The organism is Pseudarthrobacter sp. MDT1-56 (assembly GCF_059383555.1).
Genome location: NZ_JBWZCK010000004.1, coordinates 224,208 through 279,815, shown reverse-complemented (window position 1 = coordinate 279,815; position 55,608 = coordinate 224,208). Strand labels below are relative to the sequence as shown.

The 55,608-nt window shown below is 67.3% G+C and carries 52 protein-coding genes and 2 pseudogenes (2 of these 54 running past the window's edge); 20 read left to right on the top strand and 34 right to left on the bottom strand.

What is annotated here, in order from left to right; all coding sequences use genetic code 11:
• Positions 1–402: the 5' portion of an Lrp/AsnC family transcriptional regulator gene (locus AC50YC_RS08015; protein ID WP_494953014.1), read on the bottom strand. It extends 54 nt beyond the left edge of the window; only the first 402 of its 456 coding nucleotides appear in the window; the start codon lies at positions 400–402; the stop codon falls past the left edge of the window.
• 103 nt (positions 403–505) lie between these two features.
• Here AC50YC_RS08015 and AC50YC_RS08010 point away from each other — a divergent pair, with 103 nt between their 5' ends.
• A complete protein-coding gene (locus AC50YC_RS08010) occupies positions 506–1,156 on the top strand; it encodes a LysE family translocator (RefSeq protein WP_494953013.1) in 651 nt (216 codons plus the stop codon).
• Between the two features lie 3 nt (positions 1,157–1,159).
• Here the strand turns inward: AC50YC_RS08010 and AC50YC_RS08005 are convergent, their stop codons facing one another.
• The 6 genes from AC50YC_RS08005 to AC50YC_RS07980 all read right to left on the bottom strand — a co-directional run bounded on the left by AC50YC_RS08005 (position 1,160) and on the right by AC50YC_RS07980 (position 6,857).
• On the bottom strand, positions 1,160–1,525 hold the full coding sequence (locus AC50YC_RS08005; protein ID WP_494953012.1) for a nuclear transport factor 2 family protein: 366 nt from the start codon (positions 1,523–1,525) through the stop codon (positions 1,160–1,162).
• A 71-nt stretch (positions 1,526–1,596) separates the two neighbouring features.
• Complete coding sequence (locus AC50YC_RS08000) at positions 1,597–2,583, bottom strand: hypothetical protein (protein WP_494953011.1); 987 nt, start codon at positions 2,581–2,583, stop codon at positions 1,597–1,599.
• Positions 2,584–2,621: 38 nt separating this feature from the next.
• The gene (locus tag AC50YC_RS07995) at positions 2,622–3,122 is read right to left on the bottom strand and encodes a DUF456 domain-containing protein (protein ID WP_494953010.1); all 501 of its coding nucleotides are present in this window, start codon (positions 3,120–3,122) and stop codon (positions 2,622–2,624) included.
• Positions 3,123–3,249: 127 nt separating this feature from the next.
• A complete protein-coding gene (locus tag AC50YC_RS07990; protein WP_494953009.1) occupies positions 3,250–4,461 on the bottom strand; it encodes an NAD(P)-dependent malic enzyme in 1,212 nt (403 codons plus the stop codon).
• A 303-nt stretch (positions 4,462–4,764) separates the two neighbouring features.
• Entirely contained in the window at positions 4,765–5,379 is a 615-nt protein-coding gene (locus AC50YC_RS07985; RefSeq protein WP_494953008.1) for a helix-turn-helix domain-containing protein, read from the bottom strand.
• Positions 5,380–5,540: 161 nt separating this feature from the next.
• Entirely contained in the window at positions 5,541–6,857 is a 1,317-nt protein-coding gene (locus tag AC50YC_RS07980) for an MFS transporter (RefSeq protein WP_494953007.1), read from the bottom strand.
• A gap of 109 nt (positions 6,858–6,966) precedes the next feature.
• On the opposite strand from AC50YC_RS07980, the gene rraA reads away from it, so the two are divergent.
• Both rraA and AC50YC_RS07970 read left to right on the top strand, forming a co-directional pair.
• A complete protein-coding gene (gene rraA, locus AC50YC_RS07975) occupies positions 6,967–7,443 on the top strand; it encodes a ribonuclease E activity regulator RraA (protein WP_494953006.1) in 477 nt (158 codons plus the stop codon).
• Positions 7,444–7,628: 185 nt separating this feature from the next.
• The gene (locus tag AC50YC_RS07970; RefSeq protein WP_494953005.1) at positions 7,629–9,080 is read left to right on the top strand and encodes a sugar porter family MFS transporter; all 1,452 of its coding nucleotides are present in this window, start codon (positions 7,629–7,631) and stop codon (positions 9,078–9,080) included.
• 90 nt (positions 9,081–9,170) lie between these two features.
• Here the strand turns inward: AC50YC_RS07970 and AC50YC_RS07965 are convergent, their stop codons facing one another.
• The 3 genes from AC50YC_RS07965 to AC50YC_RS07955 are packed head-to-tail and all read right to left on the bottom strand — an operon-like array spanning position 9,171 to position 13,155.
• Positions 9,171–10,328: a mannitol-1-phosphate 5-dehydrogenase gene (locus AC50YC_RS07965; RefSeq protein WP_494953004.1), complete on the bottom strand. Its 1,158-nt coding sequence runs from the start codon at positions 10,326–10,328 to the stop codon at positions 9,171–9,173.
• Entirely contained in the window at positions 10,328–12,367 is a 2,040-nt protein-coding gene (locus tag AC50YC_RS07960; protein WP_494953003.1) for a PTS mannitol transporter subunit IICBA, read from the bottom strand. The genes AC50YC_RS07965 and AC50YC_RS07960 overlap by 1 nt, the downstream gene beginning before the upstream one ends.
• Before the next feature lie 59 nt (positions 12,368–12,426).
• Positions 12,427–13,155 (bottom strand): TetR/AcrR family transcriptional regulator, encoded by a 729-nt coding sequence (locus tag AC50YC_RS07955; protein WP_494953002.1) that lies wholly within the window; start codon positions 13,153–13,155, stop codon positions 12,427–12,429.
• A gap of 219 nt (positions 13,156–13,374) precedes the next feature.
• Here AC50YC_RS07955 and ptsP point away from each other — a divergent pair, with 219 nt between their 5' ends.
• The 3 genes from ptsP (at position 13,375) to AC50YC_RS07940 (ending at position 15,929) form a co-directional block, all read left to right on the top strand.
• Entirely contained in the window at positions 13,375–15,060 is a 1,686-nt protein-coding gene (gene ptsP / locus AC50YC_RS07950) for a phosphoenolpyruvate--protein phosphotransferase (RefSeq protein WP_494953001.1), read from the top strand.
• Positions 15,061–15,117: 57 nt separating this feature from the next.
• Positions 15,118–15,540: a helix-turn-helix domain-containing protein gene (locus AC50YC_RS07945; protein ID WP_494953000.1), complete on the top strand. Its 423-nt coding sequence runs from the start codon at positions 15,118–15,120 to the stop codon at positions 15,538–15,540.
• Positions 15,541–15,641: 101 nt separating this feature from the next.
• A complete protein-coding gene (locus AC50YC_RS07940) occupies positions 15,642–15,929 on the top strand; it encodes a hypothetical protein (RefSeq protein WP_494952999.1) in 288 nt (95 codons plus the stop codon).
• Between the two features lie 12 nt (positions 15,930–15,941).
• Here the strand turns inward: AC50YC_RS07940 and AC50YC_RS07935 are convergent, their stop codons facing one another.
• Positions 15,942–17,162: a PucR family transcriptional regulator gene (locus AC50YC_RS07935; protein ID WP_494952998.1), complete on the bottom strand. Its 1,221-nt coding sequence runs from the start codon at positions 17,160–17,162 to the stop codon at positions 15,942–15,944.
• Between the two features lie 256 nt (positions 17,163–17,418).
• Here AC50YC_RS07935 and ald point away from each other — a divergent pair, with 256 nt between their 5' ends.
• The gene (ald, locus tag AC50YC_RS07930; RefSeq protein WP_494952997.1) at positions 17,419–18,537 is read left to right on the top strand and encodes an alanine dehydrogenase; all 1,119 of its coding nucleotides are present in this window, start codon (positions 17,419–17,421) and stop codon (positions 18,535–18,537) included.
• Between the two features lie 96 nt (positions 18,538–18,633).
• On the opposite strand, the gene AC50YC_RS07925 is transcribed toward ald, so the two are convergent.
• The 6 genes from AC50YC_RS07925 to AC50YC_RS07900 form a co-directional block, all read right to left on the bottom strand.
• Positions 18,634–19,698 carry a Gfo/Idh/MocA family protein gene (locus AC50YC_RS07925; RefSeq protein WP_494952996.1) on the bottom strand — a complete coding sequence of 355 codons (1,065 nt, stop codon included), beginning with the start codon at positions 19,696–19,698 and terminating at the stop codon, positions 18,634–18,636.
• Between the two features lie 118 nt (positions 19,699–19,816).
• Entirely contained in the window at positions 19,817–21,529 is a 1,713-nt protein-coding gene (locus tag AC50YC_RS07920; protein ID WP_494952995.1) for an ABC transporter family substrate-binding protein, read from the bottom strand.
• A gap of 52 nt (positions 21,530–21,581) precedes the next feature.
• Positions 21,582–23,867 (bottom strand): dipeptide ABC transporter ATP-binding protein, encoded by a 2,286-nt coding sequence (locus tag AC50YC_RS07915; protein WP_494952994.1) that lies wholly within the window; start codon positions 23,865–23,867, stop codon positions 21,582–21,584.
• Positions 23,864–24,865 (bottom strand): ABC transporter permease, encoded by a 1,002-nt coding sequence (locus tag AC50YC_RS07910; protein ID WP_494952993.1) that lies wholly within the window; start codon positions 24,863–24,865, stop codon positions 23,864–23,866. Before AC50YC_RS07910 ends, AC50YC_RS07915 begins: the two co-directional genes overlap by 4 nt.
• Before the next feature lie 2 nt (positions 24,866–24,867).
• Positions 24,868–25,854 carry an ABC transporter permease gene (locus AC50YC_RS07905; protein WP_354171246.1) on the bottom strand — a complete coding sequence of 329 codons (987 nt, stop codon included), beginning with the start codon at positions 25,852–25,854 and terminating at the stop codon, positions 24,868–24,870.
• 360 nt (positions 25,855–26,214) lie between these two features.
• Positions 26,215–26,811 (bottom strand): TetR/AcrR family transcriptional regulator, encoded by a 597-nt coding sequence (locus tag AC50YC_RS07900; protein WP_494952992.1) that lies wholly within the window; start codon positions 26,809–26,811, stop codon positions 26,215–26,217.
• 124 nt (positions 26,812–26,935) lie between these two features.
• Here AC50YC_RS07900 and AC50YC_RS07895 point away from each other — a divergent pair, with 124 nt between their 5' ends.
• The 3 genes from AC50YC_RS07895 (at position 26,936) to AC50YC_RS07885 (ending at position 29,403) form a co-directional block, all read left to right on the top strand.
• Entirely contained in the window at positions 26,936–27,499 is a 564-nt protein-coding gene (locus AC50YC_RS07895) for an NAD(P)H-dependent oxidoreductase (protein ID WP_494952991.1), read from the top strand.
• Between the two features lie 127 nt (positions 27,500–27,626).
• A complete protein-coding gene (locus AC50YC_RS07890; RefSeq protein WP_494952990.1) occupies positions 27,627–28,919 on the top strand; it encodes an aminotransferase-like domain-containing protein in 1,293 nt (430 codons plus the stop codon).
• 52 nt (positions 28,920–28,971) lie between these two features.
• A complete protein-coding gene (locus AC50YC_RS07885; protein WP_494952989.1) occupies positions 28,972–29,403 on the top strand; it encodes a universal stress protein in 432 nt (143 codons plus the stop codon).
• Between the two features lie 93 nt (positions 29,404–29,496).
• Here the strand turns inward: AC50YC_RS07885 and AC50YC_RS07880 are convergent, their stop codons facing one another.
• The 4 genes and pseudogenes from AC50YC_RS07880 to AC50YC_RS07865 all read right to left on the bottom strand — a co-directional run.
• Complete coding sequence (locus tag AC50YC_RS07880; RefSeq protein ID WP_494952988.1) at positions 29,497–29,868, bottom strand: YegP family protein; 372 nt, start codon at positions 29,866–29,868, stop codon at positions 29,497–29,499.
• A 163-nt stretch (positions 29,869–30,031) separates the two neighbouring features.
• Positions 30,032–31,630: an AMP-binding protein gene (locus AC50YC_RS07875; RefSeq protein ID WP_494952987.1), complete on the bottom strand. Its 1,599-nt coding sequence runs from the start codon at positions 31,628–31,630 to the stop codon at positions 30,032–30,034.
• 256 nt (positions 31,631–31,886) lie between these two features.
• Positions 31,887–32,279 (bottom strand): helix-turn-helix transcriptional regulator, encoded by a 393-nt coding sequence (locus AC50YC_RS07870; RefSeq protein WP_494952986.1) that lies wholly within the window; start codon positions 32,277–32,279, stop codon positions 31,887–31,889.
• Positions 32,185–32,460, bottom strand: a pseudogene (locus AC50YC_RS07865) (helix-turn-helix domain-containing protein); the annotation flags it as partial. The pseudogene AC50YC_RS07865 and the gene AC50YC_RS07870, both read right to left, overlap by 95 nt.
• Positions 32,461–32,666: 206 nt before the next feature.
• Between AC50YC_RS07865 and AC50YC_RS07860 the strand changes: the two are divergent.
• Complete coding sequence (locus AC50YC_RS07860) at positions 32,667–33,005, top strand: hypothetical protein (RefSeq protein ID WP_494952985.1); 339 nt, start codon at positions 32,667–32,669, stop codon at positions 33,003–33,005.
• 83 nt (positions 33,006–33,088) lie between these two features.
• On the opposite strand, the gene AC50YC_RS07855 is transcribed toward AC50YC_RS07860, so the two are convergent.
• The 4 genes from AC50YC_RS07855 to AC50YC_RS07840 form a co-directional block, all read right to left on the bottom strand.
• Entirely contained in the window at positions 33,089–34,609 is a 1,521-nt protein-coding gene (locus AC50YC_RS07855; RefSeq protein WP_494952984.1) for a dihydrolipoamide acetyltransferase family protein, read from the bottom strand.
• Between the two features lie 60 nt (positions 34,610–34,669).
• Positions 34,670–35,650 carry an alpha-ketoacid dehydrogenase subunit beta gene (locus tag AC50YC_RS07850; RefSeq protein WP_494952983.1) on the bottom strand — a complete coding sequence of 327 codons (981 nt, stop codon included), beginning with the start codon at positions 35,648–35,650 and terminating at the stop codon, positions 34,670–34,672.
• Positions 35,650–36,909, bottom strand: coding sequence for a thiamine pyrophosphate-dependent dehydrogenase E1 component subunit alpha (locus AC50YC_RS07845; protein ID WP_494952982.1), 1,260 nt, complete (start codon positions 36,907–36,909; stop codon positions 35,650–35,652). The genes AC50YC_RS07850 and AC50YC_RS07845 overlap by 1 nt, the downstream gene beginning before the upstream one ends.
• 147 nt (positions 36,910–37,056) lie before the next feature.
• On the bottom strand, positions 37,057–38,175 hold the full coding sequence (locus AC50YC_RS07840) for a histidinol-phosphate transaminase (RefSeq protein WP_494952981.1): 1,119 nt from the start codon (positions 38,173–38,175) through the stop codon (positions 37,057–37,059).
• A 101-nt stretch (positions 38,176–38,276) separates the two neighbouring features.
• On the opposite strand from AC50YC_RS07840, the gene AC50YC_RS07835 reads away from it, so the two are divergent.
• Positions 38,277–38,663 (top strand): phage holin family protein, encoded by a 387-nt coding sequence (locus AC50YC_RS07835; protein WP_494952980.1) that lies wholly within the window; start codon positions 38,277–38,279, stop codon positions 38,661–38,663.
• 60 nt (positions 38,664–38,723) lie between these two features.
• Here the strand turns inward: AC50YC_RS07835 and AC50YC_RS07830 are convergent, their stop codons facing one another.
• Both AC50YC_RS07830 and AC50YC_RS07825 read right to left on the bottom strand, forming a co-directional pair.
• Positions 38,724–40,070: a hypothetical protein gene (locus AC50YC_RS07830; protein WP_494952979.1), complete on the bottom strand. Its 1,347-nt coding sequence runs from the start codon at positions 40,068–40,070 to the stop codon at positions 38,724–38,726.
• A gap of 83 nt (positions 40,071–40,153) precedes the next feature.
• Positions 40,154–40,495: a hypothetical protein gene (locus AC50YC_RS07825; protein WP_494952978.1), complete on the bottom strand. Its 342-nt coding sequence runs from the start codon at positions 40,493–40,495 to the stop codon at positions 40,154–40,156.
• Between the two features lie 180 nt (positions 40,496–40,675).
• Between AC50YC_RS07825 and purB the strand changes: the two genes are divergently transcribed.
• The 3 genes from purB to AC50YC_RS07810 all read left to right on the top strand — a co-directional run bounded on the left by purB (position 40,676) and on the right by AC50YC_RS07810 (position 43,384).
• Complete coding sequence (purB, locus tag AC50YC_RS07820) at positions 40,676–42,118, top strand: adenylosuccinate lyase (RefSeq protein ID WP_494952977.1); 1,443 nt, start codon at positions 40,676–40,678, stop codon at positions 42,116–42,118.
• Positions 42,115–42,786: a histidine phosphatase family protein gene (locus AC50YC_RS07815; RefSeq protein ID WP_494952976.1), complete on the top strand. Its 672-nt coding sequence runs from the start codon at positions 42,115–42,117 to the stop codon at positions 42,784–42,786. Before purB ends, AC50YC_RS07815 begins: the two co-directional genes overlap by 4 nt.
• Positions 42,787–42,880: 94 nt before the next feature.
• A complete protein-coding gene (locus tag AC50YC_RS07810) occupies positions 42,881–43,384 on the top strand; it encodes a GNAT family N-acetyltransferase (RefSeq protein ID WP_494952975.1) in 504 nt (167 codons plus the stop codon).
• Positions 43,385–43,406: 22 nt separating this feature from the next.
• On the opposite strand, the gene AC50YC_RS07805 is transcribed toward AC50YC_RS07810, so the two are convergent.
• Positions 43,407–44,447 carry an FAD-dependent monooxygenase gene (locus tag AC50YC_RS07805; RefSeq protein ID WP_494952974.1) on the bottom strand — a complete coding sequence of 347 codons (1,041 nt, stop codon included), beginning with the start codon at positions 44,445–44,447 and terminating at the stop codon, positions 43,407–43,409.
• Between the two features lie 83 nt (positions 44,448–44,530).
• Here AC50YC_RS07805 and AC50YC_RS07800 point away from each other — a divergent pair, with 83 nt between their 5' ends.
• The 4 genes from AC50YC_RS07800 to AC50YC_RS07785 all read left to right on the top strand — a co-directional run bounded on the left by AC50YC_RS07800 (position 44,531) and on the right by AC50YC_RS07785 (position 49,298).
• The gene (locus tag AC50YC_RS07800) at positions 44,531–44,965 is read left to right on the top strand and encodes an acyl-CoA thioesterase (protein ID WP_082492650.1); all 435 of its coding nucleotides are present in this window, start codon (positions 44,531–44,533) and stop codon (positions 44,963–44,965) included.
• 283 nt (positions 44,966–45,248) lie between these two features.
• Positions 45,249–46,331 (top strand): extracellular solute-binding protein, encoded by a 1,083-nt coding sequence (locus AC50YC_RS07795; RefSeq protein ID WP_494953071.1) that lies wholly within the window; start codon positions 45,249–45,251, stop codon positions 46,329–46,331.
• Between the two features lie 88 nt (positions 46,332–46,419).
• Positions 46,420–47,487 carry an ABC transporter ATP-binding protein gene (locus AC50YC_RS07790; protein ID WP_494952973.1) on the top strand — a complete coding sequence of 356 codons (1,068 nt, stop codon included), beginning with the start codon at positions 46,420–46,422 and terminating at the stop codon, positions 47,485–47,487.
• Positions 47,488–47,525: 38 nt separating this feature from the next.
• Entirely contained in the window at positions 47,526–49,298 is a 1,773-nt protein-coding gene (locus AC50YC_RS07785) for an ABC transporter permease (RefSeq protein WP_494952972.1), read from the top strand.
• 19 nt (positions 49,299–49,317) lie between these two features.
• Here the strand turns inward: AC50YC_RS07785 and AC50YC_RS07780 are convergent, their stop codons facing one another.
• From AC50YC_RS07780 to AC50YC_RS07755, 6 genes and pseudogenes are all read right to left on the bottom strand, one after another.
• Entirely contained in the window at positions 49,318–50,508 is a 1,191-nt protein-coding gene (locus AC50YC_RS07780; RefSeq protein WP_494952971.1) for a 4-hydroxybenzoate 3-monooxygenase, read from the bottom strand.
• Between the two features lie 94 nt (positions 50,509–50,602).
• Positions 50,603–51,382: an IclR family transcriptional regulator gene (locus AC50YC_RS07775; RefSeq protein WP_494952970.1), complete on the bottom strand. Its 780-nt coding sequence runs from the start codon at positions 51,380–51,382 to the stop codon at positions 50,603–50,605.
• Positions 51,383–51,460: 78 nt separating this feature from the next.
• On the bottom strand, positions 51,461–52,624 hold the full coding sequence (locus AC50YC_RS07770; protein WP_494952969.1) for an ABC transporter permease: 1,164 nt from the start codon (positions 52,622–52,624) through the stop codon (positions 51,461–51,463).
• Positions 52,621–53,793 (bottom strand): ABC transporter permease, encoded by a 1,173-nt coding sequence (locus tag AC50YC_RS07765; RefSeq protein WP_494952968.1) that lies wholly within the window; start codon positions 53,791–53,793, stop codon positions 52,621–52,623. The genes AC50YC_RS07770 and AC50YC_RS07765 overlap by 4 nt, the downstream gene beginning before the upstream one ends.
• Position 53,794: 1 nt before the next feature.
• Positions 53,795–54,754 (bottom strand): ABC transporter ATP-binding protein, encoded by a 960-nt coding sequence (locus AC50YC_RS07760; RefSeq protein ID WP_494952967.1) that lies wholly within the window; start codon positions 54,752–54,754, stop codon positions 53,795–53,797.
• A 96-nt stretch (positions 54,755–54,850) separates the two neighbouring features.
• Positions 54,851–55,156 (bottom strand): annotated as a pseudogene (locus AC50YC_RS07755) (FUSC family protein); the annotation flags it as partial.
• 106 nt (positions 55,157–55,262) lie between these two features.
• On the opposite strand from AC50YC_RS07755, the gene mscL reads away from it, so the two are divergent.
• A protein-coding gene (gene mscL / locus AC50YC_RS07750; RefSeq protein WP_494952966.1) for a large conductance mechanosensitive channel protein MscL crosses the window boundary here: on the top strand, positions 55,263–55,608 show its 5' portion. It continues 152 nt past the right edge of the window; only the first 346 of its 498 coding nucleotides appear in the window; the start codon lies at positions 55,263–55,265; its stop codon lies off the right edge, out of view.

Here is a 55,608-nt window from a genome sequence, read left to right as displayed (position 1 = left end):
CAGCCGTTCGACGCCGGGCAGCGACGTAAGCTCGCTGTCGTAGAAGCGCTGGTAGGCGGGCAGGTCCTCGGCGATGACCTTCAGCAGGTAGTCGGGGGAACCGAACAGCCGCTGCGCCTCCACGATATTCGGGTTGTCCGCCACGCGGTTCTCGAAGATCTCCATCGTTGCCCGGTCCACCTGCCGCAGCGTGACGAAGACGATCGCCTCGAACCCGAGCCCCACGGCGGACGGGTCGATGTCCGCCCGGTAGCCGCGAATGACGCCGGAGGCCTCCAGGTCGCGGAGCCTCCGGTGGCAGGGCGCCACGGTCAAACCCACCTTGGCCGCGAGCGCCGTCGCCGTCATGCGCCCGTCCTCTTTGAGGTAGCGCAAAATACTTCTGTCCAAGTGGTCAATCACGCAATAATCGTACCGCTAGGCGGCATTTCACCGCGAAAAGAGGGAACACTTCCGCCGGATATTTTTCTAGACTTTTCCTGTACCGAAATGTCAGGAGACCGCCATGAATCCCCAGCTCTTCCTCGCCTTCTTGCTGGTCGCCGGCGCCCTGGCCTGCACGCCGGGGGTGGACTGGGCATATTCCATCACCGCCGGCCTGAAGCAGCGCAGCTTCGTGCCGGCCGTGGCGGGACTCTGCGGGGGCTACCTGCTGCACACGGTGCTCCTGGTGGCGGGGCTGGCAGCCCTGCTCACCGGGGTCCCCGGCATGCTGGGATGGCTGACGGTGGCCGGCGCGGCCTATCTCCTCTGCCTCGGGCTGACGACCATCCGGACCTGGCGCGGCGCGAGTTTCGGCAGCGCAGGGGTGCGGGCACCGGCGAACCAGTTCCGGACCTTCCTGCAGGGCATGGGAACCAGCGGCATCAACCCCAAGGGCCTGCTGTTCTATGTGGCCCTGGTGCCGCAGTTTGTCAGTCCCGAGGCGTCCCTGCCGGTGCCGGTGCAGTCCGGCCTCCTCGGCCTGACGTTTGTTCTCCTGGTCGCCGTGGTCTACAGCTGCGTTGCCTTGCTGGCACGCAGACTGCTGCACTCCCGGCCGGGAGCGGCGCGGAAAGTGACGCTCGCCAGCGGCATCATCATGGTGGCGCTGGGCGCCGTCCTGCTGTCCGAGCAGCTGGTGCCGCTCCTGGGCCAGGCCCTGTCCCGCGGCTGAACCTCAGCCGGCCACCGGGCGCGGCATGTACCACTCCGTGAACGCTGTGGCGCGCCCGTCGCCCGTGAGCTGGATGATCCAGAGGTTGTCGTAACTCCGGCTGTCGCCGCGGTAGTCGGTGCGGCCCTGCACGAAGGCCCTTCCGCCGTCGACACCGAGGAGTTTCCACTCGAATGTCCAGTCCCCCGGCTCATCATGGCTGGCGATCCAGCGCTCCACGATTTGCTCGCGCCCGGACCACGCTTCGGGATCATCCGGGCGGGTGGAGTAGACGGCGTCCTCTGTGAACAGCGCCCTGATGTCCTCCGGCTCATTCGACGTCCAGGCCGTGATGTAGTGCTGCATCCAGCGCGCTGCGGCATCCCTCATCCCTCGGTTGTACCCCTGCTTTCCGGAGCCCGCAAGGGTCATTGATCCGCTGCGGAACCCCTGGACCTGCTTCAGTCGTCGGACCGGCCGTATTCGCGGTCCCAGAGCTCATGCAGTTCCGCGTCCTTGCGGATAGCCCGGACCGTCTCCAGATCGGCGGGCTGGCGGTGCTGCCACTCCAGCCGGTTCAGCGCCTTCCGCCCGTTGTCCAGCAGCAGGAGCGCCCGGTCCGTCAGGGCATCGCTGCGGAGCGTGAAGTCGGTACCGCGCCGGCGCACGACCTCCTGCAGGGCGGCCTGGGCGGCCGCATTGGCACCAAGTTTCCGCAACGAGCGTGCCCGGACCAGCAGCAGTGCCGCCGAAAGGTCATCCCCGTTGAGCAGTCCGTCAGTGTCAGCCACCACGTCCTCGTGCCGTCCCAGCGCGGCGGCCAGCGAGCACCGTGCCAGCGCCATGGGCAACGACGGCGGGAGCCCGGTCAGCGCCGCAAGGGCAGCCTCCCTCTGGCCGGTCTCGCGCAACGAGTGGGACAGCGCCAGAAACACGCCCTCCTCGCTGAAGAGGACCGGAACATCGACCCGCTCTGCCACCGACACCCGGGTGATGACACGTGCCAGGTAGGTGGAGGCGTAGCGGTTCGCGTCGTCGTCGTTCCTGGTCAGCATCCCGCGCTGGAGCAGTTCGGCGGCGCGCAGGTGGCCGCCGTGGCTGTGGCTCTGCAGCCCAGCCATCAGGTAGCACAATCCGGCCCACCCGGGGTAGGTGTGCGCCAGGGCGATCAGCCGGTTGGGGTCGGGGCTGCCGAAGATGGCGGCGTGCACGGCCTTCGCCGCCTGGCCCGGTGCCCTGCCGCCCGCTTTGCCGAGCCGGGGCGCGCCGCCCTCCACGGGCAAGGTGCCGCGGATCCGACCTGCCAGGACTCCGGATACCGCCCCGCCCACGCCCTCGGCGAGGCCGCGGACCGGCGTCCGGATGACCGGCGTCCGGAACGGCGCCAGGTCGCGCTGGTCACGGTACAGGGCTGGGCGGGGTGCGGATTCAGCTGGTCCGGCGCTCATACATCCATGCTAGTTGGCTGCGGGCGGCCGACGGCAGACTAGGCCGCGGCCGAAACCCACAGGCCGATCACCCACGTGCTGCCGGCAAGGCAGGCGAGCCCGAACTCCACGATCATTCCCAGCCCGGTGGCCTTCAAGGCGGCCCAGCTCGATGCCACGGCGGTGCCGAAAGTGCGCGTCCGGTGCAGTTCGCTCAGCAGCAGGCCGGCGGCGAAGCCGACGAACAGGCCCACCACCGGGATGATGAACATTCCCACGACACCAAAGACCAGCCCGGCCACGACCGAGCGGCTGGGAATTTTGTGCTGTTTGAGTTTCCGGCCGGTCAGGACCGCGCTGGCGGCCATTCCGGCCAGGACGAAGACCATGCCGATCCCGAACACCACCCAGCCCGTGGTTCCGGCGCCGCCCCAGATGGCCCAGGCCAGCAGGCTCAGTCCGATCAGGATGCTGCCGGGCAGTACGGGGATGACGGTACCGGCCACGCCCACCAGGATGGCGAGGCCGCATAGGATCGTCACAACAGTCTCGGGGTTCATCGCCCCAGTCTATGGCGCGAGGGCCGATGGTTCCGGCCCGCCCGGGCGGCCCCGGCCACCACAAATGACGACGACGACGCCGCATCCCCCAAGGAAGCGCCGCCGTCGTCGTCTGTAGAGCTGTGGGCTACTCGGCTTCAACCGCCGCGGCGACAGCGGCGGAGACCGCCGGTGCCACCCTCGGGTCCAGCGGGCTGGGGACGATGTAGTCGGCGGAAAGGTCCTCGTCGGCCAGCGCGGCGATGGCGCGGGCCGCAGCCAGCTTCATGGCCGGCGTGATCCGGCGTGCGCCGGCGTCGAGTGCTCCGCGGAAGATGCCGGGGAACGCGAGGACGTTGTTGATCTGGTTCGGGAAGTCGCTGCGGCCCGTTGCGACGACGGCCGCGTACCGGCGTGCCACCTCCGGCAGGACTTCCGGATCCGGGTTCGACAGGGCGAACACGATCGAGTCCTGGCTCATGAGCTTGAGGTGTTCCTCCTCCAGCTTGGAGGAAGAGACCCCGATGAACACGTCGGCGTCCAGCAGAGCGTCGGCGGGTCCGCCGGAGACGCCGCGCGGGTTGCCGCTCTTGGCCAGCTGGGCTTTCTTGCTGGCGGGATCGGCAGCGATGTCCGCACGCTCGCTGTTGATGACACCGCGGGAGTCCAGCAGCACAACGTCGCTGATCCCGGCCGTGAGCAGCATCTGCGCGACGGCGATCCCGGCGGCGCCGGCCCCCGAAACGACAACGCGCAGCTTCTCGAGTCCGCGTCCGGTCACCTTGGCCGCGCCGGTCAGTGCCGCGAGGACGACGACGGCGGTGCCGTGCTGGTCATCGTGCATAACGGGGCAGTCGAGGGCCTCGATGAGCTTCTCCTCGAGTTCGAAGCAGCGCGGCGCAGAGACGTCCTCCAGATTGACGGCGCCGAAGCTCGGGCGCAGCCGGACGAGGGTCTCCACGATCTCGTCGACGTTGGTGGTGTTGAGCACCAGCGGGATGGAGTCGAGCTCGCCGAAAGCCTTGAACAAGGCTGACTTGCCCTCCATCACGGGCAGCGAGGCGCTGGCGCCGATGTCGCCGAGGCCGAGGACCGCCGTGCCGTCGCTGACGACGACTACGAGGCGCTGGGCCCAGGTGAGGGTCTTGGCGAGCTCCGGGTTGGCCGCAATGGCGCGGCTGACCTGGGCGACGCCGGGCGTATAGGCAATGGACAGGTCGCGCTTGCTGGCGAGCGGCACGGTGCTGGAAATTGAAAGCTTGCCGCCCTGGTGGGAGGCGAAAATTTCCTCGTCGCTGAGCGCTGCTACGGGCTCTTCGGGGGACGTGGCGTCGGTGGGGCTAATCGTTTCAGTGGACACTTCGTTGTCTCCTGGGGCTCACCGTGGGCGTACGGCACATGGAAGCTCAAGCACAGGGATGCTCAAGATGGTCTGGGGAACGTCGGCAGCAACCCAGGGTTGGTGGGTCTGCGGTGAAGCTCCGGGGTACTGCAGGCGGCTGGGCCGCTCCGGTTCTGCAATGGTAAACAAAACGGGACGGCCGCGAGTTGTCACGCGACACACTCCGCCGATTGGTGAAACGTTTAACCGCGCGTATTTGGGGTCAGGATCACGAAAAAGTGCCTCTACCGCCCAGTAAATTGTCAGATTGGTCTAGACCAGTTACGCCGTCCGGCAGCTGCATGTCAGCAGGAAACATGCCTTCTTGAGGTCTTCCTCAGCTTCGAAGAGGGAAAGACGCCGGCAGCGGACGGAGTGGACCAGTCCAGTGACGGTCAGCAGCAGGACCCGGGCGATGGCGGCGTCGCCGCTCACGGCAGTGACTGCCTTCTCGGCCGTGGCGTCGATCTCCCGGAGCAGCTTCGTGATGTCCGTGTCCGTCGTGTAGACGGCCCTGCTCAGGCACTGCTCCACGGCAGGCTGCATGAGGCGCATGTGGAAAATTTCCATTACGACGCCGGCCAGCGCGTGGGCCGGCACGTCGCCCCTGCCAGCGGTTGCGGTAGCTCTTGAAGCGGCCGGGGAGCTGGCGGCGTGCAGTTCCGCCATCTGCTTGCGGTACAGGGCCAGCACCAGGTGGGTCGCGGAGGGGAAGTACCGGTACAGGGTGCCCAGCGGAACATCGGCCTTGGCTGCGACTTCGGAGAGGACCACTGAGTCCAGACCCTTGCGGGCGAACCCGGCGGCGACGTCGAGGATCCGGGTGTAGCGGAGCCGTTGCCGGGGCAGGGTGGGCGGAGGGGGCATCGGTGGAAGTTCTGAGTGATATTCAGGCATCAGCAGCGTTCCGGGGTCGGTTTTCTCGGCAACCGGGAGGGACCCCCACAGCGCTGCCGCGGCAATTCCCGTCCACTATACGCGACGCGCCCGGTCCGAAAGCCAGTCACAAAGCGGGCCGGTGATGCCCGGCCGGAGCCACCCCAGGGGCGGGTCCTGGCCTAGTCGACGCCCTTGATTTTGACCACAAACACAGCCCCCAGCAACCCGATCACCGCGGCCGCCACGTATAGCGAAACGTAGCCTCCCCACAGCGTCACGAAGGGGAAAGCGATCAGCGGTGCGAGCACCTGGGGCAGCGAATTGGCGACGTTGAGGACGCCCAGGTCCTTTCCGCGGCTCAGTGACGTCGGAAGCACCTGGGTGATAAGGGCGAAATCCACCGCCAGGTAGCAGCCGAAGCCGATCCCCAGCACCGAGGCGCCCAGCAGCGCCCCGGTCCAGTTCGGCGCGAACGCCAGGATCAGCGAGGCCGCCGCGATGATGACCGAGGAGATGATTACGAGCGGCTTCCGCTTCCCCATCCGGTCGCTCAGCCGGCCGCCGAGGACACTGGTGACCATCACCATCACCGCGTAGAGGCCGGTCAGGATCAGTACGCCGAACTCCGGTGCGATGCCCTGAGTCTCCTCAAGATGGACGGCGTCCTTGAGGAAGAAGAGCAGGTACAGGGTGACCATGTGATTGCCGATATTCACCAGGAGCCGGGTCAGCCAGGCCCAGGCGAAGTCCGGGTAGAGCACGGGGGAAATCCAAAAACCCTTGGCGAAGCCGGCCAGGCTGAACGGCGGGCGTGCCCCCGCGGGGAGCGGGACGTCGTCGTTCTTGAAGAAATACAGCACGACGCCGGCGAGCAGCGCCACCGCGCAGACCAGATAGCCGACGGCGAAATTTCCGGTGACAGCAGCGGCGATCACCGCCCCAATCAGGATGCCGACCGTCTGGCCCATGGCGGCCAGGCCCCCCACGGTGGCGCGCTGGACCACGGGCACACGGTCCGGGATGGCCGCCGTAACGGCGGCATAGGCCCCGTTGCAGCCGGCCTGCACGAGACACCAGAGCAGCGCCATGATGGCAACGTTCGGCGCTCCGGCGAGCGCGATCAGGGCCGCGGCGCCGAGGATGGCCCCGAAAAGGACCCAGGGCACCCGGCGGCCCAGGCGCGAGGTGGTGCGGTCGCTGAACGCACCGAACAAGGGGTTGGCCACGAGGGAGACCGCCGCTCCGGCTCCGGTCACGAGGGCGAGGATGGCCTCCTTGTCAGCTTCGCTGAAAGCGGCGGCCTGCTGGCCGAGGAGAACCTGGAGCGGGCCGAAGAAGGCCGCGTTGATGCCCACGTTGACGAGGACGACGCCGGTGACCCAGACGGGGCGGACTGCCCGTCCGGGTTCGGCGAGTGCGAGCGCCGATGAGCTTCCCCCGGTGAGGCTGCCGCGGGCTGGGTCCGGCGCTGCTCCGGACAGATCGGACAGGCTCATGTAATTCGGTTCCCCCCCGGAAGCTGCTGACGCACGCTGAAGATCAGTGCGAAGCCAGACTATCGTGGGGATCACGTTCCGCCCCCTATTTCCAGCACGAGGAGAACCGATGGCAGCATCCGACGTTAATACCGCCGATCTCTACGACGAGCGGGGGGAGGAACTCGACTCCGTGGCCCTGCAGTTCCAGTCGCTCGGGGGCCACACGCACTTCCGCGGCCCTCTCCGGACGATCCGCTGCTTCCAGGACAATGCGCTGGTCAAGTCCACCCTCGCAACCCCCGGGGACGGCGCCGTGCTGGTGGTGGACGGTGGCGGCTCACTGCGCACGGCCCTGATGGGGGACCTGATCGCGGCGAGCGCCGTCTCGAACGGCTGGGCCGGCGTCGTCATTAACGGTGCCATCCGCGACCGGACCGCCATTGCGGGGCTGCCGCTCGGAGTGAAGGCGCTGGGCAGCAACCCGCGCAAGAGCGCCAAGGCAGGGGCCGGCGAGAGCGACGTGGAACTGGAAATCGACGGCGTCGTCTTCCGGCCCGGTGCAATGATCTGGTGCGATCCGGACGGGATCCTGGTCGAGCGCTAAGCCGCGCTCCGGACGGTCAGTGCGTCACGGCAGGAGGCGCTCGACGGCGGCACCCGCCCGCGGTGCCGCCAAAGTGTATGTTTCCTCTCACTTTTTTAGTCCTGTGACATGCACCGCTCTGGCTCCGATGTAAGACTTGGTAGCTGCGGCGCAGGCCGCGGAACGCGAAATGCCGAGGGAGCCAGATGACAACCACCCAAGACCAGACCGCAGCCAAGATCCCCCAGCGGGTCATTTGGCTGGCCGTGGCGGGCGCCGTGGGCGGCTTCCTCTTCGGCTTCGACTCCTCAGTGGTCAATGGTGCAGTCGACGCCATCAAGGACGAGTTCGCGCTCAGCGAGGCCGTGACCGGCTTCGCCGTTGCCGTGGCCCTCCTCGGCTGCGCGGCGGGTGCCTACCTGGCCGGCAAGGTCGCCGACCGCTACGGGCGCATCCCGGCCATGAAGATCGGCGCACTGCTGTTCCTGGTCAGTGCCATCGGAACGGGCTTCGCCTTCAGCGTGTGGGACCTCATCTTCTGGCGCCTCGTCGGCGGCCTGGGCATTGGCCTGGCCTCTGTGATCGCCCCGGCCTACATCTCCGAGATCTCCCCGCGCCACGTCCGCGGCCGACTGGCGTCGCTCCAGCAGCTCGCCATCACCACGGGTATCTTCGCCGCCCTGCTCTCGGACGCCCTGTTCGCGAACTTCGCCGGCGGCGCCGGCCAGGACCTCTGGTTCGGTATTGAGGCCTGGCGCTGGATGTTCCTCGCCGGCGCCGTACCCGCCGTCGTCTACGGCTGGATCGCCTACACACTCCCCGAGTCGCCGCGGTTCCTGGTCTTCCAGGGCAAGGACGAGGAAGCCCTGAAAATCTTCCAGTCCATCGCGCCGGACGAGGACACGGACCGCCACCTGCGCGACATCAAAAAGGCCATCGAGGAAGACAAGGTCGCAGGCCAGAAGGGCTCCCTGCGCGGCAAGGCGTTCGGACTGCAGCCCGTGGTGTGGATTGGCATCATCCTGTCGGTGCTGCAGCAGTTCGTCGGCATCAACGTGATCTTCTACTACTCCACCACCCTGTGGAAAGCCGTCGGATTCCAGGAGAAGGACTCCCTGACGATCTCCGTGGCCACGGCCATCACGAACATCCTGGTGACCCTCGTGGCGATCGCCCTGGTGGACCGGATCGGCCGCCGGCCCATCATGCTGGCCGGTTCCATCGGCATGGCCGTCTCATTGGGCACCATGGCCCTCGCCTTCGGGTCCGCCACCGGAACCGGCGATGCGATTTCGCTGCCCGGCGCCTGGGGCCCGGCAGCACTGGTGGCCGCCAACGTCTTCGTGATCAGCTTCGGCGCCTCCTGGGGCCCGCTCGTCTGGGTGCTGCTGGGCGAGATTTTCCCGTCCCGGATCCGCGCCCGCGCCCTGGGCCTCGCCGCGGCCGCCCAGTGGATCGCCAACTTCGCCATCACCCTGAGCTTCCCGGTGATGGCGGCGGCCTCCCTGCCCCTGACGTACGCCATGTACGCGATGTTCGCGGCGGCGTCGTTCTTCTTCGTGAAGTTCAAGGTGCCGGAGACCAACGGAATGTCCCTCGAGCACGCCGAGACCCTCTTCGTCCCGAAGGGCTCCGCGAAGGATTCGGTCAAGGCCTGACACCGTCCCGCCCGCCGGTTGCCCTATCACTCCTGGCTGCTAAAACCGGCGGATGGGCACCAAAAGTGATAGGGCAACGGGGGGAACGGACTAGATTGCGTCCTTCGCGTCCTTGGCGTCCTCGACGAGAGCGGAGACGGCCGGGAACAGCGGGTGGTCCGGGTCCAGGCCCGTGATCTTCGCGGTTGCCTCGTCAGCGCTGGAGGATGCCAGGATCTGCCTGAGCTCCACGGCCTCGGCGTCGGCCGGGTCGTTGAAGCGCAGGGCTGCGGCGATCGCACCGAGCAGGGCCTCCGGCACGATGCCGCGTTCGGCCAGCTCCGCCGCCGGACCGATGAAGCGTTCGTGCCGGCTGAGCTTGCGCAATGGCGCCCGGCCCACCCGGTTCACGGTGTCCGGCAGGTGCGGGTTGGAGAATCGGCCCAGAATTTTCTGGACGTAGGCCTCCTGCTCGTCACGGTTGAAGCCGTGCTTGGCCACCAGCAGCTCTTTGGTTTCGTCCAGGACGGCGCGCACGTCGGCGGCGACGTCCTGGTCGGCCATGGCCTCGGAAATCTTCCCGAGCCCGGCCTCGAACCCGAAATAGGCGGCCGCGGCGTGGCCGGTGTTCACCGTGAACAGTTTCCGCTCGATGTACGGCTCCAGATTGTCCACGAACGTGGCACCCGGAATGACCGGCGCCGCATCACCGAACGGTGTCCGGTCGATGACCCATTCGTAGAAGGTCTCCACCGTGACATCCAGGCCCTGCCCGGCCTCCTGGTTGGGCACGATCCGGTCCACCGCCGTGTTCGCGAACACGGCGGCAGCGTCGAGGGACCCCGCGGCAGAATCCCACTGCGCCGACACCTCGGACTTCAGGATGTCCGTTGCATTGATGGCGTTCTCACAGGCCATCACCTGCAGCGGAGCGAGCCCGGCAACCCTGGCAGCGATCCCCTTGGCGATCACCGGGGCCACGAATTTGAGGATATGCGGCCCCACCGCTGTGGTGACCACGTCCGCCGTCGCAATCTCCGCGATGACGTCGGCCTCCTGGCTGCCGGAGTTCAGCGCGCGGAAGTTCTCCACGGTGCGGACGGTGGGGTGCTCCCCCACCTCGTGGACCCGGTAGTTGTCTGCGGCGGCCAGCTGGGCGATCAGGTCCTCCGCGACATCCGCGAACGCCACCTCGTACCCCGCCTCGTGCAGCAGCAGCCCCACGAATCCGCGCCCAATGTTTCCGGCCCCGAAATGAACAGCTTTCACTATGAATTGACCTTTCCGAACAGGTCCAGGACTTCCTCGACCGTGGTGGCCGCCTCAAGCTGTGCCACCTGGGCCTTGTTGGTAAAGACCTTGGCGATGGAGGACAGGATGTGCAGGTGCTCGTTGTTGATGCCGGCGACGCCAACGACGAACTTCACTTCCTTGCCGTTCCAGTCGATGCCGTTCGGGTAGCGGACCACGGAGACCGCGGATTTCATGATGTGGTCCTTGGCGGCGTTGGTGCCGTGCGGAATGGCGAGGTAGCTGCCCATGTAGGTGGACACGGATTCCTCGCGTTCGTGCATGGCGTCCAGGTAGCCGGCGTCGACGGCGCCGCGGTCCAGCAGGAGCCGGCCGGCCTCGTCGATGGCGGCGTCGCGGGTGGTGGCTGTGCCGTTGAGGACAACGCTTTCCGCCACGAGGATCCCGGCAGGGCCGGTTTCCTCAGGAGCTTCCAGCGTTTCGACGACGGCACCCCCCGTCACGACGGCACCCCCGGCCGCGGGAGTTCCGGCGTCGGCACCTCCGTGGTTGCTGTGCTGGACCAGATCCACGATCTCGTCATAGCGCGGGCTGTTCATGAAGTTGTCTACCGAGAAATGCACCGCGCTGGAGGTCGCGCGCCGCGCGCGGTCAGTGAGGTCCTGGTGTGTGATGACCACATCGAAGCTGTCGGTGAGGTTTGCGATGGCCGCGTTGGTGACCTTGACGTCCGGGAAGCCGGCCGCCTTGATCTTGTTGCGCAGCACCGAGGCGCCCATGGCGCTGGACCCCATCCCGGCGTCGCACGCGAAGACGATGTCCTTGATGGGACCGGCCATGACGGCGACGCCGCCGGCACCTCTGCCCGCGGCACTGCCTGCACCCACCAGCACGGAGGAAACGGAGCTTTTCTTGCCCTTCATGGCCTCCATCTGCGAGGTGGCGGCGCTGAGGCTGTCCTCCTCGGTTTCACCCACGGGCGTCTTGCTGGCCTTCAGGATGACCGAAGCGATCAGGAAAGAGACCGTGGTGGCGAGCAGCACCGAGAGGACCACGCCGATGTAGCTGTCCCGTGCGGTCTGGGCGAGCACCGCGATGATGGACCCCGGGGCCGCCGGGGCCACCAGGCCGGAGTTGGTGATGGCCAGGGTCGCCACGCCGGTCATGCCGCCGCCGATCGCGGCGAGGATGAGGACGGGCTTCATCAGCACGTAAGGGAAGTAGATCTCGTGGATACCGCCGAAGAAGTGGATGATCGCGGCACCGGGGGCCGAGGCCTTGGCCAGGCCCTTCCCGAAGAACATGTAGGCGAGCAGGATACCCAGGCCCGGGCCCGGATTGGCCTCCAGCAGGAACAGGATGGACTTGCCCTGTTCCAGTGACTGCTGGATGCCCAGCGGCGTCAGGACGCCGTGGTTGATGGCGTTGTTCAGGAACAGGACCTTGGCCGGTTCGATGAAGATGCTGGTGAGGGGCAGCAGGCCGTTGTTCACCAGGAACTGGACCACGTTGCCCGCGCCCGTGCTGAAGGCCGTGACCAGCGGGGAGATTCCGTAGAATCCGAGCATCGCCAGCAGCGAACCCCAGATGCCGGCGGCGAAGTTGTTCACCAGCATCTCAAAGCCGGGCCGGATCTTGCCGTCCCAGAGCGAGTCGATTTTCTTCATGGTCCAGCCGCCGAGCGGGCCCATGATCATGGCGCCGATGAACATCGGGATCCCGGCACCGACAATCACGCCCATGGTGCCGATGGCGCCGACCACGCCGCCGCGGACGTCATAGACCATCCGGCCGCCGGTGTAGGCGATCAGGAGAGGCAGCAGGTAGGTGATCATGGGACCCACAAGGCCCGTGTTCGGCACTCCCTCCGCGTTGGTGCCGAAGCCGCCGAGCTGCGGGACTGGGATCCAGCCCTTCTCGATGAACAGCGCCGTAATGATGCCCCAGGCGATGAAAGCGCCGATGTTGGGCATGATCATTCCGGACAGGAACGTCCCGAACTTCTGGACGCCTACCCGCACGCTGGTACGGGGTTTCGCAACTGTCTCTGTTGCCATGTGATTTCCTAACCGTCATTCCTGCTGCACCGCAGGATGGTCCGATGATTTCGCGAAAGCTAGCTGGTGGAGCTGGTTGAGATCCGGTGGAGCCATTCGAGGAAGAGCTTGAGTTCCGAGCTGGAGAGCTGGTCCGAGTGCGATGCCTGCAGTGCCGCGTTCAGGGCTATCGCCGCCACAACCACCGACGATTTCCCGGACGCTTCAGGGGCGCTGATTTTCGCCTGTTCCGAGGACACCGCAAAGATCATGGCGTCGCGGGTCATGGCGGACAGCTCGAGGTTGCGCTCGGGCGCCTTTTCCGTGATCAGCATGAGAGTCACCCCGACGTTGGCAGCAAGGATGCTCCTGGCTGCTTCCCGCGGAGGGACGTTTAGTTGGCCGGCGACGGCGGCCTTGTTCAGCATTTCCTCCATCAGGCCCTCGGCGTCAGCGACGACGGCCGGGCGGCTTTCCGGGCGAATATTGCCAAACATGACCAGGTACAGTTCCGGCTGTTTGAGCCCGAACAGCACGTGGTTGTCCCACATCCGCCGGATATCTTCCAGTGGATGTCCTGACGGTGCGAAGTCGCGTTCGCCCGCCACGTACTCCTCAAAACCTGCCGCGACGACCGCGTCGAACAGCCCTTCTTTGTCGCCGAAATGGTGATAAAGGGTGGGCGCCGTGACTCCGGCCAACTGGGTGATCTGGCGGGTGGAAACCGCACCCCCGGCGGAGTTGGCCAGCAACTCAGCGGCCGCACGCAGCAGCCGCGTCTTCGGCGGAAGCTGGCCATCGAAACTCATAACCGCTACCCTAGCACCTATAGCAACGCTATATGAAGTGCATCACATACAATTTTTTCAGGTATCGGGATCCGCCCGCTGACGTAGCTGTCGGCAGGCCCGCCCAACCGTCCGATCCAGAAAATCCGGTCCGGAACTTTCGGGCCGGATCGAAGGGCCGGCTCCGGCGGTACCTGACTCACCGGCTTACCGGCCCACGGCAGAGAATGAGGACCTTCAGTGCAGAACTTCCCAGGAGTAGGCGTCAGCCCCGGCCGCATCATCGGAACCATCCGCCAGATGCCCAAACCCGTCAGCGAACCGCCCGCCGGAGAGCAGTTGCCGGCCGGCGTCACGGCTGAGGAAGCGACCGCTGCCCTCAAGACGGCGGCGAAGGCCGTCCATGATGAGCTGAAGGCCCGGGCCGAGACGGTCAGCGGCGACGGCAAGGCGGTCCTGGAGGCCACGGCCCTGATGGCGACGGACACCATGCTCCTGAAGTCGGCGGCCAAGCTGATCGGCCGCGGCACCTCCGGCCAGCGGGCCATCTGGGAAGCCGGCGCCTCCGTTTCGGAGATGCTGCACAACCTGGGCGGCTACATGGCGGAGCGGGCCACCGACGTCCTGGACGTCCGGGCACGGATCGTCGCTGAACTGCGCGGCGTCCCGGCCCCGGGGATCCCGTCCTCCCCTACCCCGTTCATCCTGATCGCCGAGGACCTCGCCCCGGCGGACACCGCCACCCTGGATCCGGAGAAGATCCTGGCGCTGCTCACCGCCGGCGGCGGACCGCAGTCCCACACCGCGATCATTGCCCGCTCGCTGGGCCTTCCCGCCGTCGTGGCCGCAACCGGCGTCGACCAGCTTCCGGACGGCACGGAGGTCTATGTGGACGGCGCCGCCGGCCTGATCACCGTCGACCCGGACGACTCGCAGCGCGCCGCCGCCGAACACTGGGCCGCCACCGCCTCGCTGCTGGCAGACTTTGACGGCACCGGCGCGACGGCGGACGGCCATCTCGTGCCGCTGCTCGCCAACGTCGGCGGGGCCAAGGATGCCGTGGCCGCCGCGAAGCTGAACGCGCAGGGCGTGGGGCTGTTCCGGACCGAGTTCTGCTTCCTGGAACGGGATACCGAGCCCACCGTGGACGAACAGGCCGCCGCGTACAAGGGCGTCTTCGACGCGTTCCCCGGCAAGAAGGTGGTGCTCCGGACGCTCGACGCCGGCGCGGACAAGCCGCTGCCCTTCCTCACCGACGCCACGGAACCCAACCCCGCCCTCGGCGTCCGCGGGTACCGCACCGACTTCACCACGCCGGGCGTGCTGGAACGCCAGCTGCAGGCCATCGCCCGGGCCGAGCAGGAGTCCGAGGCGGACGTTTGGGTGATGGCCCCGATGATTTCCACCGCGGAGGAGGCTGCCCGCTTCGCCACCCTGTGTGCCGAGGCCGGGATCAAGACCCCTGGAGTCATGGTGGAAGTCCCGTCCGCGGCGCTCACCGCCGAGGCCATCCTGCGGGAGGTGGGCTTCGCGAGCCTGGGCACCAACGACCTCACCCAGTACGCCATGGCCGCCGACCGCCAGCTCGGCCCGCTCGCAGCGCTGAACACCCCGTGGCAGCCCGCCGTGCTACGGCTTGTCGGCCTGACCGTGGAAGGTTCCGTCGCGGAGGGCCACAACAAACCGGTCGGCGTCTGCGGCGAGGCCGCCGCTGACCCGGCCCTCGCCGTCGTCCTGACCGGGCTCGGCGTCTCGACCCTGTCCATGACGGCCCGATCCCTCGCGGCCGTGGCCGCCGTGCTGAAGACCGTCACCCTGGCCGAGGCGCAGGAACTGGCCAAACTGGCCCTCTCCGCGCCAAGCGCCACGGAGGCCCGCGCCTGGGTCCGGGCGAAGCTGCCGGTCCTTGAGGAACTCGGGCTCTAGCGCCGCAGCAGGCAGAGGCAGTGTGTGGCCGAACCCCGGGGCGCTAGGATGCACTTCATGACACTGATTGCTCCCCGGGTGACGGCCGCCCTTCCGGCTGAGGACGCGCAGAAACTCCGCTACGCCCTCAACGGCAGCGACGACATCACGGTGTTCGTCGACGGCACCGTCCACCGGCTGCCGGGCCAGGCGCGGGACGCCGTCGTGGACCTGCTGGCGCGCTTCAGCCGGGGCGAGGCGGTGACGGTCAGCAGCGTCGAGGAAATGCTGACCACGTCCCGGGCAGCCGAGCTGGCCGGGATCTCGCACACATACCTGCGGAACATGACGGACCGCGGCGAAATCCCGGTGGAATACCGGGGCACACACCGCCGGATCCGGCTCGCCGACATCATGGCCTGGCTGGAAAAACAGAAGAAGAACAATACCGCGGACGGCGCTCCCGGCCACGGGGATGACGGTGCCGCGGATGCTTCGTGACGGCGTGATAAGGATCAAACAACGATCCCGGCCCTGCGCGGAAACGCGGAGAACGCCGGGGTTACGCTTGAATTGTGGGTAAGTTCAGAGGGTGGCACATCGTGACTGGCATCGCCGCCATGGTGCTCACGGGCATTCTCGGAACAGCCATGGGGCTGAACAATACCGCTGCCTTTATGTCCAGCTGTGTTGCGTTTGTGGCCGTCTCCATGTGGATGGACAGCCGGATCACGCTCCGCAGGAGAGAACGATCGCGGGAAGCAGCGCGGGAAACAGCGCAAGAGGCCGAGCGGCAGGCCGCCCTCGCCGCGGAGGCGGGTGATGCCGGCTCCGCGCCGGACCGCCCGCTGGAAGCCGAGCAGCCCAAACGGGAGGGCCGCGGCGCCTAACGCCGCCGCCCCTTAGATCCTGGGGCGCCCCGCCCAGCGCCGCGCCTTCAGCGCCGCGTGGAGTTCCAGCCGCACCATTCCCTTGAGCGGGTCGACCCCGAGCAGCTGGCGGATCCGGCCCAGCCTGTTGTAGATGCTGCTCCGGTGCAGGTGCAGCTTGTCCGCCACCTCCTGGACCGACCCGTCATTGTCATAGAAAAGCTCCAGCACCGGCAGCAGCTCGTGGTTCCGGTCGTGGTCCTCCAGGAGGCGGAAATAGACCGAGCCCGCGTCCGCCCACGCCCCCGCCCCGCCGCCGGCCGAGGCCAGCAGCTGGTAGATCCCGGTGGCGCGGCAGTCCACCAGTTCTCCCAGCTGGGGATCCACCGCAGCGGCCTGCGCGGCCTGCCGGGACTGCCGGTACGCATCGGCGAGTTCCCGCGGCCGCGCGAAGCCCTCGGAGGTTCCCAGGATGATCCGGTGGACCGGCCGGCCGGAGCGCTTGGCCAGCTCCAGCTGGTAATGGACCAGCACCTGGGCGTGGTTCGCGCGGCCGGTCGATTCCCTGAACAGGACGACGGCGTGGGTCTCCGTGCCGGCGCTGAACAGGGTGGCATCCACGCCGATGGTGGCCTGGAGCGCAGCAGAGCGGTGGACCAGTGTGGAAGCGATCGGGTCGGAGCCTTCGGCCCAGCCGTCGGCATCCAGTACCGTCACCAGCTGCCAGGGTCCGCGCCCCTGGACTTCCTTCCAGCCCGCCACGGCCGCGACGGCGTTGGACTCGCCCCGGCAGGCGGCCAGGAATTCCTGTTCGCGGCGGCGGCGGAACTCCGATTCGGCCGTGTTGGATTCCAGCAGCAGGGCTGAGAGCTGCTCCAGCTCGCGGGCCACCTCGGGCAACTGGGCGAGGACCGTCGTCGCGTTCGGCTCATCGGCGTCGAGCTGGACCCAGAGGTAACCCACCCGGAATCCCCGCACCAGCAGGGGAACGCAGACGCGGCCCAGCATCCCGAGCTCCTCGTTGGCCGGCACGACCACGGGGCGGACCGCCGTCGCGATCCCGTGCGAGAGCTGCCAGGTGCTGACGTCCACCGGGACGCGCTTGCTGAGCAGGAAGTTCACCCTGACCCGGTCCGCGTGCGACTGGTTGGAGCTGTAGGCGAGCAGTTGGCCGTCGAGGTCCTCGAGTGAAAGGCCGCGGCCCAGTTGGAGTGCGACCTGCTCCACGAGCTGTTCGACGTCCTGCGGCTGCATGCTGCCACACTACTGCCGATGCCGTCCCGGCAGGAAACGCCACAGCGATCGCCCCCCAACGGACATCAGGCGACACCTGACGCTTGCCGGGTCGACAAATGTCCAGTCCGGTATTTGGAAAAGCCCGGATTTCCGCGGGAAGCGGGCGCTGCCGTGAGGCGGCGTCTGTCGCCTGCCTCACAGCCGGATTTATTCTGGAAGTACGACTTCCCCCGCACACCCAGGCCCACAAGGCCGCCAGCACTGGAGCCCACAAATGATCATCGGTGTCCCCAAAGAGATCAAGAACAACGAATTCCGCGTCGCCATCACGGCCGCAGGCGTGCACGAGTTCCGCACCCACGGCCACTCGGTCCTCGTGGAGCGCGGCGCGGGCCTGGGCTCGGGCATTACGGATGAGGAATACGCGATCGCCGGCGCCGAGATCGTCGCCGAAGCCGATGACGTCTGGGCCCGCGCCGACATGGTCATGAAGGTCAAGGAGCCGGTCAAGGCCGAATACCACCGCTTCCGCAAGGGCCTGATCCTCTTCACCTACCTGCACCTGGCTGCCGAGCCGGAACTGACCCAGCAGCTCATCAACTCCGGCGTCACCGCGATCGCCTACGAGACCGTCCAGGAGGGCCGCACCCTGCCGTTGCTCGCCCCGATGTCCGAGGTTGCCGGCCGCCTCTCCGTCCAGGTCGGCGCCACCTCGCTGATGGCTCCGGCCGGCGGCAAGGGTGTGCTGCTCGGCGGCGTACCGGGCGTCCGCCCCGCCAAGGTCGTTGTCCTCGGCGCCGGTGTTGCCGGTACCAACGCCGCCGCCATGGCCCTCGGCCTCGGCGCCGACGTCACCATCCTGGACATCAACATCAACCGCCTGCGCGAACTGGATGCCCAGTACCAGGGCCGCCTGAAGACCGTTGCCTCCAACGCATACGAGATCGAGAAGTCGGTTGTGGACGCCGACCTGGTCATCGGCTCCGTGCTGATCCCGGGCGCCAAGGCCCCGAAGCTGGTCACCAACGAGCTCGTCTCCCGGATGAAGCCCGGCTCCGTACTGGTGGACATCGCCGTGGACCAGGGCGGCTGCTTCGAGGACACGCACCCCACCACGCACCAGGAACCCACGTACAAGGTCCACAACACGATCTTCTACTGCGTGGCCAACATGCCGGGCGCCGTGCCGAACACCTCCACCTACGCGCTGACCAACGTCACCCTGCGCTACGCCGTCGCCCTGGCCAACTTGGGCGTCAAGGCCGCATTCGAACGCGACGCCGCCCTCGCTGCCGGCCTCAACATCGCCGGTGGCAAGGTGGCGCACCGCTCGGTTTCCGAGGCGCACAACCTGCCCCTCGTGGCCGACTGGCACCAGCTGGTCTCCGCGTAGCCAGCCGACCCCGGCCTAGCCGGAAACCGCATCGACTGCTCCGTAACCGCCCTTTGGGACCCCCAAAACGGCGGTTACGGAGCAGTCGATTGCTGTTTAACCCCCGAAACCCAGGGCCCGGGCCTGTTCGATCAGCCGCAGCACCTCCACCGGGCCAGCCGGATCCACCGGGACCGGCAGGGCCGAGGCCGCCCCGCCGTCGTGGATCTTCGCCGCCAGGATCCGGTAGAACGCGGGATAGTCGCCGCGCTCGGTGGGCAGCCGGTCCAGGTGTCCGTCCCGGCCGAGCAGCCCGGACCAGTCCCGGTCCTCGATCCCGTAGTCCGGGTCCAGCGGGCTGCCGCCGGCGACGATGAAGGGCTCCTGCGGGTCCACGCCGTGTTTGGTGTAGCCACCCGCGCTGCCCAGCAGCCGGAACCGCGGTCCCTGCTGGGCGCAGAGCATGTTCATCCACAGATGGCTCGTCACGCCGGATTCGTGCCGCAGGGCAAGGAACACGTCGTCGTCGGTCATCTCGCCGGGCCGCCGCGCATCGAGTTCCGCATGTGTGACCGTGGCGGGGCCGAACAGCTGGACGGCCTGGTCCAGCAGGTGCGTGCCGAGGTCGAACAGCACTCCGCCGCCGTCGTCCGCGGTCGCGGCCGCCTTCCAGGCCTTTGCGACCGCCGGGGACCAGCGTTCGAAGCGGGATTCGAACCGCGTGACGGTGCCGAGCACGCCGCTCTCCAGCAGGCCTTGGACGGTCAGGTAGTCGCCGTCCCAGCGCCGGTTCTGGAAGACCGTGAGCACGCGTCCCAGCCGTGCCGCGAGCTGGATGAGCTCCCCGCCTTCGGCGCTGCGAACGGTAAACGGCTTGTCGACGACGACGTCGAGCCCGGCTTCCAGCGCCGCTTTCGCCAGCGGGTAATGGGTGGCCGGCGGCGTTCCGAGGACCAGCAGGTCCAGTTCGCCGGCGAGCTCCAGGATGTCCTCCGGGGTATTCACCAGGCGGGTGCCGGGATACCGGGCTGAGGCGGCCGCCTGCCGGCCGGTGTCAGAGGTGGAAATCACGTCAACGGAATACGCGGGGTCGGCGGCGAGCAGCGGGGCGTGGAAGACGCTGCCCGAGAGGCCGAAGCCGGCGACGGCCGTGCGGATGGGCCGGGTGGAGTCTGTTGTCATGGTCCCACGCTACCCCCGCACGCCGCGTCAGTCCCCGGATTAAACGGCGACGGCCGGCATGCCCGAAGTTCAGGGAATGCCGGCCGCCGCTGCTCGAAGAGCCGTTGAGCGCGGAGTGTTACTTCTTTTCCCAGCCGATGGTGGTCCAGTCCGGAACCTGGGACAGGCTCTTGAACAGGGACGGGCCGTAGTTGGCGAGGCCGGTGCGCACGAAGGAGATCTGCGGACCGTTCATCACAACACCCATGGAGAAGTACTTCTCCATGTGCTTCTTTTCAACTTCCATGGCTGCCTTGTTGCGCTCAGCGTTGTCGGCAATGCTGGAGAGCTTCTTGATCTCGGCGTCCAGTTCGGCGTCGCCGAGTTCGTTCTCGTTCGTCTTGGAATCGTAGAACTGCTTGACGGAGTCGGTCGCGTCGGCGCCCACGGTGTAGCCGGAGACGCTCATGAAGAAGTCGCGGCTGCCCAGCACCTTGCCGAAGTCGGCGGAAGCGCGCTGGTCGATGCCAACATCCATGCCGCCGGCCTTGAGCTGGCTCTGCAGCGTCTGCGCGAAGGCCAGGGTGGTGGGATCGTCACCGAAGTTGCTGATCTTGAAGGCGGCGGGGACGCCGTCCTTTTCCATGATGCCTGCGGCGTTGGCCGTGTAGCCGGCGTCCGTCAGGACCTTCTTGGCGGCCTCGGTGCCGGTCTCCTTGACCGGGTAGTTGTCCTGGTAGTACTTGGAGAACGGCAGCAGCATCATCGATCCGGAGCTGGTTTCTTCCCAGTTCAGGCCGTTGAAGCGGACCTTGCGCAGTGCTTCGCGGTCGACGGCGGTGAAGATCGCCTTGCGGATGGCGACGTCGGTCATCGGCGCCTTCTGGGCGTTGAGGTTCAAGCCACCGGCGAAGAGACGCTGGCCGCGGCGGATCTCGGAGTCCTTGGTGCCGTCGAGCTGCTTGTACGGGGTGATGGTGTTAGCGGACACCCCGTCGATTTCACCGTTCTTGAAGGCGGCGATCGCGGCGCTGCTCTCAAGCTGGCGGAAGACCACCTTTTCCAGGACCGGCTTGTTGCCCCACCACTTGTCGTTCTGGGCGAGGGTGACCGTCTTGGCGGCACTGTCGTACTGGTCCAGCTTGAACGGCCCGGCCATCCATTCCGGGTGCATGTCGCCGGTGAAGCCTTCGTTGAAGATCTCCGCAGTGTTCACGGCCGGGTGGATCAGGCCGGTGAACAGGGAGTCCAGCGGGTAAACCGGCTGGGTGGTGGTGACAATAACTTCCTTGTCGCTGGAACCGGCCTTGACGGATTCCACGAACTCGTATGCGCCGGAGCTGACGATGTCGATGTCCTTGTTTTCACCCTTGAGCATGTTCCAGGTGTTTTCGAAGGCCTTGACGTCGATCGGCGTGCCGTCGTTGTAGGTGGCCTTCTCGTTCACCTTGATGGTGATGGTCTGCTTGCCGTCCTTGACGTCGCTCTTGACGTCTTCGCAGAAGTCCTTGTTCGGCGTGGCGGTGCCGTCGAAGTCGAAGTTCCAGCAGCCCCAGGTGCCGGCCTGGTCGATGGGGCGGTGCAGGGCGGTGTTGTCCGCGCTGTTGCCGTTGTTGGAGAACCCGTTGAAGTCCGGACCGATGTTGCCCAGCGGCAGGGTGACGGTGCCGCCCGGCTGCAGGTCCTTGGCATCCTTGGCGTTGATGCTGACGAGCTTGGCCAGGTCACTTCCTGCGTCCTGGCCCTTCGCGGCCTCGGGACCCTGTGCGGCGCCGCCGCCACCGCCGCAAGCGGTGAGCGCAAGCGCTGCAACGACGGCGGTAACGCCGCCGATCTTGGTCAGATTCTTCATGTGTTCCCCTTCATTCCTTTTGGTGCGAGTTGTGATGCGTGTGACTGGTAGGTCAGGTGGTTTCGTGGACAACGAGCATGTCCGCGTCCAGTTCGCCGTCCGGGTAGAAACAGGCGAACTGCTGGTCTGTGGGGGCCGCGGGGGCGGCCGGAAGGCCGGTAGCGGCCGGATGCCCGTGGGCTTGTCCGGCGCCGGCTGCTTCCAGGGAGTCCGCGACTGTCACCAGTCCCGGCTCCTGGGTCAGGCACTTCTCCTGCCTTGCCGGCGGCAGCGCCGCGAAGACCGGGCAGCGCGTGGCGAAGTTGCAGCCTGTCGGCGCTTCCAGCGGCGAGGGCAGATCGCCCTGCAGGATGATGCGTGAGCGGGTGCGTTCCAGGACCGGGTCGGGGACCGGAATCGCGGAGAGCAGGGCCCGGGTATAAGGGTGGCGCGGATTGTCGAAGACGCTGTCCACGTCCCCGATCTCCACGATTTTGCCCAGGTACATCACGGCCACCCGGTTGGAGATGTGCCGCACCACCGACAGGTCGTGGGCGACCATCAGGTAGCTCAACCCGAGTTCCGCGCGGAGCTGGTCCAGCAGGTTGATGACGCCGGCCTGGACGGACACGTCCAGGGCGGACACCGGCTCGTCCAGGACCACCAGTTTGGGGTTCACGGCGAGGGCGCGGGCAATGCCGATGCGCTGGCGCTGGCCGCCGGAGAACTGGTTGGGGAAGCGGTTGACGTGGTCCGGCTGGAGGCCCACGAGTTCCATCAGCTCCATGATCCGCTTCCGGATCTGGGGCTTGGCCATGCCCGCGTTCTCGAGCGGCTCGGCCAGCACTTCAAAGACGGTGAAGCGCGGGTCGAGGGCACCGGTGGGGTCCTGGAACACCATCTGGAGTTCCTTGCGCATGGCGCTCTTGGTCTTAGCGTCGGAGGCTTCCTTGTTGCTGAGGCCGCCGATGACCACCTCGCCGTCCTGGTCCTTGTGGAACTCCATGATTTCCAGCAGGGTGGTGGTTTTGCCGCAGCCGGACTCGCCGACGATCGAGAAGCACTCGCCCTCGCGGATGTCGAAGCTCAGCCCGTCGACCGCCTTGACGGTGCCGATCCGGCGTTTGAGCAGGGCGCCCTTCAGCAGCGGGAAGTGCTTCCTGACGTCCCTGAGCTCCAGCACGGTCCGGCGCTCTGCGCGCGGGATCGCGTCAAAGCGTGACACCGGGACGGCCGGGGCCTTAAAGACCTCGCGGACGTCCACTTCGAGGCCGAGGGAATCGGTCTTGATGCAGGCGGCCTGGTGCGGCAGGCCGCCGTCCAGGGTGTCCCCGGCGACGGGCCACAGCTCCGGCTCGCCCTGCAGGCACGCGTCGCTGGCCAGCGGGCAGCGCGGCGCGAAGGAACAGCCCGTCGGTGTGTGGATGAGGTTCGGCGGGATGCCCTCAATCGGCACCAGCGAGGACTTCTCGGCCACATCAACGCGCGGCACCGCGCCGAGCAGGCCCATCGTGTAGGGCATCCGGGGGTTGTAGTAGATGTCGTCGACGCTGCCGGTCTCCACCGGCTTGCCGGCGTACATCACCATGATGTCGTCCGCCATGCCGGCGACGACGCCAAGGTCGTGCGTGATCATCACGACGGCGGCGCCGGTTTCCTCCTGCGCGGTGTGCAGCACCTCGAGGACCTGCGCCTGGATGGTGACGTCGAGCGCCGTCGTGGGCTCATCGGCGATCAGCACGCGCGGGTTGTTGGCGATCGCGATGGCGATCATGACGCGCTGGCGCATACCGCCGGAGAACTCATGCGGGAAGGCCTTGAGCCGGTCCTTCGGGCTGGGGATGCCCACCATGCCGAGAAGCTCGACGGCGCGTGCCTCCTTGGCCTGCTTGCTCATGGCGGGATTGTGGACCGTGAGCGCCTCGATGATCTGGTTGCCCACCGTGTAGACCGGGGTCAGGGAGGACAGCGGATCCTGGAAGACCATGGCGATGTCGTTGCCGCGGTACTGGCACATGGCCTTGTCGCTCAGTCCCAGCAGTTCCTTGCCCTGGAGCCGGACCGAACCGGTGATCTCCGCCGTCGGGGGCAGCAGGCCGAGGATGGCCATGGAGGTGACGGACTTTCCGGAGCCCGATTCGCCCACGATGCCCAGCGTCTTGCCGGCGCGGAGGTCGAAGTCGATGCCGCGGACAGCGTGCACCACCCCGTTTTCCGTGTTGAAGCGGACGTTCAGGTCCCGGACGGAGAGCACCGCATCCGCCGGGGCATCACCTGCGGCGTGCAGCCCGGCGACGTGGAGGCGCTCGACGGCGGAGAGCTCGGCGGACTCGGTGCCTGCGGTCATTTCGTGGCTCATGTGGTCTTCTTCTGTGCGGTCTTGGGTGTCTTGCCGATTCTGGCGTTGCTCTTCTTGGCGCGGCCAACGGAGCTGGAGCTGGGATCGAACGCGTCACGCAGGCCGTCGTTCATCATGGCCAGCGAACCGGTCAGCAGGAACATGACGGTCAGCGGGACCCAGAACATCCACGGGAAGGTGGAGACCTGGGAGGTGGCCTGGCCGATCAGCACGCCCAGACTGACGTCGGGGACCTTGATGCCGATCCCGATGAAGGAGAACGCCACCTCGGCCAGGATCGCGCCGGTGATGCCCCGGGTGATGTCCAGGACCAGCAGCGAGCCGATGTTCGGGACGAGGTGCCGCCAGACGATGCGCCGCGGCGGGACCCCCATGTACTGGGCCGCTTTCACGAAGTCCCGCGACATGAGGGACATCGAGAGCGAGCGGATGAGGCGGGCCGTGCCCATCCAGCTGAAGACCAGCAGCACGATGATCAGAAGGAGCCAGCTGGGCAGGGACTGCTGCAGGCCGTTGCCGCCGCCGCTGGTGGCCACGGCGACGACCAGCAGGGCCGGCATCATGATCAGGGCTTCGAGGACGAACAGCATGACCTTGTCCACCTTCCCGCCGAAGTAGGCCATGGTGCAGCCGTACACGGCGGCGATCAGGACCGAGACGAGCCCAACGACAAGGCCGATCAGGATCGAGATCCGGGTGCCTTCCACGGTCAGGGCGTAGAGGTCGATCCCGGCCTGGGAGGTGCCCAGCAGGTGCTCGGCCGACGGCGGCATGCCGATGTTGAACGGGTCGATCGTCTCCTTGTCCCAGCTGGTGAAGAAGCCGCCCACGAAGGAGAACAGGGTCAGGGCCAGGAAGACGACCAGCCCGACGACGGCTGTCCTGTTGCGCAGGAAGCGGCGGAGGATGATCGAGGACTTCGCGATGACGACGTCGTTGTTCTCGATTTTCGCCTCGCCGGCGACGGCGGCCGGGTCGATGGTGTTGAGGTTTGTCATGCTTACTGCACCCGCACTCTCGGGTCGACCAACGTGGTGGCGAAGTCCGCGAGGATCGCACCGATCGCGAAGATCACGGAGCCGTAGGCGAGGGTCGCCGTCGCGGCATTGACGTCCTGAAGGGCGATCGCGTCGATGCTCCAGGAGCCGACGCCGTGCCAGGCGAAAATCTTCTCGGCGAAGAAGCCGCCGGCGAATATGGCGGGGATGGTGAAGGCGATGCTTTGCGCCACGGGGATGAAGGACACCCGCAGCGCGTGCCGGCTGATGGCCTGGTTGCGGGTCAGTCCCTTCGCCCGCGCCGTCCGGACAAAGTCGGCGTTGACGTTGTCCAGAAGGTACTGGCGCTGGGCGATCTGGTAGGTGCCCCACCCGACAATCGTGATCGCGAAGGTCGGCACCGCGTAGTGCGCCAGCATGTCCACGAACTGGACCCAGCCATTGCCCTCCAGCCCTGGCGTGGAGATACCGGTGACGAAGAAGATTCGTTCGCCGACCGACTCGTTGATGTTAATGGCACCGAGCTGCACCAGGAAGTAGGCGATCGGCGCGGGCACGATGTAGACGAGGTAGCTGTATGAGGTGATAACCCGGTCCGAGGCCTTGTACTGCCGCGCTGCCGTGTACACGCCCAGGGCGACGCCGATGATCAGGGTCAGGATGATCGAGGCCAGGAACAGCCGGGTCGAGATCCAGACCCGGTCGCCGAATTCGGCGTTGATGAACGCGCCGTTGGGGCTGCGTCCCCAGTCCCAGCGGGTGACGATCGCGGTGAGCCACTCGACGTAGCGTTCCCACGGGCTGAGCTCCGGATCGAGGCCCTTGAGCCGGAAGGAGTTGGCCACCTGCTCGGGGGTGGGCCGCGGGATCCGCTCCTGCTCCAGCAGTGCGGGCTGCAGGGTGTTCACGGCCAGGAAGTACCCGGCTGTGGTCGTCAGGAAGATCATGAAGACATACGTGATGGCACGTTTGGCGAGGTATCGGAGCATCGGACGACTAGTTCTGGATCGCCGTTGTCTGTGCGGTCTCTGCCGCTGCCGGAAGGGTGTTTTCTGCCCCGCCGCGTGCAGGATTCCTGACAAGATTCACAACTGATCCTTCCGTAGTCCCCGTCCGGCAGGGGGTTACCTCTGCCGATCCGGGATCTTGGCCAGCGGGTATCTGGCCGCCCGCAGACCTTTCGGCCAGTCCTTATGGACTATGTTGCGGGTCACATTCCAGAGGAAACTATCACATGCACACTGCCGCCGAATGCGCCCGAGCCCGGCATTCCGCGAGTCAGGTATCAGATCGTTATGAATAATTCCGGGGAATTGATTTAGCGGAGGCCAGCCGGAATCCGGCCTGGACTAGGCCCCGTGCACGACGCGTGAGACGAGGTCGCGCCAGGACGCCACGAGGCGCTCCGGGGCAACCTGGTGCACGCGGACGGCGTGCAGGATCCGCTCCGGTTCCAGGACGGCACTCAGCGAGGTGGCCATCAGCCAGGGGTCGGCCGTCAGGCCCGCTTCCCGCAACAGCATCTCAAGATGCCGGTGCCACAGCACGGCTGCCGGCACGTCGAACCGGTTGTACGCGGACACATCCGCGGCCCGGGCCAGCTCGCCGAATTCCAGTACCCAGGCAATGCGCTCCTCGCCGAAGGCGATGAGCCTCTCCAGCGGCGGGGCGCCGGGGCCCAGCGGCGGCGGGCCGAACATGAACCGGCCCTGGAACCCGGCCTCCGCGTCGCTGAGCAGCGTCATCATCAGCCCCGCCCTGCTGCCAAACCGGCGGAACACCGTCCCTTTTCCCACACCGGCGCGCTGCGCCAGCGTACCCATGGTCAGGCCGTCCGCCCCGCATTCCTCAATGAGCTCGCGGGCAGCGCGGAGCAGCAATTCGCGGTTGCGGGCCGCGTCGCGGCGTTCAGGGCCAAGGCCCGGGCGGATTGGGATCAGGCTCACATCGCACAGTCTAGTCCCGGGGAATAGAAGCGGACCGCAGTCCGTTTAGATCATTGAAGGCCGGCAAAGCCTCCATCATCAGCCAGCCGCAGCATGGTCCGCGGCGCGACACCTAGGAGTTCACATGTCCAAGAACACCGTTCTCACCTTGGTCGGCAGCCTGCGCGCCGATTCCACGAACCAGAAGCTGGCTGAAGCCATTCAGCTGAACGCCCCGGAGCAGGTTGAGGTCCTCATCCACGACAGCCTCGGCAACATCCCGTTCTACAACGAGGACATCGACATCGAGGGCCAGGTCCCTGCCGCCGCAGCCGCCCTGCGTGCCGCCGCGAACGAGGCCGACACCCTGCTGCTGGTGACCCCGGAACACAACGGTACCGTCCCCGCCTCGCTGAAGAACGCCATCGACTGGCTATCCCGCCCCTTCGGCGCCGGCGCCTTGAGCGGCAAGCCGACCGCCGTCGTCGGCACCGCCTTCGGCCAGTTCGGTGGAGTATGGGCCCAGGACGAGGCCCGCAAGGCCGTCGGCATCGCCGGCGCCCGGGTCCTAGAAGACGTCAAACTGGCCGTCCCGGGCTCCATGGTCCGCTTCGCCGAGGTCCACCCAAAGGACGACGCCGAGGTTGTTGAGCAGATCAAGGGCGTCTTCGCCGCGCTGGAAGAGTCCCGCTCGGTCGCAGCAGCCTAGCTTCCCGCCCCAGTCCCGACACCCCCGGCCGCGTTTCTGCGCCCGGGGGTGTCGCGCGTGGGGACACCCCGGCCTCCTTGGAAACAAAGGTTTACCCAATGACAACATGGGTTGTATTCTGGGAGATGTGACCCACGAAACACTTGATGCCGCCGCAGAAGTACTCCCGGCCGAGGCAATTGACGCAATCGAACGCGCGGCGACGTCCGCCCACCGCCACGAGGAACTGTTCTCGGAGCGCGCAGCAAATATCAAGCAATCTGCAGTCCGCGATGTCTTCGACATCTCGCTGCGCCCCGGCCTCGTCTCGCTGGCGGGCGGAAGCCCGTACCTCCAGTCCCTGCCGTTGGGACGGCTGGGCCAGACCGCCGCGAAGATCATCGCCGAAGAAGGCATGACCGCGCTGCAGTACGGCGGCGGGCAGGGCACCGAGGAACTCCGCGCCCAGGTCTGCGAAGTCATGGCCGCAGAAGGAATCCTCGATGCCAGGCCTGAGAATGTGGTGATTACGGCAGGTTCACAGTCCGCCCAGGACGTGGCGACCAAGGTCTTCTGCAACCCCGGCGACGTGGTGCTCGTCGAGGACCCCACCTACGTAGGCGCCCTCAACACCTTTGAGGCCTACCAGGTCCAGGTCGCCACCGTGCCGATGGACGGCGACGGCATCATCCCGGACCTCCTGGAGGCCCGGATTGCCGCCCTGCAGACCGCAGGCAAGAACATCAAGTTCCTGTACACCATCCCCAGCTTCAACAACCCGTCCGGCATCACCCTGTCCGCGGAGCGGCGCCAGCAGGTGGTGGAAATATGCCGCAATGCGAATATTCTCGTGCTGGAGGACAACCCCTACGGGCTGCTTCGCTTCGACGGCAAACCGCTGACGCCGCTGCGGGCCGACAACCCTGACGACGTGATTTACATGGGGTCCTTTTCGAAGATCTTCGCGCCCGGGCTGCGGATCGGCTGGGCCCTCGTCCCGGCGCACCTCCAGCGACGCTATTACCTGGCGTCGGAGGCCGTCACACTGTGCCCGCCGACCCTCAACCAGATGCTCGTCTCCGCCTATCTCCGCGACTACGACTGGCGTGGCCAGATCGAGACGTACCGGGGGCTGTACAAGGAACGATGCGACGCGATGCTGGCCGCCCTGGATGAGTTCATGCCCCCAGGGCTGAGCTGGACCCGACCGGAGGGTGGCTTCTTTATCTGGGTCACGCTGCCCGACGGCGTCGACACCTACCCGCTGCTGAAAAAAGCAATCGACGCCGGGGTGGTCTTCATTCCGGGAGCAGCATTTACGCATTCCGACGAGCCGTCCAACAAGATCCGGCTGGCCTTCAGTGCCGTCCCGCCGGAGTCCATCCGCGAAGGAGTGCGCCGGCTGGCGCCGGTCCTGCGGGAAGCCATCGCTGCCCTGTAGCCTGAATCATCGGTGCATGGCCGAAGACTTCCGTTGACCCAAGGAGCATTTCATGACCGGAATTATTGTTGTCGGCGTTGACGGCAGCGAGACTGCCCTCAAGGCTGCGCACACCGCCCGTGACCTCGCCGCTTCGCTCGGGGCCACGCTTCATGTGGTCAGCGCGTTCGACAGCGACAGGACCGAGGTCTACGGCAGCGGCAGCGATAAGTGGATTGTCTCCGACGCCGGGGACGCCGAAAAGGTTGCCCGCGGCGTCGCCGACAGCCTTCGCACGCCCGCAGTGAATGTCACCTACGCCGCAGCCCGCGGCAAGCCGGCCGAGGCCCTGATCGCCGAAGCGGCTCGTTCCGGCGCCCAGCTGATCGTGGTCGGCAACCGGCGGATGAAGGGCCTGGGCCGCGTGCTCGGCAGTGTTGCCAACTCCGTGGCCCACAACGCCCCCTGCGACGTTTACATCGCCAAGACCGACGCGTCCGAGTAGGCCCGGACCGCGACCCTCCGGCGGCATCCGGTCACCCCCAATGGTGATCGGAAGCCGCCGGTCAAAGAAATTCGCGGCGGTTGTGCCGGCTTGCTACCGGCCGGGCACCAGCCGGGCCGGCCCGGCCTCCGTCCGGATTCGGCCGGCGTCGGGGGTCCGTGCCGTCTGGTCCGAGATGTGGGAGGTGGCGGCGCATTCCCGCACGGCTTCGACGCCTTCCACCGCAGCCGCGATGTCCGGGTAGGTTCCGGAGAGGGCCAGCACGGCCCCGGTCCCGTCCAGGATGCGGATGAGGAACCCGCCCCCGTCGGCACGGACGAGTTCAAATTTGCCGGGCGCTGCGGGCCGGCGGACGTCAGGGGCCTGATCGGTGACGGACCGGACCGGCGCCGGGACATGCGGCACGCTTCGAAGCGCGTGTGCGTGGCGGGCGGCGGAAGGCAGGGCGGGGGAAATCTTGGGCATGGTAGCTCCACGATGAGGTTCCAATGGCCGCGTCCTGACCTGCTCCCGACTATACGCTTTGGGTAGGACAGCCGGGATTAGCTGCGTCACAATCGAGCGCAGCCGGATCGTTTCGGCGGCTTCCGGCCCGGTCCGGGTGTCCGGAGCCCGCCGGTGACGAGGCCTATCCGGTGGCAGCCCCTGCCGTCTTCAGCATCCGGCGCAGGATCTTGCCGGAGGAGGACTTCGGCACGGCGTCGATGAACTCGACACGGCGGATCTTCTTGAAGGGCGCCGCCCTGGCCGCCACATAGTCCATCACCGCGGCCTCGTCGAGTCCCTCACCGTCGTTCCCGGGCTGGCGCACCACAAACGCCATCGGCACTTCCTGGCCGTCGGCGTCGGACGTTCCGATCACCGCGGCGTCCGCGATGCCGGGGTGGGTGAGGAGCAGCGCCTCAAGCTCCGCCGGGGCGATCTGGTAGCCCTTGTACTTGATCAGTTCCTTGAGCCGGTCCACGATCGTGACGACGCCGTCGGCACGGACGGTGGCAATGTCCCCGGTGCGCAGGAACCCGTCGGCGTCGAGGGTCTCCGCCGTTTCCTCGGGACGGTTGAGGTAGCCGAGCATCACGTTCGGTCCGCGGCACAGCAGGTGCCCGGGCGCGCTGGTGCCCTCGGCCGGGATTTCGATGTCCTCCCCGGAGGCAGGATCCAGCAGCCGGCAGTCCATATTGGGGACGGTATAGCCGACCGAACTGACGGGCACATCCGTGGCGTCCACCGGGATCAGGTGGGACACGGGGCTCATCTCGGTCATGCCGTAGCCCTGCAGCACCCGGCAGCCCAGGCGTTCTGCCAGCCTCCTGCCCAGTTCGCCGTCGAGCGGCGCCGCCCCGGACAGGGTGGTGTGCACGGAACTGAGGTCATAGTCGGCAACCAGAGGGTGCTTGGACAGTGCCACGGCCACCGGCGGGGCAATGAACAGGTAGCTGCACTTCTGGTCCTGGATGATCCGCAGGAACTCGGCCAGCTCGAATTTCGGCATCGTGACCAGGCAGGCCCGCTGTCGCAGCGCGAGGTTCAGCAGCACCGTCAGCCCGTAGATATGGAAGAACGGCAGCAGGGCCAGCAGGCGGTCCTCGGGAGTGACCTTGAGCAGCCCGCGGGATTGCTCCGCGTTGGCCACGAGGTTCCCGTGGCTGAGCCTGACGCCCTTGGGCCGGCCGGTGGTCCCTGAGGAGTAAGGCAGCACGGCCACGTGCGTGGCGGGATCGAAGCTGACGTCCGGCGCCGGGGCGCCCGCGGTCAGCAGGTCACGCAGCGAGGGATGGCCGGCGGCGCCGTCGAGGACGACGAGCCGGTCGGCCGGGATTCCGGCCCGGGTGGCGGCTTCCTGGGCCGCGGGGAGCAGGGCGGAGACGGTGAACAGCCATGAGGCGCCGGCGTCGGCGAGCTGGAGGGCGATCTCGTCCGCCGTATACAGCGAGTTCACGGTGGTGACAGTCGCGCCGGCCCGCAGCAGTCCGTGGAAGACGACGGTGAACGCCGGGACGTTGGGGCACAGGATCGCCGCGACGCCGTGGACGCCCAGGCCCTGGGCCGCGACGGCTCCGGCCAGGGCATCGATCTGCCCCACGAGGCTCCGGTAGCTGGTCTCCGCGCCGCTCGTGCCGTCGACGACGGCGATCCGGTCCAGGTCCGCCTCCTCCAGCCCGCCAAAGAGGTAGTCGTACAGGCTGACGTCGGGAATATCCACATCTGGGAACGGGCTCGAAAACACGCAACATCTCCTTTGATCCGCGTACGCCAGCTGGCGGCGGCTGCTGCCACTCTAGTGCCGTCTGGCCCTTCTGGACAGGACCGTCCTGGCCGGCGCCACAATGCCCAGTGGGCAGTCTCACGCGGGTTCCGGCCCGGCACAGGGCGGTTTCCAACCATCGTCGCAACAGGTTTGCTTTGACGGTAGCAGAACGCCTGATGAGGGGGGGAGTGCCCTGATTATCTGGAATTTCTCATTCCGCGGACACTTTAGGTCATTAGGCTGGAACGTTTGAGCCTTCGGTTAGGCCGGTCAGGAGGGGCCATTGGGTGGGCGTGCACTGGTAAACGCGGGTGAAGGCCCGAGTGAAAGTGGACGTGTCGCGGAACCCGCATGTCCTGGCGATCGATCCCACGCTCTGGCGGGTTTGTGGCCGGGCAGCCAGCAGCGCCGTAGCGCGTTCCATCCGCCGCCGCCGTACATAGGCCGCGGGCGTTTCCCCGGTCGCCGCGAAGATTTCGTGGAGCTTGCGGACCGAGACGTTCTGGACGTAGGCCAGCTGTTCGGGCCAGCTCCCGGCTGATCGTTGATGGTGAGCGCCCGAGCTCCCGGGCGATGGAGCGAAGACTTGATCGGGCCAGCAAGCGGTCTGCGATGAACACCCGTTCATCCTCTGAAAGGTATCGGCTGGAGGCATTTGCCGCGGGAATGGGAAGCCGCCGCCGAGGATCCAGGCCCTGCTGGCGCAGTCCGCCGCCGCCGCCATTGCGTCCGTTCAGCCAACTGTTTCCTGTGTTCCGGCCGATGCCGAGGATCCTGCATGCCGCGGAGTTCGAATGGCCGTCTTTCATGAGCTGAACATACAAGGCACGCTTCTCAACATGCATAGGAGCGGAAATTTGTTGTTTTCGCCGCGCCGAGCGTCCCATAAATCAACACCTCTTTCAGTCAGTGTTGCGACGTTCGTTGGAAACCGCCCAGCCTGGTGCCGGCGGTAAAATTGGAAGTGCCCCCACTGGCGAGGACATCCAATTTCTTTTAGCCCTGGGGGATGAAAATGCCTACTCTTCAGCGCCGCCAGCTCGTTGGCCACGATATCCTCCTGGCCCGGCACGGCAACCACATCTCCGCCATGCGGGTGGACCGCCAGGCCGATCGGGTGGTCGCTTTGCTGGACGACGGCTCCACGGACAGTGCCCCGAACACGATCTCCCCCGGCCTGCGCATGCCCGAGACAGTGCGGAGCGTCGTCCGCGACGACTGGAAATTCTTGGCCGTGGTGACCGCGTGCACCACGGGCTTTGCCGGTGTGGTGTGCGCCGCCGCTGCCGTCCTGGCCGGGATCAGCGGGGATCCCGCTATCGCCGAAATGCTGTCGACCTCCCCGGGCAGCTAGCCCCGCAGGGCCGACATCCGCAAGCACGGAACCCCGCCGCTGAGCATGCTCAGCGGCGGGGTTTTTGCGTTTGTCCCTGTTGCTCAGTCCAGCAGCAGGGCGGGTTCTTCCAGGATCGACGCGACGTCGGCCATGAACCGTGCCGAGAGGTCGCCGTCCACCACACGGTGGTCGAAGGAGCCGCCGAGGGTGGTGATCCAGCGCGGAATCACCTCGCCGTCCAGGACCCAGGGCTTCTGCTTGATGGTGCCGAAGGCCACGATCGCCACTTCACCGGGGTTGATGATCGGCGTGCCCGTATCGATGCCGAGGGCGCCGATGTTGGTGACGGTAAGGGTGCCGCCCTGCATCTGGGCGGGCTGGGTCTTACCGGCCCGGGCGGTCGTGGCGAGCTCGTTCAGGGCCAGGGCCAGCTCCTTGAGGGACAGGTCCTGGGCGTTCTTGATGTTCGGGACCATCAGGCCGCGGGGCGTTGCCGCCGCGATTCCGAGGTTCATGAAGTGCTTGATGTGGATCTCGGCGGAGTCGCTGCCGTCCGGGTTGTCCACCCAGGTCGCATTGACGCTGGGGTTGCGGGCCGCAGCCCAAATGACCGCTTTGGCCAGGATCAGCAGCGGGGAGACCTTGATGCCCTCGAAGTCGCGGGAGGCCTTGAGTCGCTTGACGAACTCCATGGTCCGGCTGGCATCGACGTCGACGAAGATGCTGACGTGCGGGGCCGCGAAGGCCGACTCGACCATGGCCCGCGCCGTGGCCTTGCGGACGCCCTTGACCGGAACCCGTTCGATCCGCTGTTCCTGCGGGCGGCCGGTCTTGCCCCAGAAGGTATCCGCCTTGTCCACCTCGGCGTCGCGCTGCGCCTGGTAGCTCACCAGGTCCTCGCGGGTCACCTCGCCGCGGGCCCCGGTGGGGACGACGTCGGCCAGGTCGATGCCCAGATCGCGCGCGATTTTGCGCACGGGGGGCTTGGCCAGGACCCTGCTGACCAGGCCGCTGATGGCCCCGCCGAGGGTGGGGCGCTGGTCGATGCTGTCCTCAGGGGCCGGGCGTTCCGCGTGGGCAACCGCCTCCGCGCTGATCCAGATGTCATGCGCCTCTACCCCCTCCAGCTCCCTAACCTCGGTAGCTCGGCCCGGGACCCCGGCTGGCGTGGCCCCTGGCTCGGTCAGCGGGACCGGCGCGGCAATGCGGGGGCGGCGCTTGACAGCGTCGGCCTTGGGACCGGAGCCCACCAAGGGACCGCCGGCCGGACGCCCGGCCGATTCACCGGAGTCGGACGTGTCCGCTTCCAGCTTTCCGTACAGCGGAGCGGCGGGAGCCTGCTCGACGGCGGGAGCAGGGACGGCGTCCGTACCGGAGGGTGCCGCGTCGCTCACGCTGATGATCGGGGTCCCGACGGCGACGGTCAGGCCCTCGGGGACCAGCAGCTCCCCGACGGTTCCTGCGAACGGAGAGGGCAGCTCGACGAGGGATTTTGCGGTCTCGATTTCACACAGGACGTCGTTGATGGCCACCGTGTCGCCGGGTTTGACCTTCCAGGCGACGATCTCGGCCTCGGTCAGCCCTTCGCCCACATCGGGGAGGTTGAACTTGTGAAGAGTCATGGTGTCCTTGTTGGAAGAAGGGTGCCTCAGCGGGAAGCGGTCAGCAGAAAGGGGGCGCGGTCAGTAGGAAAGGGCGCGTTCCAGGGCCTCGAGGATGCGGTCGATGTCCGGGAGATAGTCTTCCTCCACCTTGGCCACCGGGTAGGGCATGTGGAAGCCGCCGACGCGGATGACGGGTGCCTCGAGTGAATGGAAGGCACGCTCGCTGATCCGGGCCGCAATTTCGCCGCCGATGCCGCCGAAGGTCGGGGCCTCGTGGGCCACAATCAGCCGGCCAGTCTTCTTGACGGAGTCGGTGACGGTGTCGAAGTCGATCGGCGAGATTGAGCGCAGGTCGATGACCTCCACACTGTGGCCGTCCTCGGCGGCGGCGTTGGCAGCTGCCAGGGCCACCGGCACCAGGGGCCCGTAGACCACGACGGTGGCGTCTGTTCCCTCGCGGAGCACGTGCGCCTTGAACGGATCCGCGGAGGGCCCGGGGGATTCCGTATCGACCTCGCCCTTGAGCCAGTAGCGGCGTTTCGGTTCGAAGACGATCACGGGGTCCTGGCAGTCGACGGCCTGCTGGATCATCCAGTAGGCATCGTGCGGGTTGGACGGGGTGATGATGCGCAGGCCGGCCGTGTGGGCGAACAGCGCCTCCGGGGACTCCGAGTGGTGTTCGATCGAACCGATGCCGCCGCCATAGGGGATCCGGATGACGACCGGCACGGTCAGTTTGCCGTTGCTGCGGGAATGCATTTTGGCCAGCTGGGTGGTGATCTGGTTGAAGCCCGGGAACACGAAGCCGTCGAACTGGATCTCACAGACGGGCAGGTAGCCACGCAGGGACATGCCGATCGCGGTTCCGATGATGCCGGACTCCGCCAGCGGGGTGTCCACCACGCGGTCGGCGCCGAACTCGGCGATCAGGCCGTCGGTGACGCGGTACACGCCGCCCAGGGGTCCGATGTCCTCGCCCATGAGCAGGGCTCGGGGGTTGTTGGTTAACGTCGCGCGGAGGCCTTCATTGATGGCCTTGGCAATGGTCATGGTGGTCATCAGGTGGCCGCCCCTTCTGCCTGGGCTGTTCCGGCGGGTTCGGCCTCGTCGGCGAAGCCTGCGCTATATTCCTCGAACCAGGCCAGCTCCTCGGCCACCAGCGGGTGGGCCTCCACGTAAGTGTTGGCGAAGGCAGTACGGATGTCCGGGGTTTCAAGATCGTACGTGGTCTTGCGGACGTAAGCGGCGAGTTCGTCGCCGTCGGCCCTGACCTGCTCAAAGAAGGAGTCGTCGGCCATTCCCTCCGCGCGGAGATACTTCTCAAGGCGCTCCAGCGGATCCTTGGCCCGCCACCGGCTCTCCTCGGCGGATTCCCGGTACTTGCTGGGATCGTCGGCCGTGGTGTGGGCACCGACGCGGTAGGTGAACGCCTCGATCAGCACCGGGCCCTCGCCCTGGCGGGCGCGTTCCAGCGCCCACTCGGTGACGGCATGGACGGCGATCACGTCGTTTCCGTCCACCCGGATGCCCGGGAATCCGTAGCCCTTGGCCCGGTTGGCGAGCGGGATGCGGGTCTGCACGGAGCTGGGGACGGAGATCGCCCAGTGGTTGTTCTGGCAGAAAAACACCACGGGGGCCTTGTAGGAAGAAGCGAACACCATGGACTCATGGACGTCGCCTTCGGAGCTGGCGCCGTCGCCGAAGTAGACCATAACGGCAGCCTTGGGCTCGGCGGTCTGGCCGGCCGTTCCGGCCGCGAGTGCGGCAGACGCCGCGAACTTCTGGTCGCGCTGGATGCCCATCGCATAGCCGACCGCATGGGGGGTCTGCGCTGCGAGGACGAGGGTGTAGAGGTGGAAGTTGGTGTCCTTGGGGTTCCAGCCGCCGTTGGAGACGCCGCGGAACTGGCGGAGCAGCTCGGCCAGGTCCACGTTGCGGGTCAGGGCGACGCCGTGTTCGCGGTAGGTGGGGAAAATGTAGTCCTGCGGCTGGCTGGCCCGGCCGGATCCGATCTGGGCCGCCTCCTGGCCGGTGAGCGGAACCCAGAGGGCCAACTGGCCCTGCCGCTGCAGCGCGGTTGCCTCGACGTCGAAACGGCGGATTTTCGCCATGTCGGCATAAAAGCCGCGCAGCGTCCCGGAGTCGAGCCGCTCGGCATAGTCCGAGAAAACGGGATCAGAACGGCGCGTGCCATCGGGGGCGAGGAGCTGCACCATCGGCTCGGCAGGATCGCCCAGGCGGGCCTCGGCTTCCGCCTCGAGCCGGTCTTCAATTTCGGTTCCGTCGAACTCGGTAGAGGGCAGATGTGTGGCGCCCATACCGTCTCCTTGCTTGCCGCATCCGAATGCGCCGCAATCGCTGGGATACATGCCGGACCGGCTATACATTCCCGGCCCGGCATATATTTTGGCTTACTCGTCCTTACTTTATCCGCAGCAGGCTGGCCGCGGCCGTCATGTTAAGCGCTAGGAACGCCGCGGCGGTTTTGTATAGATTGCACAGAGCTCCAGAAAGCGGGTGTTGGCCTCGGCTTCGCCGATGCTGACCCGCACACCCTCGTTGGCGAACGCTCGCACGGACAGGGCCCGCTCCCCCGCGAGGGCGGCGAATTCCGCGCTGTCAGCACCGAGATTGAGCCACACGAAGTTGCCCTGGGCCTCAGGCACGAACCAGCCGAGGTCCCGCAGTCCGGCGGTGACCCGGTCCCGTTCGTCCACGAGGCTTTGTACCCTTTCTACAACCTCGCCGAAATGCCCCAGCGAGGTCACAGCCGCGGTTTCGGCGATCTGGGATACCGCGAAGGGTGTGGCCGAGACGCGCAGGTGCTGGGTGAGGTCCGGCTGGGACACGCTGTAGCCGACCCTCAGCCCGGCCAGGCCGTGGGCTTTGGAGAAGGTCCGCAGGACGACGACGTTGGGGTACTTCCGGTACATTTCGATGCCGTCGACGGCGTGCTCGTCGCGGACGAACTCCTGGTAGGCCTCATCGATGACCACCACAACGTCGGAGGGAACCCGCTTGATAAAACGCTCGGTTTCCTCGGTGGTCAGGATCGGCCCGGTGGGGTTGTTAGGCGTGCACAGCAGGACCATCCGGGTGCGGGCCGTCACCGCTGCGGCCATGGCGTCGAGATCGTGGCGGCCCTCCCCGGTCAGCGGGATCCGGACGCTCTCGGCGCCGGCCAGGCCGACGCAGATCGGGTACGCCTCGAATGAGCGCCACGCGTAGATCACCTCATCGGGCTTGCCGTCATCGTTCTGCCCGGCGAACGTGGCGAGCAGCTGGTTCAGCGCCCCGAGGCTTCCGGCGCCGGTAACGATGTCCTCGGCGGGAACGTCCAGGAACCCGGAGAGCGCGCCGCGCAGCTTGCTGCTCAGCGGATCCGGGTACCGGTTGAAGTCGGTCTGCGCCGCGATGGCCTGCTGCACTGCAGGGATCGGGGGCAGCGGGTTTTCGTTGGAGGAAAGCTTGTAGCTGACCAGTCCTTCGACGGGGACCGGCGGTTTGCCGGCCGCGTAGCGGGGAAGGAGGTCTACCACCGGACGGGGCCTGATGCCCCCGGCCGTGTTCTCTGATGAAGTCATGCCAACTAGCCTACTTCGGGTCTCTGCCCCGATCGGATCTCCTCCCCAATAGGGGGATATGGTCCCTGCCGCTGCCGTCAGGCCCATGACAGCATGGGCCCATGCGCTCATTCATCGTACGAGTCATCGTCAACGGGCTGGCCCTGGCAATAGCGTGTTGGATCCTCACCGGCCTGAATATTTCCACCGCGGGCAACAGCACCGTCAGCATCGTCCTGGGCTACCTGTTCATCGGCCTGATCTTCGGCCTCGTGAACGCCTTCGTCAAGCCGATCGTCAGCCTGCTGTCACTGCCGATCACCATCCTCACCCTGGGCCTTTTCACGGTGGTCATCAACGCGGGAATGCTCTACCTGACCTCCTGGATCAGCAGCTACACCACCGTGAACTTCACCATCGATTCCTTCTTCTGGACGGCGGTGTTCGCCGCCCTCATTATCAGCGCGGTGTCCCTCGTGGCCAGCTTTCTCCCCGCGCTCGACCGCTAAGGACGGGCGCCGGAAGCCCCGCGGCGGGCACTCCGCCAGGACGGGGACGGGTGCTGGCCGCTAGGCCGCGGGCTGCTGTGCGGGGTCTGAGCGTTTTCCTCCCGGGCTGCGCCGTGGCCCCGGAGCGACTGGCGTGCCCCGCTGGGGCGGGAGGGCTTCGCGCCGGAGCGAGAAGCGGGTCACTGTGGCGGTTCCGCCCGCGCCCACCACGGCAGCGAGCGCGGCGGTCGAAGCCTGCAGCGAGGGATCCTGGCTGGCCGCAACGTCCCGGGCACCGTCGGCATAGCGTTCCAGGGCGTGACCTGGGCCCATCCCCGGTTCCAGCCAGTTGTGTCCGGGGATCGGAGTGGTCAAGGTGACGGTCACCCGGTCCAGCTGGTCCGGGTTCGGCAGCCCGTCCGCCCCGGGCACCCAGTCCTGCTCATGTTCCAGGTGCAGGCTGCTGGTGCCGGCCCCGGGCTCGATCGCGCCCACCGGGGACCCCGCCGTGAGCACGAACTTGAGCTCGTAGTCGGCCAGGAACGCCTGGTCCCGGCCGAGGTTCATGGCGTGGATACCGCCTTGGCTGTAGCCGACCGCGGCCACTTGGTCGCCCGCCTCGGCGCCGGCCACCGCCAGGGCCTCCCGGATGGCCGCGGCGGTCTCGGCCGAGTCGTAGCCGAGGCCCTCTGCGATACCGGCGGCGTCGAAGGGGTTGGTGCCCTGCGGCTGTCCGTCCAGCTGTGTTCCGGGGATGATAACCGCCCAGGCGCGGTTGCCGCGCTCCCCCAGCCGGAGGACCTCGATCTCCCCGCTATTCCGGCCGACGGCCCCGGCCCGCAGCAGCAGCCCGGCCGGTGAGACATCGGCCTCCTCCGTCCGGGTTTCCCGGCTCGCGATCCGGACGGGCCGGGGCCGCAGGAAGTCCAGGCCCGGCGCGTCCGTCAATCCGCGGACCGCGGCCCGAACACCGCCCGCCGGGCCCCCCGCCGTTGCGGCGCCGACCGGCAGGCCCAGCAGCAGCGCCAGCATTCCGGTCGTCAGGGAGAAATCGTCCTCCACCGTGTCGCGGACGGTGGGCGGCGGCAAGCCAGCCAGACCCCACAGCGGCCCGTACCCGGGGCCGGTTCGGCCGATCCGCAGAAGCAGCGTATTCCTGGCTTCGGCGGACTCGTACTCCCGGTGGCTCGCCCGGACCTCGCTGCAGAGACGCTCCAGCTCCGTCCGGACGCGGCCGAGGGACCGGGCTGCCTCCCCTACGGCGACAATCGCGGTGCTGCCGGAGGAGTACGAGTCGGACTGGTAGGGGAAGAGGGCGCGGCGCACCCCTTCTGCCTTTGCCTCGACCTCCGCCAGCTCCCGGACGAGCCCGTCCAGGGCCGAGGCCCCGGCCAGCAGCTCCTCGAACGAGAAACTGAGACCGCCCACGCCGCCCCGGATCCGCAGCATCCCATCCACCGGAGCGGAGGGGACGGGCGATCCCCCGGAGCCAGCCGGCGAGACCTCCGCCATCAGGGCCCCGGCCGCCCCAGGGACAGTGCCACGTTCTGGGCGTGCCTGAACACCGCGGCGGCGGCCTCCTGCAGGGCGGCACGGCTGCGACGCAGGGACGCAGCCTGCAGGGACACCGCCGTCCGGTAGGCCCGGCCCGCCGGGGACTGCCAGCCCTGCAGTTCCACATTGACCAGATGAGCCAGCACAGCGTCCGTGCGTTCAGCGCAGGCGGCCACCCGGGCAGCAAGCTGCTGGACCTCAAAACTGCGTGGGGCGCACGCCGCGGCACCAGAGGCCAGGAGATTCCCCGCGGACGCCCCGCTGCCCTCGGCGTTGTTGCTGGTGTTCGTCGTGCTCATGCTGGCGTCCGGCTGGTCATGACACCGACGTTAGGGGCCCCGCTGCCCCGGCTGAAGCTCCCCGCCCGGCCATGTGGACAACGTCCGGTGGAACCGGCAGGAGAACCGCGGAATCCCGGCCGGAAGTCACACGGATCCGCGCGCTTAAGGCCCGGCGGGACTTCGTGAAAGAATCGGGGCATGCCTGAAACTGCCGCCACAGCCGATACCCGCACGCCGTCCGGACGCCTGGCCCTCGCCGCGTCCTCACAACAGATCGCGCTCGGCCCGCTGGACGGCCGGTACCAGTCCGCCGTCGCCCCGCTGGTTGACTATCTCTCCGAAGCCGCCCTCAACCGCGACCGGGTCGCCGTCGAGGTTGAGTGGCTCATCCACCTGACCGGCAACAGCGTGCTCCCCGGCGCCGGACCGCTGACCGCGGAGCAGCAGGAGAAGCTGCGCGCCATTGTCACCGAATTCGACGCCGGCTCAGTCGCCGAACTGGCGGACATCGAAGCCGTCACCGTGCACGACGTCAAAGCCGTCGAGTACTACATCGGCCGCCGGCTGCCCGGCATCGGCATCGAACACCTGACCGCCATGGTGCACTTCGGCTGCACCTCCGAGGACATCAACAACCTCTCCTACGCCCTGGGCGTCAAGGGCGCCGTGGAGGACGTCTGGCTGCCCGCCGCCCGGAAGCTTGTCGGACAGATCAGCGCCATGGCCGGGGACAACCGGGCGGTGCCGATGCTCTCGCGCACGCATGGCCAGCCGGCCACCCCCACCACCCTCGGCAAGGAACTGGCCGTCATCGCGCACCGCCTGACCCGCCAGCTGGACCGCATCTCCCGGACCGACTACCTCGGCAAGATCAACGGCGCCACCGGCACCTATGCGGCCCACGTGGCTTCCGTCCCGGGCGCCGACTGGGAGCACGTCGCGAAGAGTTTCGTTGAAGGCCTGGGCCTGGGCTGGAACCCGCTGACCACGCAGATCGAAAGCCACGACTGGCAGGCGGAGCTGTACGCCGACGTCGCGCGGTTCAACCGGATCCTGCACAACGTCTGCACGGATATCTGGAGCTACATCTCGATCGGCTATTTCGTGCAGATCCCGGTCGCGGGCGCCACCGGTTCCTCCACCATGCCGCACAAGGTCAATCCGATCCGTTTCGAGAACGCCGAGGCCAACCTGGAGATCTCCTCGGGGCTGCTGGACGTCCTGGGCTCCACCCTGGTCACCTCCCGCTGGCAGCGCGACCTCACCGATTCCTCCTCGCAGCGCAACATCGGCGTGGCCTTCGGCCACTCGCTGCTTGCCATCTCCAATGTGGCCAAGGGGCTGGACCGCCTGAAGGTTGCGGAGGACGTGCTGGCCGCGGACCTCGACACAAACTGGGAAGTCCTCGGCGAAGCCATCCAGATGGTCATGCGCGCCGAGGCCATCGCCGGCGTCGACGGCATGGAGAACCCCTACGAGCGGCTCAAGGACCTGACCCGCGGGCAGCGCGTCGATGCGGCCAGGATGCAGGAATTCGTCCAGAGCCTGGGCCTGTCGGCGGACGCCGAAGCCCGGCTGCTGGCCCTGACCCCCGGCAAGTACACCGGCATTGCGGACAAGCTGGTGGACCACCTCGCATGAGGCTCCTGCTCATCCGCCACGGCCAGACGCCCGGTAACGTCCTGGGCCAGCTGGACACCGCCCAACCAGGCCCCGGGCTGACCGAGCTCGGGGAGCGGCAGGCCGCCGCGCTGGCGCGGTCCCTGGCGAATGAGCAGATCGACCTTCTCTTTGCTTCCACGCTGATCCGCACCCAGATCACGGCCGCGCCGCTCTCGACCGCCCGCGGCCTGGAGGTCGAGGTGCTGGAGGGCCTGCGGGAGATCGAGGCCGGGTCGTTAGAGAAGCTCACCGACAAGGAATCGCACCTGCGCTACCTTGGGACCGTGTTCGGCTGGGCGGCCGGGGAACTGCACCGCAGGATGCCGGCCGGGCCCAGCGGGCATGACTTCTTCGAGCGCTACGACGCCTCGATCACACGGATCGCCGCCGCAGCCGCAGCGACTGGCGACGCCGCAACGGTGGCCGTGGTCAGCCACGGCGCCGCGATCCGCGTCTGGGCGGGCCTGCGGGCCAGCAACGTGGAGTCGGGCTTCGCTGCCCGCCATGTCCTCGCCAACACCGGGATTGTGGCCTTGGAAGGGGATCCCGACGCCGGCTGGCGGCTCATCCACTGGGACGACAGTCCCGTCGGCGGCCTGGCGCTGGTTGACCCGACGGCGGAGGACCCCACCGGCGGCACGCTCTAGCGGAATTCTCCGAACCCTAACGCGCAGGAAACACGGCCGAAACCGGCGGTGCCTAGCGTTGATCTGCATAACCCTTCGGCGAAGCGAGGCAGCCATGCAGACGAATCCGCGGCTCAACATCCGGCAGGTCACCTGGGCCAACCCGGTGGGCGCGGATCTCCGCGCAGCCCAGCAGGCCGAACTCGACGCCCGCTTTGGCACGAGCGATCACGAACCCGGGCCGCCGCCGTCGGAGACGGACACGGCCGTGTTCCTCGTCGCCCATGACAAGGCTTCCGGGCAGCCCGTGGGCTGCGGCGGCCTGCGCATCCTCGATGCGCACACCGCTGAGATCAAGCGGCTCTACGTGCTCCCGTACACCCGCGGTTCCGGGGTGGCCAGCTCCATCCTCGCGGCCCTGGAAGCGCACGCGCACAGCCTCGGCATCACCTCCATCACCGCGGAGGCCGGCTCGGTTCAGACGGACGGCCGCCAGTTTTACCAGAACTCCGGCTTTGTCCCGGTGCCGAACTTCGGGCCGTATATCGGGGTGGAGCACTCCTACTGCTATGCGAAAACCATCGATTCGCACAGCGCCGCACACACCGCCATGGCGTAGGGAACGCCAGAGTTCGACGCCGTCAGCCGGGACCCCGTCGGCCCCCGCGCCCGCCGGCCAGCCGCAGCAGCCCGTCGCGCAGGGGCTGGGCGGTTTCCGCGAGCGCCAGCCGTGCCATGCCGGAGGACGCCACGCGCAATGCCTGGCTGCGCAGCAGCCTCCGCCGGTTGCACGCCCGCAGGGCCGCCGGGAGCGGGCGGGAGTTGAGCAGCTTCGCGAGGGTGACCGCGTCGATCAGCGCCTCGCAGGCGCCGCGCCCCAGGTTCGGGGTCATGCCGTGCGCCGCGTCGCCCACCAGCACCGCGCAGTCCCGTTGGTAGCTGCCCGGGAACGGCACCGTCCAGACGCGTTGGGCCAGCGTCTGCCCGGGCGTCGGGGCGAGCAGGACGCGGTCTATGCCGGCAGCCCGGCCGGACAAACGTGCGCGGGTAAGCGCCAATGCCTCCTCGACGTCGATGCCGCCGGGACCCAGCCCTGACCGGTATGAGGCATACCAGTAGGTGCGGCCGCGGGACGCGGGCGTTATGCCAAACAACTGCCCGCGCCCCCAGAATTCACCGCCGCCGCCGGCCGGGACCGGCTCGTCGATGATGCCGCGCAGCGCCAGATAGGGGCTGAGCCTGGCCCTGCTGCGTTCGCCCCAGACGCTCCGGCGGACAATGCTGTGCACCCCGTCGGCGCCGACCACAACGCCCGGCCGCGGCAGTGATGCCACCTGGCCGTTGGCTCTGGCGACCGAGGCCGGCACCGCCGCGTCCAGCAGCCGGAGCAGGTCCGCACGTGACACCCCGATGACGCCTGGTGCCTGCGCCTTGAGCAGAACGTTCCCGGATCCGTCCCGGAGCGCCATGCCGCCAAAGTCCGAGCCGGCCGCACGGACCGCCGGGAGAATACCCACCTCATCAAGGGCCTGCTGGGCTTCCGGCCACATGGCCAGCGACGTCTCCACTGACGGCTGCTCTGCCCGCCGCTCGTGGACGGTCACCTGAAAGCGGTGGGGGTCAAGGCATGCGGCCAGGGCCAGCCCCGCGATGCCGCCGCCGACGACCGAGAGAGCGTCCATGCCCAGAGTCTACGGCCGGCGCGCGGGCCGGCGGGATCCCGTCACACTGCCGGCGACACGCCGCCGTCGACTAATCTCGCACTATGGAACCGGCCGACATCACCTTCCGCACCCGCAAGTGGGTGCGGCCCGAAGACCTGAACGCAAACGGCACGCTGTTCGGCGGAAGCCTGCTGAAATGGATCGACGAGGAAGCTGCGATCTACGCCATCCTGCAACTCGGCAATGGCCGGGCAGTCACCAAGTACATCTCCGAAATCAACTTCGTCAGCTCGGCCGTCCAGGGCGACCTGATCGAGATGGGGCTGACGGCCACCCGCTTCGGGCGGACCTCGCTGACCATGCGCGCCGAGGTCCGCAACATGATCACCCGGCAGAGCATCCTCACGATCGAGGAAATTGTCTTCGTGAACCTCGATCCGCACGGCAAGCCCGCACCCCACGGGTACACCGAAATCACCTACGACCGGGACCGCATCCCGACGCACCACCTGACGGAGACGCTCGAGGAGGATTAAGGCAGGCTGTGGACCCCGGCCCCCTCCGCGCCACGGGACGGCTACGACCGTCCGGCCCGGCATCACCCCGGCGCGTCGGAGCGCCCCGATGTTCACGGCGCGTTCAGGCCGCAGGCGCACGACGTTCACCCGACCACACCAGACTCGGTTGCCAAGGACGGGCTATTTCATCGATTTGATAGCCATAACCGCTAACTCCTGCGTCGTCCGCTATAGGCTGGCCGGACAAATGCCATCTGGCCCCGTTCAGAAATGAGTCTCACTCGTGCGCAGATTGAAAACCATGGTTGCCGGCGCCGTCGCCGTCGCCCTTCTTTCCGGTTGCGGCGCGGGCGCCGCAGCCCCCGCCTCGTCCGGAGCAGCTACCGGGCCCGCCGCCGTCGCCCCCTCGGGACCGCCCTCCGGCGAAACGCTGATCGTCTACACGAATTCCAACGGTGAAGGCCGCGGCGAGTGGCTGACGGAGAAGGCGGCAGCAGCCGGCTTCAAGATCGAAATCGTCGGCGCCGGCGGCGCGGACGCCACCAACAAGCTGATCGCGGAGAAGAACAACCCGATCGCAGACGTCGCCTTTGGGCTCAACAACATGTACTTCGAGCAGGTCAAGGCAGCCGGTGCCATCGCACCGTTCACCCCCGCCTGGTCCGCGGAGGTCGACACCGCCAAGGGTGACCAGTCCGACAGCAAGGCCTACTGGCCGCTGGTCCAGCAGGCAATCCTCCTCGGCTACAACACGGAGAAGTTCAGCGCCGAAGAGGCCCCCAAGGACTGGACCGAGCTATGGACCCAGGACAATTTCAAATCCCGCTACGAGCGGGTCACCGGCCTCGGTACGGCCACCGCGCAACTGGTCTTCGCCGGCGTCCTGACGCGCTACAAGGACGACGCCGGCGATCTGGGCGTCTCCGACGAGGGGTGGAAGCAGGTCGAGGAGTACTTCAAGAACGGGACGCCCGCAGTGGCGAAGACCGACCTGTTCGCCCGCATCGCCTCGGGGGAGACGGACATGGGGCAGATGGCCTCCTCGGTCATTCCCGAGCGTGAGAAGTCGTTCAACGTCGACGTCGAGACCGTGATGCCGTCCGTTGGGGTGCCGCTGGCCATCGAGCAGGTTGCCCTGGTGAAGGGAACGGACAAACAGGATGAGGCCCTCAAGTTCATCGACTGGTTCGGCAGCGCTCAGACACAGGGTGAATGGGCCCAGCAGTTCAACTCCATGCCGGTTAACAAGGCAGCCGTGGCTAAGGCCAAGCCCGAGGTCGTCGAGTTCTTCAATACGCTCAAGCAGCAGGACATCGACTGGAACTTCGTGCAGGAGAACATGGGCGCCTGGGTGGAAAAGATCGAACTGGAATACATGAGCTGACCCGCGCACGGGCTGCGGCCGGCCGGCCACAGCCCGTGCCTTTTCTGCTGGACACCCCCGCTTCGCCGCTAGCACAGGACAGGTTGCCATGATCCGTTTCGAGAACATCGAAGTCACCTTCGGCGACTTCACCGCCATCCCCAACCTTGATCTCCAGGTGGAACCGGGAGAATTCTTCACGCTGCTTGGACCCTCGGGCTGCGGCAAGTCCACCGCACTCCGCACCCTGGCGGGGTTTATCGAGCCGTCCGCCGGAGAGGTCTACGTCGACGGCAAGGCCGTCACCCGGCTTCCGAGCGACAAGCGCCAGGTCGGCATGGTGTTCCAGAACTACGCCCTGTTCCCCAGCATGAGCGTGTGGGAGAACATCGCCTTCGGCCTTCGCGTACGCAAGGAGAAGGCGGCCGAGAGCGACCGCCTCGTACGCGATATCGCCCGGCGGGTTGACCTGTCCGAGGACCAGCTGCGCAAAAACGTGGCCGAGCTGTCCGGCGGACAGCAGCAGCGCGTCGCCGTCGCCCGGGCGCTCGTGCTGCAGCCCAAGATCCTGCTGCTCGACGAGCCGCTCTCCAATTTGGATGCCAAGCTTCGCCACCAGCTGAGGCAGCAGCTCAAGGACCTCCAAAGCGAATTTGGCATCACCACTGTCTACGTCACCCATGACCAGGACGAGGCACTGGCCATGAGCGACCGGGTAGCCGTCTTCAACAAGGGTGTGGTCGAGCAAATTGGCACTCCGCAGAGCATCTATGACGAATCCGCCACCGAGTTCGTCTGCAATTTCATCGGGGACAGTTCACGCCTGACGGCCGGGTTCGTCGCGGAACTGAACCGGCAATCGCGTCATACCCTGGATCCCACGGCCAACTCCTACCTGCGCGTGGAAAAGGCGTCCCTGGATCCCGCCGGCGGCAACGGATCGGCCGTCCCGGTGCAGGGGACTGTGGTTTCGAAGACCTATCACGGCCTGCACAGCCGGTACATCGTCCGCTGCCACGGCGCCGACATCCGGCTGCTGGTCAAGGAAGACGGCGGGACACACCCCGCCACGGGCAGCCAGGCCACGGTTTACGTCCAGCCCTCCCACGTCCTTCAATACCACCCGGAAACAGGTGTCTCGCTTAGGAACCGGCTGCAGGAAGCGACCACCCTGTGAGCACGGCGGGCGGCTCGAACGGCGGGAGCATCCGGAGCATGCTCCGTTCCCCCGCAGTCCTGATCGTCGGGGTCGTGCTGACCTGGTTCATCGCGGCTTTCCTCGTCTGGCCCAATGCGAATGTCCTGATCCAGACCTTCTTCCCGGACGGGAGCTTCTCCGGGCGCGCCGCCGAAAAGCTGTTCTCCTCCCAGCGGGCGATGAAATCCCTGGGCAACAGCTTTCTGCTGGCGATCGCCTTGTCCATCACCGTCAACGTCGTGGGAATCTTCATTGTGCTGGTCACCCAGTACTTCAAGATCCGCGGCTCAAGGGTCCTGTTCCTCGGCTACGCCACCACCTTCATCTACGGCGGCATTGTGCTGGCGGCGGGCTACAAATTCATCTACGGGGACAAAGGGATCGTGACCGGCTTCCTGGTGGGGTTGTTTCCCGGGATGGATCCCGGCTGGTTTTCCGGTTTCTTTGCCGTCCTGGCCGTCATGACGTTCGCCACCACGACGAACCACATGCTGTTTGTCACCAACGCGCTGAAGGGCGTGGACTACCAGACCATCGAAGCGGCCAGGAACATGGGAGCCTCCACCTGGACCATCCTCCGGCGGATCGTCCTGCCGATGCTTAAGCCGACGCTGTTCGCCGTCACCATCCTCTCGTTCCTGACCGGCCTCGGAGCCCTCAGCGCCCCGCAGGTCCTCGGCGGCCGGGAATTCCAGACCATCACGCCGATGATTCTCACCTTCAGCAACAGCCCGACGTCGAGGGACCTCGCCGCCCTGCTCGCCGTGATCCTCGGTGTGGCCACCATCCTGATGCTGGCGGTGATGACCCGGATGGAAAAGGGAGGAACGTACTTCTCGGTCTCGAAGGTGTCCGCCGGGCTGCAGAAGCAGCAAATCCGAAACCCCGTGGCCAACGCTGCCGTCCACGTCGCCGCGTACCTGCTGTTCGCCGTCTACACGCTGCCCGTGGTGCTGATCGTGTTGTATTCCTTTGCCGACGGCGCCGCGATCCAGACCGGCCAACTGGTGCCGGGGAGCCTGACTTTCGACAACTACATCCGGGTCCTCACCCAGCCCTCGGGCCTGCGTCCCTTCATCATCAGCATCGTCTACAGCGCACTGGCCGCGCTGATCGCCGTCGGAGGCCTGCTCTTCGTTGCCCGGCTCCTGCAGTTGTACCGCAACTGGGTCACGTCGGCCGTCGAGTACCTCCTCCACATCCCGTGGATCCTCCCCTCCGCCCTGCTCGCCCTGGGCCTGATCCTCAGCTACGACCATCCGAACCCGCTGGTAGGCGGCGCCGTCCTGACCGGGACCACGGTGATCCTGCTCATCGCCTTCGTGACCGTCAAGATCCCGTTCACCCTGCGGATGCTCAAGGCCTCCTTCGCTTCGGTCAACTCCTCGCTCGAAGAAGCGGCCAACATCATGGGCGCCAAGACGCTGTACGTGTTCCGCCGGATCCTGCTGCCGATCGTCCTGCCTGCAGCGGCGGCGATCACGGCGCTCAACTTCAACAGCATGCTGGATGACTACGACACCGCCATCTTCCTGGCCCACCCGCTGTTCCAGCCCCTGGGCCTGGTGATCAAGGCCAACACGGACGGCGCCGAGGGTGTCGACGGGGTCTCAAACACCTTCGTCTACACCGTGCTGCTGATGGTCATCACCGGTGTGACGATGTATCTGGTCTACGGCCGGGCGGGCCGGAAGTCCGCCAAAGCAGCGAAGGCCGGAGCGGATGGCAAGGAAAGCACGACGCCGGTCCTGGTCGAAGCCGCGCCGGCCGAGTCCGTGCGCGTCCCCTAGCCCGCCCGGTGCCCCGGTGTTAGTGCGCGCCCGGCCAGCCGGTGTACGCCTCGGCGAGGTAGGCCCGGCCGTGGCGGGATGACACTACCGAGTTGAGCTCGCCGAGCTGGCGGGCGCGGGCGAAGTCGTCGGCGTCGACCGGGGTGTGCAGCATGGACGTCATCCAGTAGGAGAACTGCTGGGCCTTCCACACCCGGTCCAGGGCGCGGTCGCTGTAGGCATCCAGGAGCACGGTGTTCCCGGTCTTGTAAAAGCTGTCGAAGCCTTCGAACAGCACCTTGACGTCGTGCAGCGCCAGGTTCAGGCCCTTGGCCCCGGTCGGCGGGACGGTGTGGGCGGCGTCGCCGGCGAGGAACAGCTTGCCGTGCCGCATCGGGGCGTGCACGAAGCTGCGGAACTTCAGGACCGTCTTGTCGATGACCGGCCCCTCCTTGAGCTCGAAGCCGTTGCCGTTGACCCGGCTGCGGAACGCGTCCCAGATCCGGTCCTCGCTCCAGTTGTTGACGTCCTCGTTCGGGTCGCACTGGAAGTACATCCGCTGGACGGTTTCGGTCCGCTGGCTGATCAGGGCGAAGCCGTTCTCGGAGTTGGCGTAGATCAGTTCGTCGGAGCTGCGCGGGGCTTCAGCCAGGATCCCGAACCAGGCGAAAGGGTACTCGTGGAAGTACCACTTGCGCTGGGCCTCCGGGATCTGGAATCGGCTGTGGCTGCGCGAGCCGTCTGCGCCGGCGATGAAGTCTGCCTGCAGCTCCCATTCCACGCCGTCGGCGTCGGTGAACAGGACCTTCGGCGTGCCTTCGAGGTCTTGGATGGTGGTGTCGGTGACGCTGTAGCGGACGTCGCCGCCGTCGGCCTGGCGCCGTGCGGCGAGGTCGAGGAAGACGTCGGTCTGGGGGTAGAGCCAGACCGACTCGCCGACGAGGTCCTGGAAGTCGATCCGGTGGCTCTCCCCGTTGAAGCGCAGTTCGATGCCGTCGTGCCGGTCGCCGTCGCGCAGGACGCGGTCGGAGACGCCGCTGTCGACGAGCATGTTCACGGAGCCGTGTTCCAGGATCCCCGCGCGGACGGTTTCGGAGATTTCCTGGTGGCTGCGGATCTCGATCACGGTGGATTCGATTCCCTGCTGGGCCAGCAGGTGGGAGAGCATCAGCCCTGCCGGGCCAGCCCCCATGATGGCGACCTGGGTGGTAATGACTATGCGGTTTGCCATGGTGTCCTCGCTTCGTTGCGGGGCCCGGACTGGTGGGCGTCAGGGGCCGTGTGGATTCTCTGGCTCCAGTGTGCGCCCGGACGCGTGATGGGCGTTACACGGATTCCGCTGAATGGAATACAGTCGTCGCCGATGGCCCCTGCAGCTGCCGGCCGATCCCGCGGGCGGCTGTCTGCAGGGCCGGAACCAGCGCCTGGAGCCGCACCTCGCGCAGGGGAACGACGACGCCGAGCGCCGCCACGGTGCGGTTCCTCGTGTCCCGCACCGGGACGGCAATCCCCCAGGTGTCCGGGTCCACGACGCCGGCCAGCTGCGCAAAGCCGTGGGCGGCCGTCTCCTGGAGCAGGGTGCGGAGTTCCTCCGGCTCGACCTTCCCGGCAGGGTCGTGAAACTGCTGGAGGTACTCCGCCTGGACCGGCGCCGGCTGGTAGGCCATCAGCGCCAGCCCGGCGGAGGACACGTGCACCGGCATCCGTCCGGCGATCTGGGCCCGGTTCGCCACGGAGCCGCGGCGGGAGAGGCGCTCGACGAACAGCGCCTCCCAGCCCTCCAGCACAGCTAAGTTCACGTTCTGGTTCAGCACCTGCTGGATATCCTCCATAAAGGGCATGGCCGCCTGTCGGAGGGCGAGGGTGGGCGAATTCCGGTTGACCAGCTCCCACAGGCGCAGGCCCAGCCGGACGGATCCCCCACTGCCCAGCTCCAGCAGACCATGTCCGGCAAGCTGCCGGACCAGCCGGTGGGCGGTGCTCAGCGGCAGCCCGGCCCGGTCCGAGAGCTCGGAGAGCGGCAGCACGGTGACACCCTCGGGGAACGCTGAGATCACCCGGACCACACGGTCCACCACGGAGTCCCCGGTGCCGGAGTTAGCCATTGCATCACTTCCGTTGAATGGATTCTGTTTCCACTCTACGCCCGCCCGTGCCCGCACGGGCCCGGGATCGCGCGGCCGTTACAGGGCCCGGCTGAGGCTGCGTCGCAGCAGCCAGCCGCCCAGCACGAGCAGCGCGGCTGCCATGCCGGCGAGCACGCCCAGCTCCGGCAGGACATCGCCTAGGCTGCCGTCGTGGCGCTGGATGGTTGCCAATGCTTCATAGGCCCAGCGGTGGGGCGTGGCGAAGGAGATCGCGGCCAGCGTGTCCGGGAAGAACTCGGGCGGCACCATGCAGCCGCCCAGGCCCGCCAGTACGAGTCCGCCGCCGACGCCCACGCCGGCCGCGGCGGTGTCATTGTCCATCACGGAGCCGACCATCATCGCGGCGGCTGCCGAGACGGCGCAGAAGAGCACCAGCACCAGGGCCGACAGCCACAGATTGCCCCAGTCGACGCCGAACAGCAGCGCGGTGCCGACCATGATGAATCCGCCCTGGACGAACGCGATGGCGAAGCGTCCCAGCGCCTGCCCGGCCACGATCTGGCCGCTGGACACCGGGGTGGACATGACCCGGCCGACCACACCGAACCGTCGGGCCTGGATCAGCGTGGCCGCACCGGTGAGTGAACTGAGGAAGACAAAGAGCAGCAACTGCTGCGAGGCCCCGAGATCGAACTTTCCCAGCCCCCGGAACTCCTGCACGACGTCGCCGGTGTCCACGAATTCCACCGTCGGCACCGCCACCTGCGCGGCGGCCTGGTCCAGGGCGGGGCGGGCCTGCTCCTCGGGGACTCCGGCGCCGGTCAGGGCAGCGAGCTGGCTCCGCTCCAGCCCCACCGCCTGCACAGCCGTGCGGACCTGCTGCATCACGGCCTGGGCGGAGGACTGCGAAGCCATCACAACGTCGAGCTCCGCGGGCCGCCCGGCCTCGTAAGCGTCGGCGTCGGAGTCGTCAAGGAAGACTCCGACGTCGGTGCGGCCGCGGCTGAGGTCCGCCCGCGCCGCGTCCGCGTCGCTTGCCGTGACGTCGACGCCGGACGATTCAAGCTCCGCACCCAGGGCCTGGGCCAGCCCGCTGCTGGGTCCGGCGATGGTCACCCGGGGCTGGCCGCTGCCGGCACCGAACTGGGAACCGAGCAGCAGGATGAGCATGAGGGGAAAGATGAAAACGAAGAAAATGTTCGACTTGTCCCGCAGAAAACGCCGCAGTTCCACCGTGGCGATCGCGACCATGGCGTTCATACCTGCGCTCCCCGGTCCGGGAGGAGGCGCGAGAGGAGCAGCCCGGCCACGGCGAACGCCAGCATGACCGCGACCGGCCCCGTTACGTCCCCCAGGGTTCCGCCGCCGGCTGAGATGCCGAGGCCGCGGATGAACGCGCCGATCGGGTTGAGGTCCAGCAGAGTAGCGGCGAAGCCGGTGCCCTGGACCGGGAAGAAGGCGCCTCCCGCGATCCCCAGCACCATCGCCAGGATGGACTGCGCCACGTTGGCCTGCTCCGCCGTCCGGACCAGCCGCGCGACCACGAACGTCAGGCTGGTAGCCGCTGTCACGACGCTAAGAATCAGGGTGGCCACCACGGGCGGCGAGCCGAAGGAGACGCCGAACAGCTGGGAGCCGGCGGTGAGCAAAACGGTGGTGGCAGTGACGCCCAGGATGAAGCCGGTGCAGGCCTTGGCCGTTATCACGGCGCCGCCGGTGACCGGCATCGACCGCAGGCGGGCCAGGGTGCCCTGTTCCCGCTCCGCGAGCAGCCCCAGGACGCCGAATCCGACCGTGAACATCAGGAACAGCCCGGCCTGGCCGGCCACGAGCGTGCCGCGGAGCGAGAGTTGCTCGGCGGCCGCCTGCCCTTCGGTCAGGGTGAGCAGGCTTGGTCCGGCCGCTGACCGCTCGGCAAGCGCCGCGAGATCCTGGTGCGGCAGCCCGGAAAGGCCTCCGGCGGCGGCGGTCACGGTGCCGGCGGCGAGCTGGTCCACGACCCCCTGGACCACGGAGATCAGCACGCCGGTTTCCAGCGAGGCGCCGTCACCCTCGACCAGCTGGACCGACGCGGCCTGTCCGGACAGCACCGCGTTGCTGAAGCCCTCGGGAATGATGATGCCAAGGTCCGCGCCGCTGGCCTGGGTCTCGTTGCGGACATCCGCCGCCGGGACCCGTTTGACGGTAACGTCCATGATCTCGAGGGAATCAACGGCGCCGATCAGGGCGGCGCCCAGCTGGTCGGCGTCGTCCGCGCTGGCGACGACGGTGGCCGGCTGCAGGTCAACGGTGTCCTCGCCGAGTCCGCCGAACACCAGGCTCAAGACGCCCATGAGCGCGAGCGGGACGATGAGGGAGAAGATGAAGACGGACTTGTCCCGGATGCGCTGGCGCAGGTCGTTCGCGACCATGGTCCACAGACCGGGCATCTCAGTCCCTCAGCGCTTTGCCGGTCAGGTGCAGGAAAACTGACTCCAGGTCGGGCCGGACAATCTCCACGGACGTCACGGACATTCCGGCGTGCCCGGCGCCTGTCACGATCCCTGCGAGTGCGGTGGGTCCGTCGCTGACCGTAAGGATTAGCCCGGCGCCGTCGTTGTCGACGCGCTGCACGGCCGGCAGCCCGCGCAGGGCCTCCGCAGCCCGGGATGTGCTGCCGCCGCCGCGGAGGTTGATCCGGTCCACGCCGCCGGTGAGCGTGATCAGCTCGTCCCGGGTGCCCTCGGCCTGGATCCGGCCCTCGTCAATGATCGCAATCCGGTCGCATAGCCGTTCGGCTTCCTCCATGTAGTGGGTGGTGTAGAGCACGGCCATGCCTTCGACGGAGAGCCGTTCGACGGATTCGAGGATGGCGTTGCGGGACTGCGGATCCACCCCCACCGTCGGTTCGTCCAGGATCAGCAGGCTGGGCCGGTGCAGCAGGCCGATGCCGATGTTCAGCCGGCGCTTCATGCCGCCGGAGTACTTCTTGGTCAGGTCACCGGCACGGTCGCTCAGGCCGATCAGCTCCAGCACCTCGTTGGTGCGCTGGGTGAGCTCCCTGCCACTGAGTCCCTGCAACCGGCCGAAGAACTTCAGGTTCTCCCGTGCGGTCAGGTCCGGATAAATGGCCAGTTCCTGCGGGACCAGGCCGATAATCCGCTTGGCCTCGGTCTCGGACGGGGTCATGGCCCGGCCCGCCACGCGGACGGTTCCCCCGTCGGCGGGAATCAGCCCCGCGACCATGGAGATGATGGTGGTCTTGCCGGCGCCGTTGGGTCCCAGCAGCCCGTAGGTTTCCCCGGCGCGGATGTGGAAGGAAACGCCGTCGACGGCGGTCAGGTCCCCGTAGCGCCTGACGAGTCCACTGACGTCCAGCACGTCTTTGGTTTGCGTCTGTACTACCTCCACCAGCAATCCCCCATCGCTTTGTTTCGTCCAGACTAGCCTCGGGGTCCGGCCGGGCAATGGACAGGGGCCTTTGGCCCGGTGCCGTGTCCGCTCGTGCTATTGCGGGCCAGGCGGGCCCGGGCGGCGGGCGCGAAGGCGGCACCAGGCCGACGGGGCCAGCACGACGGCGATGCCGACGGCGGCTCCGATGACGGTGTCGAGGATCCGGTCCCGCAGCAGGATCCCCGCGAGCAGCACCAGCCCGAGGGCCGTGCCCACGATTCGTTGCAGCCCGCGGCTTACCCGGTGCCGGGTAGTGTGACCCACGAGCGGGACGACGGCGGCCACCATCGCCCAGTAGTTGTGGCCGAAACGCAGCCGTTCGCCAAGCAGCGTTGCCAGGGTTTCGGCCAGGCCGGCCGCCGGCTGTGGTCGGGAGACCAGGCCGCGGAAGTGATAGCGTCTAGCGGTTGATCCCCGCGACCGGGACACGGCACACAGAGTTACATCAAGGCACACCGGAGGACCCATGCTCAAAGGATTCAAGGACTTCATCCTGCGCGGCAACGTGATCGAACTGTCCATTGCAGTCGTGGTCGGCACCGCTTTCACCGCCCTGGTCAGCGCGTTCACCTCGAATATCGTGAACCCGATCATTGCGGCGGCCGGCGGGGTCGAGACCGACGGGCTGGGCTTCCACATCTGGCCGGGCAACGAGAAGACGTTCCTCAACTTCGGCGCGGTCATTACGGCGTTCGTCACGTTCATGATCACGGCCGCCGTCGTCTATTTCATCTTCGTGGCACCGATGAACCGGATCAACCATCTGGTCAAGAAACGCCTCGCCACTGCCGAGCCGGAAGAGAAGCCGATCC

Bases quoted from the DNA above. Each gene is read 5' to 3' on its own strand.
- AC50YC_RS07895 (WP_494952991.1), top strand. From the start codon at position 26,936: ATGTCCAAGAACACCGTTCTCACCTTGGTCGGCAGCCTGCGCGCCGAT.
- AC50YC_RS07970 (WP_494953005.1), top strand. From the start codon at position 7,629: ATGACAACCACCCAAGACCAGACCGCAGCCAAGATCCCCCAGCGGGTC.
- AC50YC_RS07935 (WP_494952998.1), bottom strand. From the start codon at position 17,162: ATGCAGCCGCAGGACGTCGAACAGCTCGTGGAGCAGGTCGCACTCCAA.
- AC50YC_RS07805 (WP_494952974.1), bottom strand. From the start codon at position 44,447: ATGGACGCTCTCTCGGTCGTCGGCGGCGGCATCGCGGGGCTGGCCCTG.
- AC50YC_RS07915 (WP_494952994.1), bottom strand. From the start codon at position 23,867: ATGAGCCACGAAATGACCGCAGGCACCGAGTCCGCCGAGCTCTCCGCC.
- AC50YC_RS07920 (WP_494952995.1), bottom strand. From the start codon at position 21,529: ATGAAGAATCTGACCAAGATCGGCGGCGTTACCGCCGTCGTTGCAGCG.
- AC50YC_RS07775 (WP_494952970.1), bottom strand. From the start codon at position 51,382: ATGGCTAACTCCGGCACCGGGGACTCCGTGGTGGACCGTGTGGTCCGG.
- AC50YC_RS07765 (WP_494952968.1), bottom strand. From the start codon at position 53,793: ATGCCCGGTCTGTGGACCATGGTCGCGAACGACCTGCGCCAGCGCATC.
- AC50YC_RS07780 (WP_494952971.1), bottom strand. From the start codon at position 50,508: ATGGCAAACCGCATAGTCATTACCACCCAGGTCGCCATCATGGGGGCT.
- rraA (WP_494953006.1), top strand. From the start codon at position 6,967: ATGGCAGCATCCGACGTTAATACCGCCGATCTCTACGACGAGCGGGGG.
- AC50YC_RS08010 (WP_494953013.1), top strand. From the start codon at position 506: ATGAATCCCCAGCTCTTCCTCGCCTTCTTGCTGGTCGCCGGCGCCCTG.
- AC50YC_RS07815 (WP_494952976.1), top strand. From the start codon at position 42,115: ATGAGGCTCCTGCTCATCCGCCACGGCCAGACGCCCGGTAACGTCCTG.
- AC50YC_RS07960 (WP_494953003.1), bottom strand. From the start codon at position 12,367: ATGGCAACAGAGACAGTTGCGAAACCCCGTACCAGCGTGCGGGTAGGC.
- AC50YC_RS07850 (WP_494952983.1), bottom strand. From the start codon at position 35,650: ATGACCACCATGACCATTGCCAAGGCCATCAATGAAGGCCTCCGCGCG.
- AC50YC_RS07925 (WP_494952996.1), bottom strand. From the start codon at position 19,698: ATGACAACAGACTCCACCCGGCCCATCCGCACGGCCGTCGCCGGCTTC.
- AC50YC_RS07995 (WP_494953010.1), bottom strand. From the start codon at position 3,122: ATGAACCCCGAGACTGTTGTGACGATCCTATGCGGCCTCGCCATCCTG.
- AC50YC_RS07840 (WP_494952981.1), bottom strand. From the start codon at position 38,175: ATGACTTCATCAGAGAACACGGCCGGGGGCATCAGGCCCCGTCCGGTG.
- AC50YC_RS07770 (WP_494952969.1), bottom strand. From the start codon at position 52,624: ATGAACGCCATGGTCGCGATCGCCACGGTGGAACTGCGGCGTTTTCTG.
- AC50YC_RS07845 (WP_494952982.1), bottom strand. From the start codon at position 36,909: ATGGGCGCCACACATCTGCCCTCTACCGAGTTCGACGGAACCGAAATT.
- AC50YC_RS07825 (WP_494952978.1), bottom strand. From the start codon at position 40,495: ATGAGCACGACGAACACCAGCAACAACGCCGAGGGCAGCGGGGCGTCC.
- AC50YC_RS07835 (WP_494952980.1), top strand. From the start codon at position 38,277: ATGCGCTCATTCATCGTACGAGTCATCGTCAACGGGCTGGCCCTGGCA.
- AC50YC_RS07795 (WP_494953071.1), top strand. From the start codon at position 45,249: ATGGTTGCCGGCGCCGTCGCCGTCGCCCTTCTTTCCGGTTGCGGCGCG.
- AC50YC_RS08005 (WP_494953012.1), bottom strand. From the start codon at position 1,525: ATGAGGGATGCCGCAGCGCGCTGGATGCAGCACTACATCACGGCCTGG.
- AC50YC_RS07785 (WP_494952972.1), top strand. From the start codon at position 47,526: ATGCTCCGTTCCCCCGCAGTCCTGATCGTCGGGGTCGTGCTGACCTGG.
- AC50YC_RS08000 (WP_494953011.1), bottom strand. From the start codon at position 2,583: ATGAGCGCCGGACCAGCTGAATCCGCACCCCGCCCAGCCCTGTACCGT.
- ald (WP_494952997.1), top strand. From the start codon at position 17,419: ATGATCATCGGTGTCCCCAAAGAGATCAAGAACAACGAATTCCGCGTC.
- AC50YC_RS07905 (WP_354171246.1), bottom strand. From the start codon at position 25,854: ATGCTCCGATACCTCGCCAAACGTGCCATCACGTATGTCTTCATGATC.
- AC50YC_RS07870 (WP_494952986.1), bottom strand. From the start codon at position 32,279: ATGAACGGGTGTTCATCGCAGACCGCTTGCTGGCCCGATCAAGTCTTC.
- AC50YC_RS07860 (WP_494952985.1), top strand. From the start codon at position 32,667: ATGCCTACTCTTCAGCGCCGCCAGCTCGTTGGCCACGATATCCTCCTG.
- AC50YC_RS07790 (WP_494952973.1), top strand. From the start codon at position 46,420: ATGATCCGTTTCGAGAACATCGAAGTCACCTTCGGCGACTTCACCGCC.
- AC50YC_RS07885 (WP_494952989.1), top strand. From the start codon at position 28,972: ATGACCGGAATTATTGTTGTCGGCGTTGACGGCAGCGAGACTGCCCTC.
- AC50YC_RS07985 (WP_494953008.1), bottom strand. From the start codon at position 5,379: ATGCCTGAATATCACTCAGAACTTCCACCGATGCCCCCTCCGCCCACC.
- AC50YC_RS07910 (WP_494952993.1), bottom strand. From the start codon at position 24,865: ATGACAAACCTCAACACCATCGACCCGGCCGCCGTCGCCGGCGAGGCG.
- AC50YC_RS07800 (WP_082492650.1), top strand. From the start codon at position 44,531: ATGGAACCGGCCGACATCACCTTCCGCACCCGCAAGTGGGTGCGGCCC.
- AC50YC_RS07810 (WP_494952975.1), top strand. From the start codon at position 42,881: ATGCAGACGAATCCGCGGCTCAACATCCGGCAGGTCACCTGGGCCAAC.
- purB (WP_494952977.1), top strand. From the start codon at position 40,676: ATGCCTGAAACTGCCGCCACAGCCGATACCCGCACGCCGTCCGGACGC.
- AC50YC_RS07955 (WP_494953002.1), bottom strand. From the start codon at position 13,155: ATGAGTTTCGATGGCCAGCTTCCGCCGAAGACGCGGCTGCTGCGTGCG.
- AC50YC_RS07855 (WP_494952984.1), bottom strand. From the start codon at position 34,609: ATGACTCTTCACAAGTTCAACCTCCCCGATGTGGGCGAAGGGCTGACC.
- AC50YC_RS07945 (WP_494953000.1), top strand. From the start codon at position 15,118: ATGACACTGATTGCTCCCCGGGTGACGGCCGCCCTTCCGGCTGAGGAC.
- AC50YC_RS07880 (WP_494952988.1), bottom strand. From the start codon at position 29,868: ATGCCCAAGATTTCCCCCGCCCTGCCTTCCGCCGCCCGCCACGCACAC.
- AC50YC_RS07980 (WP_494953007.1), bottom strand. From the start codon at position 6,857: ATGAGCCTGTCCGATCTGTCCGGAGCAGCGCCGGACCCAGCCCGCGGC.